We start from the raw sequence: 54,550 nt of genomic DNA, 5'->3' as shown, positions 1-54,550 counted from the left end.
TGGCATCCATGCGCACCGGCGCCTCGTGCAGGTGGTCGGCGGTGGTCTTGGCAAAGACATGGGTCTGCGTCCGCGATCCCGCCTTGTCGCCCAGGGCAAAGGGCGACAGCGGATCGCGCGGCGTCTCTTTACCGGAGGTCAGCGGTTTCGGCGGCGGCTTGGCTTCTTCCGACTTGCGGGCGGGGCGCTTGTGCAGCGGATCCGCGGTTTTGGCGACCTGTTGCCAGAGCTCCTGCTCTTCGGGCCGTAGTTTGCGCCGCCGGGTCATTGCACCGGTTCGGGCAAGAGCGCGTAGGCGCGCTGGATCGGCATCAGGACAATCATGCGCCCGCCGTCCTTGGTTCGCCCCGCGATCCGGCCCGCCTCGTCGCCCGTGCCGTAGAATATGTCAGCCCGTTGCGCCCCCTTGATGGCCGACCCCGTGTCCTGGGCGATCATCAGCCGGTTCATCGGGTCGGCGCCCTCTTTTTCGATCCAGACCGGCGCGCCAAGCGGCGTGTAGCGGGGATCGACCGCGATGGACCGCAGGGGTGTGATCGAGCGATTCATCGCGCCCAGCGGTCCTTTTTCGGGCGGCACCTCGTTCACCTCGCGGAAAAAGACATAGGCCGCGTTGTGATAGAGCAGGTCCCGCCCCGCAACCGGATTGCGCCGGACCCAGTTCGCGATCACCTGCATAGAGACCTGGTGCGCGGTATAGACACCGCGCCGCACCAGCTCTCGACCGATCGAGCGATAGGGATGGCCATTGGCCCCGCCATAGCCGACGCGGACCACCCGCCCGTCCGGGAACCGGATACGGCCAGACCCTTGGATTTGCAGAAAAAACAGCTCTACCGGATCATCGACCCAGGCGATTTCAAGGCCCCTGCCCTCCATCACCCCGGAGGTCAGCAACTGGCGCCGGGTCAGCCAGGGGCGGCTGGCCCGCGCTTCGGGTGGCATCTTGTAGACAGGGTAACGGTAGGTGCTGTTGCGGTAGGGCGCGCCGTTGAGTTCCGGTTCGAAGTACCCGGTGAACAACATCTCTGCACCGTCCCGGATCAGGACAGGGCGGAACAGCAGTTCAAAGAACCCACGCGCGTCCTTGGTTTCCCGGGCCAGGCCACACAGCGCGGCCCAGTCCGGATCGTCGAGATCGCGACAGGTTTCCAGAAAGGCGGCAAGCGCGGCCGCGTGGTCATCCCCGGCCCATCCCTGCAGATCCGCGAAATCCAGGATGTCATAACGCGGCCCCGTCTCTGCGGAGGCGGGGCCGGTCATGATGGATATCGCAAATGTGATCGCAAGGAGAAGGCGCGTCATTCGTCCGTGGCGACAAGCTGCCAGTTGGGATCATCGCTGCCCATGTTGCGGGCATAGGTCCAGACGTCTTTCTGACGCTTGACGGCGGTGGGCGAGCCTTCGATCACCTCGCCCTCGGCGTCTTTCACAACCGAGGTCAGTTCGCCGACGTAGCGCACCGAAATCTCGGCCAGCTGCGAGCCTTCGTCGAAGGTGGCATCGGCCAGCGTCAGCTCACGGACGCCGATGAACTCGGACTCGATGGTCAGGCCCTGCTGTTCACGCTGTTCCACGACCTCGGCGAAGGTCTGATAGACGTCGTCCGCGAGAAATGGCCGCAGGTCTTCGATTTTGCCGCGTTCAAAGCCCATGAGGATCATTTCATAGGCCCCGCGCGCGCCCGAGAGGAACTCGGACACCGAGAAATGCGGTTCGATCCGTTTCATCGCGGCCAGGGCCTTGGCGGCCTCGCTGTCTTCGGCGACGTGGTCGATGATGTCATGGTCGGGGCCGCCTTCGATCACCTCGAAATCGCGTGCGGACTTGCGGCGGTCGTCGCTGGGCGCCGGTGCCGGCGGCTTTTCGAACCCCTCCCGGGTGCCCAGCACGCTCCGCAGGCGCAGAACGAGAAAAATAGCGATTCCGGCCAAAACCAGAAGCTGGAGGATGGGAGAGTTCATCGGCACCTCTTTGCAGGCAGCGTTTAAAGATCTTGCTTGCATCCTTATGTAGGTGAGGCGTGTGGGTGAGTCCACCTGCGCCGCTCTGATATGGAGGTGCTTCGCATGTGGCTGTTCCTGGCCTTTCTCATGGTCCCGCTGGTTGAAATCGCGCTGTTCATCCAGGTGGGCGGGCTGATCGGCCTTTGGCCGACACTGGCGGTGGTCGTTCTGACGGCGGTGATCGGGACCTGGTTGGTCAAGGCGCAGGGCCGCCTGGCGATGGACAATCTCCGCCGCAGCTTTTCCGACCTCGACGACCCCAGCGAGCCGCTGGCGCATGGGGCGATGATCCTTGTGTCGGGCGCCCTTCTGCTGACCCCCGGCTTTTTCACGGACGCTGTGGGCTTTGCCCTGCTGGCCCCCCCGGTGCGCACGGCGGTCTTTGCCTGGCTGCGGCGGCGGGTCCATGTGACGCGGTTCCAGATGGGGCCGGACCCGCGCGGGCCGGTCTATCCCGATCCGCGGTCCGGAACCGGGCAAGGTGACGTGATCGACGGCGAATTCACCGAAGTTCCCAAGGAGAAGGCGCCCAATCACCCCGGTTCGGGCTGGACGAGGCATTGAGGCTTTGCGCGGGCGCTGCTATGCCTCGCGCTGAGATTTTCATGGGAGACCCGACATGGCAGAAACCAACGGCAACGGGCAGGCGCCTCAGCCACCCAAGATGAGCATTCTGGCCCAATTCATTCGCGACCTGTCCTTCGAGAACATCCTTTCCCAGAAAGGTGTCAGCGGCGAGGTTCAGCCCGACGTGCAGGTGCAGGTGAACCTGGATGCCAAGAAGCGCACCGCCGACAACCAGTACGAAGTGGTGATGAAGCTGAAGATCGAGTCGAAGGCGAAATCGACCGGCGACATGCTGTTCCTGATGGAGCTGGACTATGCCGGTGTCTTCTCGATCGAGAACGTCCCCGAGGACCAGCTGCACCCGTTCCTGTTGATCGAATGCCCGCGGATGCTGTTCCCCTTCGTGCGCCGGATCGTCTCGGACGTGTCGCGTGACGGTGGGTTCCCGCCGCTGAACCTGGAGACGATCGACTTTCTCGCGCTGTATCGCAACGAGATCGCACGCCGCCAGGCAGCACAGGACGATCAGGCCCCGGCCTGAGGCTTTCCGGCGCTCAGGTCTTGAGCCAGAGCGCCTCGTCCCCGAGAGTTTCGACAAAGGCGGCGTGAGCCGCCTTTTCCTTTTCCGACAGCCGGCTGGGCAAGGGCGTGCTGCGCGGGCGCGGACGCCAGAGCGGTTCGGTGCCCGTACTGCCCCCGCCCGAGCCGTGCGAGGACAGGCCGAAATCCGGCTGCTTTCCCCCGATCAGCTCAAGATAGACCTCGGCCAGGATCTCGGAGTCGAGCAGCGCGCCGTGCAGCGTCCGCGAAGAGTTGTCGATGCTGAACCGGCGGCAGAGCGCATCCAGCGAGGCGGGCGAGCCGGGAAAGCGCCGCCGCGCCATGTCCAGCGTGTCTATGGCACAATCCTTGGCCAGGGGCGGGCGGTTGGCCCAGCGCAATTCGGCATTGAGGAATTTCACGTCGAAGCTGGCGTTGTGAATGACCAGCTTGGCATCCTCACCGATGAAGGCACGGAACTCGTCCACGATCTTTGCGAAGACCGGCTTGTCCCGCAGCGTGATTTCCCCCGGATTGGCCGGGCGCGGAGGCTGCAGCAGGTCCGGGCCGATGCCATGCACGCCAAAGGCCTCGTCCGGCATACCGCGTTCGGGGTTGATATACTGGTGATAGGTGCGGCCGGTGGGAACGTGGTTATAGAGCTCCAGCGCCCCGATCTCGACGATGCGGTCGCCCTGTTCCGGCTCGAACCCGGTGGTTTCCGTATCGAGAACAATCTCACGCATGTTGCAACCTTTGTTCGATGTCCTTCAGCACATCCTGCACCTGCGCACGGGCATGCTCAAGCGTGTCGGTTTCGATGACATAGGTGGCGCGGGCGCATTTTTCCGCGTTGGGCATCTGGCGGGCAAGGATGCGGGCAAGGTCATCGCCGGTCATGGTGCCCCGGGCCAGCACGCGGGCCTCTTGCGTTTCACGGGAAACATTCACGCAGGCGGTCGCGTCCATCTGCGCATCGCCCCCGGTTTCGAACAAGAGCGGGATGTCGAACACGCCGATGGCCTGCGGGTGTGCGGCGATGAAACCCTCCCGGTCCTCCTGGACCAGCGGATGCACGATCTCTTCGATCCGTTTCAGCGCAGTGGCATCATTGGCGATGATCACGCGCAAGGCATCGCGAGAAACCTGATCATTTTCAATAGCTTGGGGAAAATCCTGGCCGATGGCCGCAACCGCGGCGCCGCCCGGACCGTAAAGCCGGTGCACGGCGGCATCCGCATCCCAGACGGCGCACCCTGCCTCGGCGAACATCTGCGCCGTGGTCGATTTTCCCATACCGATGGAGCCTGTCAGGCCAAGCTTGAACCTCATGCCAGAACGATCTGCCGCGTGACCTCATCGACCTCGGGGCGGGCGCCGAACCAGCGTTCGAAGCCGGGCACTGCCTGGTGCAGGAGCATCCCCAAACCATCGACGACGGTACATCCCTGCGCGCGGGCCTCGGCCAGCAGGCGGGTTTCCAGCGGCGAATAGACAAGGTCCGTCACCAGCATGTCGCGCGTCAGCGCGTCCAGCGGTACGCGGAACCGGGGTTTGCCGCTCATCCCCAGCGAGGTGGTGTTGACCACTGTGGCGCAGCCCTCGACGATATTGCCCGCCTGCACCCAGTCGAAGACCTGCACCCTGTCCCCGAAATCCGCGCGCAGGGTTTCGGCCCGGGGACGCGTGCGATTGGTCAGGCGGATTTCCGGCACGCCGACGTCCAGCAAAGAGGCGATCACGGCCCGGGCCGCGCCCCCTGCCCCGAAGACCGTGGCCGGACCCGAGGCAGGATCCCAGTCCGGTGCATTCTGCTGCAGGTTCTGCATAAAGCCGTAGCCATCGGTATTGTCGGCATGGATGCGACCGTCCTCGCGGAAGATCAGCGTGTTTGCCGCGCCGATCAGCCGCGCGCGGTCGGACACGCTGTCGGCGATCTGCATCACCTTTTCCTTGTAGGGCACGGTGACATTGAGGCCGACAAAGCCGAGCTGTGGCAGAAGGTGCAGTGTTTCGGCCAGCTTGTCCTCTGGCACGTCGATGGGCACGTAATGACCGGGCAGACCATGCGTCTGCAGCCAGTGCGTGAACAGACGCGGAGACCGGGAATGGGCCACCGGGGACCCGATGACGGCGGCAAGCGGGATGCGTGCGAGGCTCATGCGGCGATGGTTCCTCTGTTCGTCAGGTAGGCCAGCAGCTCGAGCAGCGGCAGGCCCAGGATGGTGAAATGATTGCCCTCGACCCGGGCAAAGAGTCGGACTCCTTCGGACTCGAGCTTGTATCCGCCGACAGAGGTCCCCACATCCGGCCAGTTCCGGTCGAGGTAGTCGTCAAGGTAGCTGTCCGAGAAAGGGCGCATCGTCAACCGGGCGGTGCCGACGTGGCGCCAGACCGGCTGAGCCTCATGATAAAGAACAGCGGCCGAGAGCAGACGGTGGGTTTCGCCGCGCAGCCGGCAGAGCTGATCGCGCGCCTCATCGCGGCTTTGCGGCTTGGACAGGACCGCGCCCTTGAAATCGAGCACCTGGTCGCAGCCCAGCACCAGTTTCTCCGGGTAACGTTGCCCCAGCTTGCGGGCCTTGGCCTCTGCCAGCGTGTCGGCGATGTCGCGCGGGCTGGCCTCTTCGAGGGTGAGCGCCGCCTTGAGGCTGTCCTCATCCACGCGCGGCGATTCGGTTTCGATCACGAGTCCCGCGGCGCGGAGCATGTCGGCCCGGATCGCGGAGCTGGAGGCGAGAAGAAGGTCGACAGGCATGGGGATGAAACCGGGGAAAATACGGTGCGCAGGCTTGTCGATGTTTCTGAGGAAAAAGCGCGGCACATGCAAGACTGGGGAGGAAACCGAGCGTCCTCCCCGGCACCGCAGCACTCATCAGGCTGTGTGAAAGAACAAGATCGACCCGGTGCGAAGACGGGCTGAGACCCGGTTGTCAGGAGAGTTATCCAATTCGCGGGTCTGCCGGTGTATCGTCTATAAGGGATTGAAAAACAGCCGATTTTCGAGAGATGTTCGAAACCGCCACAGGACTATCCCGCGAGTTTTCCCAAACCTCTTCCCTGTTCGGAAAACTGGGGACAATCGGATAATCCACAGATCCTGGCGCCCCTAACACTTCATCAACCTTTTCTTTTATCTAGTTATTAAGAGAAGGGTGTTCCGCGATCTTCATTGACGGGAACCCCGGCAATGCGATACGCACCGTCAGCCTTCGTCCGAAGGCGAACTTTCCCGTTAGACAAAGGATGTGTGGGCCTCCGGGCACCACGTTATGTGCCATGAGCGAAGAAAAGCTTAACCTCTCCGACCTGAAGGCGAAGAGCCCCAAGGATCTTCTGTCGATGGCAGAGGAACTGGAAATCGAAAACGCCTCGACCATGCGGAAGGGCGAGATGATGTTCCAGATCCTGCGCGAGCGCGCGGATGAGGGATGGATCATCTATGGTGACGGGGTTCTGGAGGTTCTGCAGGACGGGTTCGGCTTTCTGCGCTCGCCGGAGGCGAACTATCTGCCCGGTCCTGACGACATCTATGTCTCGCCGGACATGATCCGAAAATACTCTCTCCGGACCGGGGATTCGATCCAGGGTGAAATGAAGGCACCGGACGGGGAAGAGCGGTACTTTGCGCTTATCGCCGTGTCGGAGATCAACTTTCAGGATCCCGAGAGAGCGCGGCACAAGATCGCCTTTGACAACCTGACGCCGCTCTATCCGGACGAGCGCCTGAAGATGGAAATCGAGGATCCGACGATCAAGGATCGCTCGGCCCGGATCATCGATCTGGTCTCGCCGATCGGCAAGGGGCAGCGTGCGCTGATCGTCGCGCCGCCGCGCACGGGCAAGACCGTGCTCTTGCAGAACATCGCGCATTCGATCGAAACCAATCACCCGGAATGCTATCTGATCGTTCTCCTGATCGACGAACGCCCGGAAGAAGTGACCGACATGCAGCGTTCGGTGAAAGGCGAGGTCATTTCCTCCACCTTTGACGAACCGGCGACGCGGCACGTTGCGGTTTCGGAAATGGTCATTGAAAAGGCCAAGAGATTGGTGGAGCACAAGCGAGATGTTGTGATCCTTCTGGACTCGATCACAAGACTTGGTAGAGCTTTCAACACCGTGGTGCCGTCTTCGGGCAAAGTCCTGACCGGTGGTGTGGACGCCAACGCCCTGCAGCGGCCCAAACGGTTCTTTGGTGCGGCGCGGAACATCGAGGAAGGCGGATCGCTGACGATCATCGCCACAGCGCTGATCGACACCGGCTCTCGTATGGACGAGGTGATCTTTGAAGAATTCAAAGGCACCGGCAACAGCGAGATCGTGCTGGACCGCAAGGTGGCGGACAAGCGGGTCTTCCCGGCGCTGGACATCCTCAAGTCCGGGACGCGGAAAGAGGAATTGTTGGTGGACAAGGTCGACCTGCAGAAGACCTTTGTCCTGCGTCGCATCCTGAACCCGATGGGCACGACCGATGCCGTCGAGTTCCTGATTTCCAAGCTGAAACAGACCAAGACCAACACCGAGTTCTTCGATTCGATGAACAGCTGATCCAATTATGGACACGATCTTTGCCCTGGCGAGTGCGGTCGGGAAAGCGGGCGTTTCGGTTGTGCGCGTGTCCGGGCCCCTTGCCTGGGATGCGGTGGAACGGCTGGGTGGCCCCCTGCCCCATCCGCGCATGGCCTCTGTGCGACGGTTGGTCTCTGGCAACGGCGACTTCCTGGATGAGGCACTGGTCCTGATCTTTGAAGAAGGGGCGAGCTTTACCGGGGAGTGCGTGGCCGAGTTCCAGGTGCATGGGAGTGTGGCCGTGGTGCAGGCGCTGTTGCGCGAACTGGGTGAGATGCCCGGTCTGCGTGGCGCCGAACCAGGGGAATTCACCCGGCGTGCCCTGGAAAACGAACGTCTGGACCTGAGTCAGGTCGAGGCGCTGGCGGATCTGATCGATTCGGAGACCGAGCAGCAGCGGCGGCAGGCCTTGCGGATGCTGACCGGGGCGCTGGGAACCCGGGTGGGGGACTGGCGCGAGAAGATCCTGCGGGCTGTGTCCTTGCTGGAAGTCACAATCGACTTTGTCGATGAAGAGGTGCCGGTCGATGTCTCGGACGAGGTTCGAGATCTCTTGCGGTCTGTCTGTGAAGATATCCGGCGCGAGCTGCACGGATTGGAATCGGCAGAGCGTGTTCGGCTGGGGTTCGAGGTTGCGATTGTCGGGCCGCCGAATGCGGGCAAGTCGACACTGTTGAATTACCTTGCCGGCCGCGATGCGGCGATCACGTCTGATGTTGCAGGCACCACTCGGGACGTGATCGAAGTGCGTATGGACATTGGCGGCCTGGCCGTGACCCTTCTGGATACGGCAGGCCTGCGCGAGTCGGACGACAGTGTCGAGCAAATCGGTGTGGCGCGGGCGCGGGAACGGGCAAGTGCGGCGGATCTGCGGGTGCATCTTGTGCCTGAGGGTGACGCCCCCATGCTGGAGGTCTCCGAGGGAGACATTGTTGTCACGGCCAAGGGTGACAGGGCTGGTGAGGGGGTGTCTGGTCTGACCGGGCTTGGCGTTCCCGAGCTTTTGTCAGGGATCGAAGCGCGCCTGGTCGAAGAGGTGCAGGGGGCAGGGTTGGCCTCGCGCGAACGGCACAGGGTTGCACTGGCCGAGGGTCTGGCCCATCTGGAACAGGCGCAGGTGCTTTTGGAAGATGGCCTCGACGTGTACGATGTGACGAGCGAGGAAGTCCGTATCGCATTGCGGGCTTTGGAGCAGCTGGTGGGTCACGTTGATGTCGAACAGGTCCTGGACCATATCTTTTCCAGCTTCTGCATTGGCAAGTGAGGAGTGTTTCACGTGAAACATGAGACCTTTGATGTCGTCGTCGTAGGTGGCGGCCATGCAGGAACCGAAGCCGCCACGGCTTCGGCCCGGATGGGTGCGCGCACGGCCCTTGTCACCTTGCGCTTGCAGGATCTTGGGGTCATGTCCTGCAACCCGGCAATTGGTGGCTTGGGTAAAGGGCATCTTGTCCGTGAAATCGACGCGATGGACGGGGTCATGGGGCGTATCGCCGATGCGGCCGGGATTCAGTTTCGGCTGTTGAACCGCCGCAAGGGCCCGGCTGTGCAAGGCCCCCGTGCCCAGGCCGACCGCCGGTTATACGCCGAGGCGATGCAGGCGGAGATTGCGGGGACAGAAAACCTGCAGGTTATCGAGGGTGAAGTCGTCGATTTCCTGATGTCCGGGGAGCGGGTCGACGGCGTTGTGCTGGGTGACGGCTCTGAGATCCGAGCGAATTCAACGGTGCTGACCAGCGGAACCTTCCTGCGTGGGGTCATTCATATCGGCGATGTCCAGAAACCCGGGGGGCGGATGGGCGATCGCCCTTCTGTCCGGCTTGCGGATCGGATCAAGGATATGGACCTGCCGATTGGCCGGTTGAAGACGGGGACACCGCCGCGCCTGGACGGGCGCACCATCGATTGGAGCGGATTGGACATGCAGCCGGGTGACGAAGATCCGGTGATGTTTTCTTTCCTCTCCCCTGCCCCGCAAGCGCGACAGATTTCCTGCGGGATCACCCATACCACCGAGCGCACCCATGACATCATCCGGGACAACCTGTCTCGCTCGGCGATGTATGGCGGACATATCGAAGGTGTTGGGCCACGATATTGCCCCTCGATCGAGGACAAGGTGGTGCGGTTCGCGGACAAGACCTCGCACCAGGTTTTCCTTGAGCCCGAGGGTCTGGATGTTCCGACGATCTATCCAAACGGAATTTCGACCTCCCTGCCCCAGGAGATTCAGGAGGAATACGTGCGGAGCATTCCCGGTCTCGAAAAAGTCGAGATCATGCAGCCCGGGTATGCCATCGAGTATGATTATGTTGATCCGCGCGCCTTGGCCGGGACATTGCGCCTGCGCGATGTCGAGGGCCTGTACCTTGCCGGACAGATCAACGGGACAACGGGATATGAAGAAGCCGCTGCCCAGGGGCTTGTGGCTGGTCTGAACGCAGCGGCCCAGGCACAGGATCGAGACCCAATCAAGTTCTCGCGAACGGAAAGCTATATTGGCGTGATGCTGGATGACCTGACGACGCGGGGGGTCAGCGAGCCTTATCGAATGTTTACCAGCCGCGCGGAATTCCGTCTGTCCTTGCGGGCAGACAATGCGGATCAGCGTCTGACGCCCAAGGCCATCGAGCTTGGCACGGTGTCCGACGGTCGTCGCTGTACCTATGACGACAAGATGGCGCGTTTGGTGGCGGGGCGGGAAAAGCTGGATTCCGTCTCTTTCAGCCCCAACCAGTTGCGGTCCATCGGCATCAACGTCAACCAGGACGGGGCACGCAGAAGCGGATTCCAGATGCTGTCGTTCAAGGATTTTGGGCTGGAAACGCTGGCTCAACTGGATGAGGACTTGGGAAACCTCGACGTGGAGACCGGCGCCCAGTTGGAGCGGGAAGCGCTTTACGCGAATTACCTGGACCGGCAGGCGCGAGACGTGGAGATCCTCAAGAAGGATGAAGCTGTTGAGATTCCGGCGGATTTCGATTTTTCCGCCTTGCAGGGTCTGTCTAATGAATTGAAGGCAAAGCTGTCGCGAACGCGTCCGGAAACGATTGCTCAGGCGGGACGGATCGACGGGATGACTCCCGCGGCATTGACCTTGATTCTTGCCAAACTGCGGCAGCATTTTCGTAAAGATGCGGTATGATCACGTCGGAAACGCTGGGTCTCGATGTTTCACGTGAAACACTGGAGCGCCTGAATCACTACCTCGCAATGCTGACCAAGTGGAATCCGCGCATCAATCTGGTTGCGCGGGCGACACTGGCCGAGGCTGCGGACAGGCATTTCGCGGATTCCGCCCAGCTGGTATCCGTTGTCCCCCACCCTTCTGGACATTGGGTCGACATTGGCAGCGGCGGTGGGTTTCCTGGCCTCGTCATCGCAATCCTTCTGGCGGAATCTGCGCCGGATGTTCCTGTCAGCCTGATCGAATCGGATACGCGCAAGGCCACCTTCCTGCGCAGTGTCATCCGTGAGACCGGCCTGACAGCGAGGGTTCACGCAGATAGGATTGAGGCCTGCACTCCGCAAGAGGCCACTGTCCTCTCCGCCCGCGCCCTTGCCCCCTTGCCCAAACTGATGGAATTTGCGGCACGCCATCTGGCCCCGGGGGGCACGGCGTTGTTCATGAAGGGCGAAAGCTGGGGAAAAGAGCTCGAAGACGCTCGCAGCCAATGGCAATTCTCCTGCACTCCGCATACAAGTAGAACCAACCCAAACGCAGTTGTCCTGGAAATCGGAGACCTCGTCCATGTCTGATCCGACTCGCCCCCCGGGTCCGAGAATCATCGCCATCGCCAACCAGAAAGGCGGCGTGGGCAAGACCACGACGACGATCAACCTCGGGGCCGCGCTATGTGAGCAAGGGCACAAGGTCCTGGTTGTGGATCTCGATCCGCAGGGAAACGCCTCGACCGGCCTGGGCATCGAACCCGAAGATCGCGAGTTGACGACCTACGATCTGCTTCTGGGGGATGTGCCCCCGGGCGACGTGATCCTGAAAACCTCGACCGAGAATCTTTCGCTGATTCCGGCCACGGTGGACCTCAGCTCAGCCGATATCGAGTTGTATTCCAACGAGAAACGCAGCTTTCTGTTGCACGACGCCCTGCGCCAGCCCGCGCTGGACGACTACGGGTTCGACGTGATCCTGGTGGACTGCCCACCCTCGCTGAACCTGCTGACCGTCAACGCGATGGTCGCCGCGCATTCGGTTCTCGTGCCCCTGCAAAGCGAATTCTTCGCCCTTGAAGGTCTGTCGCAGCTCATGCTGACGATCCGCGAAGTCCGGCAAAGTGCCAACCCTTCGCTGCGCATCGAAGGCATTGTCCTGACGATGTACGACGCACGCAACAACCTCTCTCAGCACGTCGAGGCGGACGCCCGGGCTAACCTTGGCGATCTCGTGTTCTCAACGGTTATTCCCCGCAACGTACGCGTATCCGAGGCCCCCTCCTACGCGCTGCCTGTGCTGGCTTATGACACGTCCTCGAAAGGCGCGCAGGCCTATCGCGCCCTGGCCGAGGAACTGCTGAAGAAAAACGACAAACGCGCCGCCTGAACCGCGGCAACAGAGGACGGGCATGGCAGAGAAACCCAAGAAAGACACCCGCCGCGGTCTGGGCCGCGGCCTTTCGGCGCTCATGGCGGACGTGGGTCCGGCGCAGGAAACGACCGAGGTCGAAAATTCCCGACGTGCAGACCGCATGGTGCCGATCGAATCGCTGATCCCCAATCCGGATCAGCCCCGGCGCAGCTTTACCCAGGCTCAACTGGACGAGCTTGCCGCCTCGATTCGCACCAAGGGCGTGTTGCAGCCCCTGATCGTGCGCCCCTCTCCGCACGAAGAGGGCAAATATGAGATCGTCGCCGGTGAACGCCGCTGGCGTGCATCGCAAATGGCACAGCGCCATGAAATCCCGGTCCTGGTGCGGGATTTCGACGATACCGAGGTGCTCGAAGTTGCCATTATCGAGAACATCCAGCGGGCAGACCTGAATGCCATCGAAGAGGCGGCCGGCTATCGCCAATTGATGTTCAAGTTCGGGCATACGCAGGAAAAGCTGGCCGAAGCCCTGGGCAAGAGCCGCAGCCATATCGCCAACCTGATGCGACTTCTGAACTTGCCGGAAGGTGTGCAGGACATGGTTTCCGAGGGCCAACTCAGCGCCGGACATGCCCGCGCGCTGATCACCGCAACCGATCCGGATGGTCTGGCCAAGACGGTGCTGGCCAAGGGTCTGTCGGTGCGGGAAACCGAAAAACTGGCCAAGCAGATGAACCCAGAGGGCAAGCCACGCAAGAAGGCGCCCGAGGGCGGATTCCAGATGGACAAGGATGCCGACACGCGCGCCCTCGAGGGGGATCTCAGCGCCGCGCTTGGCATGAAGGTTCGGATCGACCACAAGCCCGGCGATGATGCGGGACGTCTGACGATTTCCTACGATACGCTGGAACAGCTAGACGCGCTTTGCGGGTTGCTCAGCACCTCGCACTAGGTTCTAGGGCAAGAGGGCGGCAATCACCGAGTTGAGCACCAGCCGCCCCTGCCCCGTCGCGCGCAACATTGGCCCGTTTTGCTCGACAAGGCCCAGCTCCTGCAGATCGCGGATAGCGGAAACGGGGGCTATCCCTTTGTCCAACGCTCGCAATCTCTCAACATCTAGTCCTTCAGTCAGGCGCAACCCCATCATGAGGTATTCACCGGCCTGATCCTCCAAGGACAGAAGTTCCTGGCTTTCCAACCCGGTGCCCGCCTCGGCCCGCTCCAGCCATTTGCCCGGCGCAGTCCAGGCCACAGTGGCGTGCCGCGCGGCACCACAGCCGATCCGTCCGTGCGCGCCGGGCCCGACACCAATCCAATCGCCGTAATGCCAATACACCAGGTTGTGCCGCGATTGTGCCCCGGGTCTCGCATGGTTCGACACTTCATAGGCCTCGAATCCGGCGGCCTGGCACAGCTCCTGCGTCAGCTCGAACATGTCAGCGGCCAGGTCCTCTCCCGGCAGGCCGCGCAGCCCTCCAGCCCGCGCACGGTCCCAGAAGGCGGTCCCCTCTTCCAGCGTCAACTGGTAGAGCGACAGGTGATCCACGGCCATGTCCAGCGCCTCGGACAGTTCCGCGCGCCAATCGTCCAGCGTCTGGCTCTGCCGGGCATAGATCAGGTCGAAACTGACCCGGTCAAAGACCGAGCGGGCGATGTTGAAGGCGGCCCGCGCTTCCTCAACGTCATGCAGGCGTCCCAGCCGCCGCAGATCGTCTGCCCGCAGGGATTGCACGCCCAAGGACACCCGGTTGACGCCCGCCCGCGCATAGCCTTCGAAACGACCCGCCTCGACAGAGCGTGGATTGGCTTCCAACGTGATCTCGATGTCATTGGCAAAGGTCCAGCAATCGCGCGCGGCTTCGATCACCGTGGCAACGGTCTCCGGCGCCATCAGCGAGGGTGTGCCACCCCCGAAAAAGACCGAACTCAGCACCCTGTCGGGCGTCTGCGCCCCGGCGCGGCGGATCTCCTCTGCCAAGGCCCTGGCCCAACGGGTCTGGTCGATGCCCTTCACGACATGGCTGTTAAAGTCGCAATACGGGCATTTCGCCTCGCAGAACGGCCAGTGGACATACAGCCCGAACCCGCCGATCTGCCAGTTTTCCGGGGGATTATGCGTCAAAGCATCCCGCCACGAATTTCCGGAAGGCATCCGCCCGGTGAGAAATCTTGTTCTTCTCCCAGCGGTCCATTTCGCCAAAGGTCACGTCGTATCCCTGCGGCTGAAAGATCGGATCGTAGCCATGCCCCTGTGAGCCACGCATCGGCCAGACCAGGCTGCCCTCCATCACACCGGGAAAGACCATGTCCTGGCCATCCGGCCAGGCCAGGACCAGCGTGCAGCAGAACCGCGCGGTCCAGGGTTCCGGGATGCCGGTTTCCACCAGCCGGTCATGGGATTTTCCCATTGCCATGATGAAATCGCGCCCATGCGGGGTTTCCGCCCAATCCGCCGTGTAGACACCCGGCGCCTTGTCCAGCGCGTCGATTTCGATGCCGGAATCGTCCGCCAGCGCGGGCAGTCCGGTGGCCTTGGCAGCCGCGTGCGCCTTGATCCGGGCGTTCTCGACAAAGGTTGTCCCGGTCTCGTCCGGCTCTGGCAAGCCCATCTCGGCGGCGCCCACGCAGGTCACGCCATAGGGTTCCAGCAAATGCGCGATCTCGTCCAGCTTGCCCTGGTTGTGCGTCGCCACCAGCAGTTTGTCACCTTCGAACCGTCGGGTCATGCCACGGCGGTCCGCTGTGCCGCGACCAGGTCCGAGACGCCTTTTTCCGCCAGATCCATCAGGCGGCCCATTTCGTCGCGCGAAAAGGTCGACCCCTCGGCGCTCATCTGCACCTCGATCAGCCGTCCGTCGCCGCGCAGGATAAAGTTCCCGTCAGTGCCGGCCTCGCTGTCCTCGGGGTAATCCAGATCCAGCACCGGCTGCCCGGCGTAGATCCCGCAACTCACTGCGGCCACTTCGGAAATCAGCGGATCGGTGATCACGTCCCCGGCCTTCATCAGCTTGTTGACGGCCAGACGCAGCGCCACCCAGCCGCCGGTGATCGAGGCGCAGCGCGTGCCGCCGTCTGCCTGGATCACATCGCAGTCCACGGTGATCTGGCGTTCGCCCAGCGCGTTGCGGTCCACACCCGCGCGCAGCGCGCGCCCGATGAGTCGCTGGATTTCCACCGTGCGGCCCCCCTGCTTGCCGGCCTGCGCCTCGCGCCGCATGCGCGACGAGGTCGATCGCGGCAGCATCCCGTATTCCGCTGTCACCCAGCCCTGGCCGGAGCCCTTGATAAAGGGCGGCACCCGCTCTTCGAGCGAGGCGGTGCACAGCACATGGGTGTCTCCCATGCGGATCAGGCAAGAGCCTTCGGCATGTTTGGTCACACCCGTTTCGATTGAAACGGCGCGCATTTCGCTTAAATCTCGTCCCGACGGTCGCATTGTCTTCCCTTCCTGCTGGTCATGCAGGGGATAGACAGCGGTAGCCCACGGATGCAACCCCGATTGACGTTCCGGCCAGAGGCTCTTTAATGGCGCCGCAGAGGGCAAGAAGATGAATGAGGCACGCGAACTCCTGTCACAGATGAACGATCGCTCGCGCGAGGTGTTTCGGCGGGTGGTCGAAGGATATCTGGCAAGCGGCGAACCGGTCGGCTCGCGCACGCTGACCCGTAGCCTGTCGGAAAAGGTCTCGGCGGCGACGATCCGCAACGTGATGCAGGATCTCGAATTTCTCGGCCTGTTGGACAGCCCGCATGTCTCGGCCGGGCGCATCCCCACGCAACAGGGGCTGCGGATGTTCGTCGACGGTTTGCTGGAGGTGCGCGATCTGGACGATCAGGACCGCGAGAAACTGGACGCGACGCTGGGCCGGAACGCGGGCGATGTCTCGGGGCTTCTGGATGCGGTCGGCTCTGCCCTGTCGGGGGTGACGCACGGGGCCTCGCTGGTGCTGACCCCGAAACACGAGGCGCCGCTGAAACATATCGAGTTCGTCAGCCTGGCGCAGGATCGCGCGCTTGTGGTGATCGTCTTTGCCGATGGCCATGTCGAAAACCGGGTCTTTACCCCGCCGCCGGGCCTGACCCCCAGCGCCATGCGCGAAGCGGCGAATTTCACCAATGCCTTGGCCGAGGGACGGACCCTGACGGAACTGCGCAAGGCCATGCAGGCCGAGATTTCCAAGCGCCGTCAGGAAATCGACAGCCTGGCCGCCGCGCTGATCGACGCAGGGATCGCGGTCTGGGACGGCAGCGGCGACAGCAGCGAACGCCTGATCGTGCGCGGCCGGGCGAATCTGCTCGAAGAGGATTCCGCCCAGGAAGAACTGGACCGAATCCGCAGCCTGTTTGATGACCTTGAACGCAAGCGTGACATCGCCGAGTTCCTAGAACTGACCGACGAAGGCGAAGGGGTGCGCATTTTTATCGGCTCCGAGAACAAACTTTTCTCACTTTCGGGTTCCTCTCTGGTGGTCTCTCCATATATGAACGCGGACCGAAAGATCATTGGCGCGGTGGGCGTGATCGGCCCGACCCGGTTGAACTATGGCCGGATCGTTCCGATCGTGGATTACACGGCGCAGCTGGTCGGGCGGATGATCGCCGACCGGAGTTAGAGGTGGACAGCATGGCAGACCCGAAAAAGGACGATTTTCTCGATGACATCGACGCGGCCGAAGCAGAAGAGCAGGCCGATCTGAACGAGGAGATCGACGATATCGCGATGGAAATCGATGCGCTGCGCGCCGAGCGGGACGACTACAAGGACAGGTTCATGCGGGCGCTGGCGGATGCGGAAAACGCCCGCAAACGCGCCGACAAGGACCGTCGCGAGGCGCAGGCCTATGGCGGCACCCGCATCGCGCGCGACCTGTTGCCGGTCTATGACAACCTCAACCGGGCGCTGACCGCGGCGCAGGAATCCGAAGGTGCCCCGACCGCGCTTGTCGAAGGCGTGGAACTGACCCTGAAAGAGCTGCTCAAGGTATTTGAGCGCCACGGTGTCACCCGGATCACGCCCGAGGTCGGTGAGCGGTTCGACCCGCAACAGCACGAGGCCATGTTCGAGGCTCCGGTGCCGGGCACCAAGGCGGGCGAGATCATCCAGGTCTCTGCCGAAGGGTTCATGCTGTATGACCGGCTGCTGCGCCCCGCGCAGGTCGGTGTCAGCTCGATGCCCGCGTCCTGAACGGTTGGGCGGCGGGGTAACCCCCGCCCTACGCGCCGATACCGCGTGGTGCCGGTGGCGAGTGCTGGGGGGCCAGCCCCCCAGACCCCCCGGAGGTATTTTTAGAGAAAAGAAGAAAGGCGCGCGGAAAAGGTGTCAATCCTTGCCCAGCAGCGCCTTGAGCTCGTAGAGCGCATCCATCGCCTGGCGCGGGCTCATATCGTCCAGCGGCATGTCGCGCAACTGTTCCTCGACCTTTGATGTTTCCCGTGAAACCGGCGGTTCCGGCGCCCGCGCGGCGGCCGAGAACAGCGGCAGGTCGTCGATCAGCGCCTTGGGCGAGGCGCGATCTCGTTCACCCTTTTCCAGCGCTTCGAGAACGTCGCGGGCGCGGGTGATGACCGCGGCAGGCAAGCCGGCGAGTTGGGCGACCTGCACGCCATAGGACCGGTCGGCGGCGCCCTCGTGCACCTCGTGCAGGAAGATCACCTCGCCGTCCCATTCCTTGACCGCCACGGTGGCGTTCCGGACCCCGTCCAGCTTGCCCGCCAATGCGGTAAGTTCATGATAATGCGTGGCAAACAGGCCACGGACGCGGTTGACTGCCTGCAGGTGTTCCAGCGTCGCCCAGGCGATCGACAAGCCGTCGTAGGTGGCGGTGCCGCGGCCGATCTCATCGAGGATCACCAGCGCGCAGTCATCGGCCTGATTCAGGATCGTGGCCGTTTCGACCATTTCCACCATGAAGGTCGATCGCCCGCGCGCCAGGTCGTCGCTGGCGCCGACGCGGCTGAAGATCTGGCTGACAAGGCCCACATGCGCCGATTGCGCCGGGACGTAAGAGCCGATCTGCGCCAGGAGGGCGATCAGCGCGTTCTGTCGCAGGTAGGTCGATTTACCGGCCATGTTCGGCCCGGTCAGCAGGGTGACGGCGGCCCCCTGCCCCTCTGCGCTCAGGTTGCAGTCATTGGCAATGAAAGGCTGGCCCGCCGCGGCCAGCGCGGCCTCGACCACAGGATGCCGCCCGGCCTTGACCGCAAAGGCGCGGCTTTCGTCGACCTTGGGCAGGCACCAGTCCCGTTGTCGTGCCAGTTCCGCCAGGGCCAAAGACAGGTCGATCTCGGCCAGGCCCTGGGCCAGGTCCGACAGCGCCGGCGCCTGTGCCATGATCTCGCCCCGCAACTCCTCGTAGATGCGGCGCTCGATCTCCAGTGCCTCGTTGCCAGCGTTCAGGATGCGGCGTTCGAGTTCGGACAGTTCGACTGTGGTGAAACGCACCTGGTTTGCGGTGGTCTGGCGGTGGATGAACCGCTCGGAGAGCGCAAACATCTTGTCCGCGTGCACCGCCGTCGTCTCGATGAAATAGCCCAGCACGTTGTTGTGCTTGATCTTCAGCGAGGTGACACTGGTTTCCTGGGCATATTCCCCCTGCATCCGGGCGATGACGCCCCTGCCCTCGTCGCGCAGCGTGCGGGCCTCGTCCAATGGCGCGTCGAACCCCGGGGCAACGAATCCGCCGTCGCTGACGCGCAGGCCCGGTTCCGCCACCAGCGCCTCGTCCAGCCTGTCCAGCAGCGGCTCTTGCCCGGTCAGCGCGGCGCAGGACCGGGCCACCAGGTCCGGCAGCTCGACACCTGACAGCCGGTCGGCAATCTGCCCGGCCTGGGCCAGCGCGGTGCGCACCGCTGCCAAATCTCGCGGCCCGCCCCGGTCCAGCCCCAGCCGCGACAGGGCGCGGTCGACGTCCGGGACCTCTTTCAAGGCCGTGCGCAGCATGTCGGCCACCGGTCCCTCGACACCCCAGCGCACCGCCTCCAGCCGCTCGCGGATCACGCCCAGGTCTCGCGAGGGCGAGGCGACCCGCCGTTCCAACAGGCGTGCACCGGCCGAGGTCACCGTCATGTCGATCACCGACAAGAGCGAACCCTTGCGCCCGCCCTGCAGGCTTTCGGTCAGTTCCAGGTTGCGCCGGGTCGCGGCATCGATCTGCAGAATGCGGCTGACCTGTTCCTGCCGGGGCGGTCGCAACAGCGGCAGGCGGCCTTTCTGGGTGATGTCCAGGTAGTCGACCAGCGCGCCCATCGCTGACAGCTCGGCCCGGTCGAAATCGCCGAAGCCGGTCAGCGTCTGCACCTTGAACAGCTTGCAGAGCCGCCCCTCGGCGGCGCCGGATTCGAAACTGGCGGCGCCCAGCACCGTGGGGTCGATCCCCAGATCGCCCAACACCTCGTGCAGGGTGTCCCCCGTCGTGTCGGAGCACAGCAGTTCCGAGGGTGCCAGCCGCGCCAGTTCCGCGCCGATCCGCGCGCGGCCCAGTGGCATCACGTGAAACGCACCGGTCGAGATATCCGCCCAGGCCAGTGCCCAGTCGCCGCGGACATGGCCCAGCGCCGCGAGGTAGTTGTGGCGCCGCGCCTCCAGAAGCGATTCCTCGATCAGCGTGCCGGGCGTGACCAGCCGCACCACGTCGCGCTTGACGACGGATTTGGAACCGCGCTTCTTTGCCTCTTCCGGGGTTTCCATCTGTTCGCCCACGGCGACGCGGAATCCCTTGCGGATCAGGGTCAGCAGATAGCTTTCGGCGGAATGCACCGGCACGCCGCACATCGGGATGTCGTCGCCGGCGTGTTTGCCACGTTTCGTCAGCGCGATGTCCAGCGCTGCGCTGGCCGCCACCGCGTCGTCGAAGAACAGCTCGTAGAAATCCCCCATGCGGTAGAACAGCAGCGCATCGGGGTGGTTTGCCTTGATCTCGAGGTACTGCGCCATCATCGGCGTGACGGCGGTATCCCGTGGTGTACTCTTTCCCGCGTTGTTAGCGCTCACGTAGCTTCCCCCCGGCGATTTCGCGTGACATTAAGACGGGTAAAGAGCGGGGAAAACCGCAAATTCTGCCGGATGGAGGGGACATGTCCAAAGCCAGATTCACCCGTGAAGAGGCTCTTGCCTTTCACCTCGAACCCACACCCGGCAAGTGGGAGGTGCAGGCCACCGTCCCGATGACCACGCAGCGTGACCTGTCGCTGGCCTATTCGCCCGGTGTTGCGGTGCCTTGCGAGGATATCGCCGCCAACCCCGAACTGGCCTACGACTATACCAACAAGGGCAACCTCGTGGCCGTGATCTCGAACGGGACGGCGGTTCTGGGTCTTGGTAACCTTGGCGCGCTGGGGTCCAAGCCGGTGATGGAAGGCAAGTCGGTGCTGTTCAAGCGCTTTGCCGATGTGAACAGTATCGACATCGAGCTGGACACCGAGGACCCGGACGAATTCTGCCGCGCGGTGCGGCTGATGGGGCCGACCTTCGGCGGCATCAACCTTGAGGATATCAAGGCGCCGGAGTGTTTCATCATCGAGCAGCGGCTCAAGGAAGAGATGGACATTCCCGTCTTTCACGACGACCAGCACGGGACGGCGGTGATCTGCGCCGCCGGTCTGATCAACGCGCTGCATCTCTCGGGGAAAAAGATCGAGGATTGCCGGATCGTCCTGAACGGTGCCGGGGCGGCGGGGATCGCCTGCCTGGAACTGATCAAGTCGATGGGGGCGCTGCATGAAAACTGCATCATGTGCGACACCAAGGGCGTGATCTACCAGGGCCGGACCGAGGGCATGAACCAGTGGAAATCGGCCCATGCGGTGGTGACCGAGGCGCGCTCGCTGGAGGATGCCATGAAAGGCGCGGACGTCTTCCTTGGCGTGTCGGCCAAGGGGGCTGTCACGCAGGACATGGTCGCCAGCATGGCGGACAATCCGGTGATTTTTGCGATGGCCAACCCGGACCCGGAAATCACGCCCGAGGACGCCCATGAGGTGCGGGTGGATGCCATCGTCGCGACCGGGCGCAGCGACTATCCCAACCAGGTCAACAACGTGCTGGGCTTTCCCTATCTCTTTCGCGGGGCGCTGGACATCCACGCCCGCGCCATCAACGACGAGATGAAGATCGCCTGTGCGCAGGCGCTGGCGGAACTGGCGCGCGAGGATGTGCCCGACGAGGTGGCGCTGGCCTATGGCAAGACGCTGACCTTTGGCCGCGACTACATCATTCCCACGCCTTTCGATCCGCGGCTGATCCACCGGATTCCGCCCGCCGTGGCGCGGGCTGGCATGGACACGGGCGCCGCGCGGCGGCCCATCGTCGACATGGAAGCCTACGAGCACATGTTGCAGACGCGCATGGATCCGACCGCCTCGATCCTGCGGTCGATCAACGCGCGGGCGCGGTCGGCGCAGGCGCGGATGATCTTTGCCGAGGGTGACGACCCGCGCGTGCTGCGCGCTGCGGTCATGTACCAGCGGTCGGGCCTGGGCAAGGCTCTGGTTGTCGGGCGCGACGCGGACGTGAAACAGAAACTCGAAGAGGCGGGCCTGCACGATGCGGTGCGCGAGCTTGAGGTGGTGAACGCCGCCAACACCCGGCACCTGCAGGGCTACAAGGATTTCCTGTATGAGCGTCTGCAGCGGCGGGGTATGGACCGGCAGGACATCCACCGGCTTGCGGCGCGCGACAGGCATGTCTTTGCGGCACTGATGCTGGCGCATGGGCACGGCGACGGGCTGGTCACCGGGGCGACGCGAAAATCGGCGCATGTGATGCAGTTGGTTAACCACGTCTTTGACGCCGATGCGGCGCATGGGGCCGCTGGCGTGACGGCGCTGCTGCACAAGGGCCGCATCGTGCTGATTTCCGATACGCTGGTCCATGAATGGCCGGATGAGGAGGACCTGGCCACCATCGCCGAACGCGCGTCGGGCGTGGCGCGGCACCTGGGGCTGGAACCGCGCGTGGCCTTTGTCAGCTTTTCGACCTTCGGCTACCCGGTGTCGGAACGGGCGGAAAAGATGCACCTGGCGCCGCGCGTGCTGGACCGGCGCGGGGTCAGTTTTGAATACGAAGGCGAAATGACCGTGGACGTGGCGCTGAACGTCAAGGCGCAGGAGCATTACCCGTTCCAGCGCCTGACCGGCCCGGCCAACATCCTTGTGGTGCCGGCGCGGCACTCGGCCTCGATCTCGGTCAAGCTGATGCAGGAGATGGCGGGGGCCACGGTGATCGGCCCGATCCTGGCCGGGGTCGACAAGTCGATCCAGATTTGTTCGACCTCGATGACCGCGAATGACATCCTGAACATGGCGGTCCTGGCCGCGGCCAAGATCAGCTAGTGAGGGCAGGGGCGGCGGTTGCCCGGCTTGAGACCGGCATGGGAGGTGCCTGATGACGATCTTCAATCTCGGCTCGATCAACGCGGACCTGTTCTATCACGTCCCGCATCTGCCCGCCCCGGGGGAAACCCTGGCCGCGCGGTCCTTTACCCGGGGGTTGGGCGGCAAAGGCGCCAACATGTCGGTGGCCGCCGCCCGTGCCGCGGCCCGCTGCGTACATATCGGCGCGGTGGGGCCGGATGGCGCCTGGGCGGTGGATCGCCTGATGGAATACGGCGTGTATACACAGCATATATCGACTGTATCCGAAGGCACGGGAAACGCGCTGATCGCCGTCGACGACGCCGGAGAGAACACGATCATCCTGTACCCCGGCGCCAACCATGCGATTTCGACCGATCATCTGGCCGAGGCGCTGGACGGGGCAGGCGCCTCGGACATCTTCCTTACCCAGAATGAGACAAACGCCCAGCGCGAGGCGGCGGAACTGGCCTCGGCCAAGGGGATGCGGGTGGCCTATGCCGCCGCGCCCTTTGACGCCAAGGCGGTGCAGGCGGTTCTGCCGCTTTTGGATCTTTTGTTCCTGAACGCGGTCGAGGCGCGGCAGTTGCAAGAGGCGACAGGCCTGGCGCCCGAGGCGCTGCCAGTGCGCGACGTCATCGTGACATTGGGCGGGGACGGCGCGCGCTGGCACAACACCGACACCGGAGAGACACGGGCCTTTCCGGCGGTGCCGGTGACGCCGGTGGACACAACCGGGGCAGGGGACACCTTTACCGGCTATGTTCTGGCGGGACTGGACCGGGGCCTGCCGATGGAACAGGCCATCGGGCAGGCGATGATCGCCGGGGCGATCATGGTCACGCGCGAAGGCACGGCGGACGTGATCCCCGACCTGCGCGACGTGCAGGATTTCGGCGGTTAAAGCGCAAAGTCATCCTCTGTCAGACCGGTGACACCCGCCACGCGGACCTCGGCCTCTGCCGCAAGGTCCGCATCGGTGTTGAACTGCACGATGCTTGATCCGGTGGCCGTCTCGATCACGCGGATCTGGTTGGCGCCGGTAAAGGGCCCGGTGCCGACAAAGGTAAAGACACCCGGGATCATCGAGACCACGTTGATGATGTCGATCCCCTGTTCGAAATCCAGGATCTGATCGCGCTGGGCCCCGATCCCGGCTTGCGCCGTGGTCCGGAACAGGAAGACATCCGCGTCCTGCCCCCCGGTCAGAAAGTCGAGGCCAAGCCCGCCCGCCAGCTCGTCCTCGCCATCGCGGCCGCGCAGGACATCGGTGCCCGCACCGCCTTCCAGCACGTCGTTGCCCGATCCCCCGTCCAGCGTGTCATTGCCGTCCCCGCCGTCCAAATCGTCCGCACCGTCGCGGGCGTTCAGCAGATCGTTGCCATTCTGGCCGCGCAGGGTGTCATTGCCGGCTTGGCCGCGCAGGATGTCATTGTCATCCCCGCCCTCCAGCACGTCGTCGCCACTGCCCCCGTCAAGGATGTCGTCGCCGATCCCACCATAGAGGCTGTCGCCGCCGGACTGACCGACCAGAACATCGGCTCCTTCATCCCCGGTGATCAGGTCGTCGCCATCGTTACCGTTGAGGGTGTCGTTGTCGCACTGGCCGCGCAGGTCGTCCTCGCCATCGCCGCCAAAGGCGATATCGGCACCCGATCCCGCGCTGAGCGTGTCATTGCCGCCACGCCCGATCAACAGGTCATCGTCATTTCCACCGGACAGGGCATCGGCAAAATCGCCGCCCTTGAGCGTGTCGTTCCCGTTACCCCCGCTGACAAGACCGATCCCGTTGCCACTGACGACCTGTCCGGTCCCCGCGCCGTCGTAGGTGTCAAACCCGTCGCCAAGGCTGATGCCTCCGGTGATCGTCCCGGTGTTGATCATGCGATCGTTTTCATTGCTGAACTCGATCTGGGTCGACATGCCGTTCCTGCCGGTGACCGTACCGTGGTTGACAAAGATCCCGGGCAGGAAGGCGCTGCTGGTGGTGGAAAAGATGATACGGCTGATCTCCAGGGTGCCGAGGTTCGTGAGCCGGCCCCCGGAGTCAGAGGACAAGTCCAGAAGGGCGCCGCGCATGTTGCCATAGTTCACGAAGACTGCGCTGGACAGGTCCCCGCCACTGGGCAGCAAACTGCCAATCCGCGTCGCACTCATCACCCCGTGGTTCACAACCGTGAGGCTGACCGTCGATTGCGCGCCGGACGGATCTATCACGTCATCGGCGGCGATAACGCTGCCATAGTTGTAGATGTTCAGCCGCGCGCCGGGCTCGTTCGTCGGTGTATCGAGGACAAAGGCGCTGCCGATGCCGGCCTGAATGGTGCCGTCGTTGACGATTTCCGCGTAGGCGGTGTTGATCTCGACCGTCCCAAATAGGTCGCCGTTGTTGAACAGCCGCGTCAGGATCGACGGGCCGTCGGCCATCTGCACGGCGATTGCGCTGGGCGTCACCTGCACGTTTTCGAGAATGGTCAGCGTGTCGCCATTGGTGGCGGTCACGGTCGCGCTGGTATCGGTGCTCTGGAAAATCTGGGCCATAAAAACCTGTCCTGTCCGGTCAATGTTTGTGTCTACAATCAAACTGTTTAGCGCATGACCTGAAATCTTCAACGAACCCAAGGGCGCGCGGCCCCCAATGGGCCCGGCAGGCGAGGTCAGAGCACGAAATCATCCGCCGTCAGCCCGGTGACAACGCCAAGCTCTGCCCCGGCCAGTGTTCTGGTGGTCGTATTGTAGCTCGTAGTGGTGAAAGTCGTCGTTTTCCCTCTCTTCAATTCGCTTTGCAAAACATGAAAGCACCGGACCGTTTCCGATCCGGTGCTTGCAGTCTGTTGCAGGTCACCTGCTACGTCAGGTGAGCGGGAGGACTGGAGAAAGGATGCCGGACCCTGGCACAGCCCGGACGTTAGTTCACGAAAGGCGCCGCATTGCCCCAAAGCTGTTTGACACGCTGGTCACGTCCGCATCCCTGGCGGTAGCGCTTGTAGGCATCGCGCTGTTTGACGATGCCAAAGCGGGTCACAACGCGCTGGCTGCCCTTGTAATAGTCCTGATGGTACTCCTCGGCGCGGTAGAATTGTTTCGCGGGCAGGATCGGGGTGACGATCTTTTGCCCCAGCGCCTTTTCCGCATCCGCCTTGGCGGCCTCGGCGGCGGATTTCTGGGCGGCGTCGGTGTAGAAGATCGCGGTGCGATAGCTTTCGCCCCGGTCGCAGAACTGGCCGCCCGCGTCGGTCGGATCGACCGAACGGAAGAACAGGTCATAAAGCTGGCGAACAGAGACGGTGCCGGGATTGAAATTGATGCTGACCGCCTCGTAATGGCCCGTGCCGCCCCGGCTGACCTGCTTGTAGGTCGGGTTGGCCGTGCGGCCGCCGGTGTAGCCGGACACGGCCTCGCCCACGCCGCGGACCTTTTCGAAATCCGCCTCGACGCACCAGAAACAGCCGCCGGCTACGATGATCTCGGCGGCACGGGCGCCCTGGGCCTGAACGCTCAGGCCAAGCGTGAGCAGAAGACAGAGCAGGGCAGGACGGATGGAAACGAGACGGGGCATGGCGGGTTCTCCTTTTGCCAGAGCCTGCCCCGCTGGCCCCCTGCCTGGCAATCCGCCAAGGGCCGGTTTCACCCGAAGGTGAGCGTGACGTGATTTTTCCAAAGAAAATTTATCCGGACCGAAACTTATTTCGGAGAGGCTTCGTGAATACCCATACCAGCGCCAAAGATGATGTTTCCGGCGCTCGGCAGAACTGGGAGACTATACATGACTTTCAAGACTATGACCGCCGCTCTTGTCCTCGCAGCAGGCTCCGCCTTCGCCGGGGGCCACGGCATGGCACCGATGGTCGAAGCCGCCGACCAGAGCGTTGCCGAGGGCGCCGTTACCGCCAGCAAGGTCGTTGCGCCCGCCAATGGCTGGCTGGTCGTGCACCGCACCGGCGCAGACATGAAGCCGGGTCCGGTGGTTGGCCACGCGCCGCTGCGCAAGGGCGAAAACATGGATGTTGCCGCCATCCTGACCGAAGAAGTCGCCGCCGGTGACATGCTGATGCTCATGGTTCACGGCGAGGACGGTGGCATGACCACGGGCATCTTTGAATACACGCTGGGCGCCAAGGAAGACGGCCCGATCCGTCTGGACGGCAACCTGGTGATGACAACCATCACCGCCCAGTAAGGGTTGCGCCGGGTCACCCCGTCTCAACCCCGGCCCGGCGCCCCGCCGGTGGTTTTCCGGTCGGGACGTGCCTGCGTATTTGGCACGGTGAAAGGCCGTCCAGGTCCCGGTTTCCCGGATCTGGGCGGCCTTCATGCGTTTCAGGATGCCTTGCCTGCGATTGCCTCGCGCGTGATCGGGCAGCGGGTGGCGTCATACATCCGGTCCAGCACCTCGGCAAAGATCCCCGGCGCGTCGGGGACTGCCTCGAACAGGGTCATGCAGGACCGCACCTTGAGGGCGTCGACCGCGCCAAGAATGGTCGCCGGATCGGTGTCTTCATGGCTCAGGAGAAGTTGCGAGACCTGGACCAGCCGGGGGCCAAGCAACGGGTGGGCAAGATAGGCTGCGGCCCCGTCCAGCCCGGACAGCCCGAAATGCCGCGCGCGATGCGAGCGGCCCAGAATGGCCAGCTGCGGAAAGACCCACCAGATCCAGTGAGAGGTTTTCCGCCCCGCGCGCATCTCGCGCAGCACGTCGTCCCAGACCGGGGCCTGGGACGCAACGAATTCGGAAAGCTCAGCCAAGACGCCGTTTGCGCGCCGCCAGCAGGCGCAGGCGCAGGGCGTTGAGGGTGATGAAACCCTCGGCGTCCTTCTGGTCGTAGGCGCCGGCGTCATCCTCGAAGGTGACATGCGCCTCGGAGTAGAGCGACTGTTCCGACCAGCGACCGATGCAGCGGACCGAGCCCTTGTAGAGCTTCAGCTTGACGGTGCCAGAGACCAGTTCTTGGGACGTGTCGATGGCCGCCTGCAACATCTCGCGTTCCGGCGAATACCAGAAGCCGTTGTAGATCAGCTCGGCGTAGCGCGGCATCAGGCTGTCCTTGAGGTGACCTGCGCCGCTGTCCAGCGTAATCTGTTCGATGCCGCGATGCGCCTCTAGCAGGATGGTGCCGCCGGGGGTTTCGTAGATGCCGCGAGACTTCATGCCGACAAACCGGTTTTCGACGAAGTCCAGCCGCCCGATGCCGTGCTTGCGGCCATAGTCGTTCAGCGCGGTCAGGATGGTGGCGGGGGACATCGCCTCGCCGTTGATCGCCACGGCGTCGCCCTTTTCAAAGGTGATCTCGATCACCTCGGGCGTGTCGGGCGCGTCCTCGGGGTTCACGGTGCGCAGGTGCACGTATTCGGGCGCTTCTTCTGCCGGATCTTCCAGCACGCGGCCCTCCGACGAGGTGTGCAGCAGGTTCGCATCGACAGAGAAGGGCGCTTCGCCGCGCTTGTCCTTGGCGATCGGGATCTGGTTCTTTTCGGCAAAGTCCAGCAGCGCGGTACGCGAATTCAGGTCCCACTCGCGCCAAGGGGCGATCACCTTGATGTCGGGGTTCAGCGCGGCGGCGCTCAGTTCAAAGCGCACCTGGTCATTGCCCTTGCCAGTCGCGCCGTGGGCCACCGCGTCGGCGCCGGTTTCCTCGGCGATCTCGACCAGCCGCTTGGAGATCAGCGGGCGGGCGATGGAGGTGCCCAGCAGGTACAACCCCTCGTAGACGGCATTGGCGCGGAACATCGGGAAAACGAAATCCCGCACAAATTCCTCGCGCACGTCCTCGATGTAGATGTTCTCGGGTTTGATCCCCAGCATCAGCGCCTTTTCGCGGGCCGGCTCCAGCTCTTCGCCCTGACCGAGGTCGGCGGTGAAGGTCACCACCTCGCAGCCGTATTCCGTCTGCAACCATTTCAGGATGATCGAGGTGTCGAGGCCGCCGGAATAGGCGAGCACAACTTTTTTGGGCGCTGTCATGGATCATGTCCTCTGGGGCGGTTTGGCGGGCGGATTAGCCTGTTTTCCGGGGGCCTGCAAGGAAGGGGCGTTGACCTTGCCCGCCGGCGTGCTAGGCCCTGAGGCAGATTGATACGAAAGGTGCGCCATGCGCGGCTGGCAGATTTTCAGACATTCGTTCCGCATGGTGCTCAACAACCTCGAAGCGGCCTTTCGCCTGTCGGCGGTCCTGTACGCCGTACAGGCGCTGAACCAGGTGCTTGTGCTGCTGGCGACCCCGGCCCAGGGGGCGACCGCGATGGTGATCAGCCCGGGGATGGCGCTGATGGTCCTGATGACCTCGATCCTGGCGATTGTCGCCAGCCTGTGGATCGCCGTGGCGTGGCACCGTTTTGTCCTGACCGGAGAGGAACCCGAAGGCGCGGTGCCGCCCTGGCACGGCGGGCTGGTGCTGGCCTATCTGGGCCGGTCGGTGATGATCGCCCTGCTGGTGGTGGTGGCACTGATCGCCGCGCTGATCCCGGTGACGGCGGTCATGGCAATGGCGCCCGCGCTGGGCCTGCCGCTGATGCTGATGGTTGTGGCGCTGGGGGTTTACCTGTTCTTCCGCTTCGGGGTGATGCTGCCCGCCGGGGCCATCGACCGCAAGATGACCCTGCGCGAGGCCTGGGCCGCCACAAGCAAGGACAAGGAAGCGGTATTTGTGCTGACGCTGATCGCGACCGGCATGGTGGTGGCGGTGCAATTGCCCGCGATGCTGAACCCCGATCCGCATTCGCTGATCAACCTGGTCTACAGCGTCGTGGTCGGCTGGTTCGCGACGATGATCGGGATCTCGATTCTGACCACGCTCTACGGTGTCTGTGTCGAGGGCCGCGACATCGACTGACTTGCGCAGCACCCTGGCATGGGCCAACTGTGACGGATGACTGATTTCGCCGAAAAAGCCCGCGCCGCCGAGGCCGCCATGCGCGAGGTGTTTCCTCCGACGCCGCTGTTGCGCAACGCCCATCTTTCCGAACGCTTCGGCGCCGAGGTGCTGCTGAAACGCGAGGACCTCAGCCCGGTGCGCAGCTACAAGCTGCGCGGGGCCTTCAACGCCATGCGCAAGGCCGAGGGAGAGATCCTTTTCGTCTGTGCCTCTGCCGGCAATCACGCGCAGGGCGTGGCCTACATGTGCCGGCATTTCGGGGTGCAGGGCGTGATCTTCATGCCCGTGACGACCCCGCAGCAGAAGATCCAGAAAACCCGGATGTTCGGCGGCGATGCGATCGAGATCCGCCTGATCGGGGATTATTTCGACGATTGCCTGAAAGCGGCGCAGGCGTTTTGCGCGCAGGAGGGCGGGCATTTCCTGTCGCCCTTCGACGATGACGACGTGATCGAGGGGCAGGCCAGCGTTGCGGTCGAGATTGAACAGCAGCTTGGCCGCGCCCCCGATCACCTTGTGATCCCGGTGGGCGGGGGCGGTCTGTCCTCGGGCGTGCTCAGCTATTTCGGCAATTCGGTGCAATATACCTTTGTCGAACCGCAGGGCGGTGCCTGTCTGCGGGCGGCGCTGCAGGCCGGGCGGCCCGTGGCCCTGCCGGAGGTCAACACCTTTGCCGATGGCGCTGCCGTTGCCCGGATCGGCGAGCGGACCTTCGAGCGGCTCAAGGGTGTGGGCCTGGCCAATTCGCTGACCATCAACGAGGATCGGCTGTGCCTGACCATCCTTGAAATGCTGAATGTCGAAGGGATCGTTCTGGAACCGGCGGGGGCCTTGTCGGTCGATGCGCTGCAGGACCTGGGGCAGGGGATCGCCGGGCGGACCGTGGTCTGCATCACCTCGGGCGGGAATTTCGATTTCGAACGCCTGCCAGAGGTCAAGGAACGCGGTCAGCGCTATTCCGGAGTGAAGAAATATTTCATCCTGCGCCTGCCGCAGCGTCCCGGCGCGCTCAAGGATTTCCTGGGCCTGCTTGGCCCGGAGGATGACATCGCGCGCTTTGAATACCTCAAGAAATCGGCGCGCAACTTCGGCTCTGTCCTGATCGGGATCGAAACCTCGGTGCCCGGGAATTTCCGGAAACTGTTCGACCAGCTGGACGCGCATGGGTTCACCTACCAGGACATCACCGAGGACGAGATCCTCGCCCAGTTCGTGATCTGATGTTTGCCGGGCGGCGCGTTCTGGTGACCGGTGCGGCGCAGGGGATCGGCCTTGCGCTGGCGCGTGCGCTTTCGGCAAAGGGCGCGCGGTTGTTCCTGACGGACCGGGCGGGGCCGGGTCTGGATCCGGTCGCGCGGGACCTGGGGGCAGGGGCCTTTGCCGCGGACCTGCGCGACCCCGGGCAGATCGCCAGGCTGGTGTCCCGCGCGCAAGAGGCGCTGGGCGGGATCGACATGCTGATCTCGAACGCGGGGTTTGCACGGGGCGCGATGGAGGGACCCTGCAGCGCCCCGGATGACCAGTGGCAGGACAGCTGGGATCTGCATGTCATGGCGCATCTGCGGGCCGCGCGGCTGGTCTTGCCGGAGATGCGCAAACGGGGTGAGGGCTGGCTGGTCAATGTCGCCTCTGCGGCGGGGCTGCTGTCACAGATCGGCGACGCGCCCTATTCGGCCAGCAAGCACGCCGCCGTCAGCCTGGCGCAATCGCTGGCGATCGAACATGGCGACGAGGGTATTCGCGTCTCTGTCGTTTGCCCGTTGTACGTGGCCACGCCCCTTTTGGGATACGAAGCAGACGGCGCGGAGTGGCCCGAGGGTGTCCTGACCCCCGAGGCGGTGGCCGATTGCGTGCTGCAAGGGCTGACAGAGGAGCGTTTCCTGATCCTGCCCCATCCCGAGGCCGCGGAATTTGCCCGGCGCCGTGTGGCGGACATGGACCGTTGGATCGCAGGCATGCGCCGGTTGCGGCGCGAGGCCTTTGCCGATGGTGCGCCGCGTGACCTGTCAGAGCTGCACCGTCGGATCTGAATGCACGGTCAGGCGGCCAGCCGACCGGGAAGATCCTGTTCGAACTTGCGGCGCGAGACCTCGAACGCGTTGCGAACCTCTTTGGGGCTGACCGCGTCCGGCGCGCCCGCGGCAGCGGATTTCTCTCCCTTCAGGCAGAGTGCGGCCAGGTCCGCGAATCCCAGGTTCAGAGAGGCGCCCTTGAGGAAATGCATCTGTTCCTCCGTCACCACTGGATTGCCTTCGCATTTTTCCAGCGCGACGATGGCGATTTCGACCTCGTCCAGGAACAGATCGACGACCTCGGCGAAATCCTCGGCGCCGATTTCATCGACCAGTTCGTCGACACGTGACCAATCAATCATCTCGAAACCTCCTGCGTCAGGCACCGCGTGAGAAAAAGACCAAGGCGGCCACGGCCGCCCCGTGCGGCTTGTCTAACCACCGCAGGTAAAGGCAGCCTTTCCATTCGTGCCCGGGCGACAGGGGAATGCAGGGCATTTTACCGTTCAGGCGCCGTTAAGGAGCTGACCTTAGAAACCGCGGCATTGGAAACGCCAACAGGGGCATGAATTGCAGACCCAAAGCACCAGTATCCCGTCCGGGCTGACAGGCGCTATTCAGCGCGTGCTGGTGGTCGATGATAGCCGTGCACAGTTGAAGATGGTCGAAACGATGGTCCGCCGCTGGGGGTACGAGGTGATGACCGCCGATTCCGGGCACCAGGCGCTGGAAATCATACGCCGCACGCCACCTGACCTGATCCTGTCGGACTGGATGATGCCGGGCATGACCGGTCTGGAATTCTGTCGCCATTTCAGGAAGTTGTCGCAGAACGGCTATGGCTATTTCATTTTGCTCACCTCCAAGAGCGAGAAGGACGATATTGCCAAGGGGCTGGACGCGGGCGCCGATGATTTCCTGACCAAGCCGGTCAATGCACATGAACTGCGCGCCCGCATCACCGCCGGCGAACGCATCGTGTCGATGGAACGGCAACTGTCGGAAAAGAACCGGCAGGTTTCGGACGCATTGGAGGAGCTGCGCGAGATTCACACGGCGATCGACAATGACCTGCGCCAGGCGCGGACGATCCAGCAATCGCTTGTCCCCGAACGCATCTGCGAGGTGCTGACCTCACGCGTCAGCCTGCTGCTCAGGCCCTGCGGCCATGTCGGTGGCGATCTTGTGGGTGTGTTCAAGCCCGGCTTCGGGCGGTTGGGGCTGTATAGTATCGACGTTTCGGGCCACGGTATCACCTCGGCGATGGTGACGGCGCGGGTTGCGGGATATCTGTCGTCGACCTTCCCGGAACAGAATGTCGCCCTGGAACGGCGGTTCGACCAGTTTTACGCCATGCGCGAACCGGCAGAGACGGCGCAGCTGCTGAATCAGAGGCTGGCGGCCGATCCCGGGGTCGAGGAATACCTGACGATGGCCTATGTCGCCGCCGACCTTGCCTCGGGGCGGATGCGCATGGTGCAGGCCGGACATTCGCCGCCTCTGTTGCTGCGGGCAGACGGCAGCCATGACTTCATCGGCGATGGCGGGCTGCCCATCGGGCTGGTCGACGAGGTCAGCTATGATCAGCATGATTTTCAGCTGCAGTCCGGGGACCGCCTGCTGCTTTATTCCGACGGATTCACCGAGGCGGTGATGAAGAACGGCGAGATGCTGGGCGATGATGGCCTGGTCGAGATCTTTCGCGAAAGTGCGCGCTTCGGCAGCGGGCCGGACCTGCTGGAGGATATGTTCTGGCGCCTGACCCAACAGATGGAAAGCGCGGCCAAACTGGGTGATGACGTCTCTGCGGCGCTGCTGGAATTCGACGTGCTCAAGGATGCCCGGGCCTGACGCCGCTACAGGCAGAACCGCCGGACAAAGCTGCTGTCGCCCCGGTTGCCAAGTTCGCCAACGGCCTGCTCCGGGCTGCGCCAGATCGCGGTATGGCCGGCCTCTGTCGGGGGGCCATGCGGGCGCACGGGCTGCGCCGTGTAGATCACACACAGCTTTTCCGCCCAGAGATCGTATTCCGGCATGAAGGTGAACCGCCGAAACGCGCCCAGCCTGCGGGGCCGGGCGATTCGCCAGCCGGTTTCCTCGAAAACCTCGCGGTGCAGGGCGAATAACGGCTGTTCGCCCGGGTCGATGCCGCCACCGGGCAGTTGCACCTCTGGTCCCGGGTCGGCCTGGAGCGTCAGCAAAAGCCGCCCGGCGCGGGGCAGAATGGCATAGACGCCGGGCCGCAGCGTGTAGCGCCGCCCGGGTTCCGGCGGCGTGCCGATCCTGGGTGTCATCCCTGGCCCCCTTTGCGTCCGGGTTCATTCCTCTTATATGGTCGCGATATGCCAGCCAAAGGCACACAAGGAAACCCCATGAGCATCGGCAACATACTCGCCTGGGACGACACCGTCCTGCCCTTTCAGCTTGACCGTTCGGACATGCGCGGCCGGGTCGCCCGGCTTGACGGCGTGCTGTCCGGCGTTCTGAAACAGCACGATTACCCCGCCCCGGTCGAGGCGCTGGTGGCCGAGATGGCGCTGCTGACGGCGCTGATCGGCCAGACCATCAAGCTGCGCTGGAAACTTTCGCTGCAGGTGCAGACGAATGGCCCGGTGCGGATGATCGCCACCGACTATTTCGGCCCCGAGAAAGAGGGCCAGCCCGCGCGCATCCGCGCCTACGCCAGTTTCGACCGCGACCGGATCACAGATGCGCCGCCGTTCCAGCAGCTTGGATCGGGTTATTTCGCGATCCTGATCGACCAGGGCAAGGGCATGCAGCCTTACCAGGGCATCACCCCGATCGCGGGCAGCAGCCTGTCGGATTGCGCGGCGGCCTATTTCGCCCAGTCCGAACAGCTGCCCACCACCTTTGCCCTGTCCTATGGCCGGTCGACCGAACCGGGCGTCGCCGAACACTGGCGCGCGGGCGGCATCATGCTGCAGCACATGCCCAAGGCCTCGCCCTTTGCCAGTGATGAGGGCGGGTCCGGCGAAAAGGGCCTGTTGCAGGCCGAGGACCTACTGAGTGGCGACAACCAGGAAAACTGGACCCGCGTGAACAGCCACCTGCATACGCTGGAGGAAATGGAGCTGATCGGCCCGACCCTGTCGCCGACAGATTTGCTGTTTCGCCTGTTCCACGAGGAACAGCCGCGGGTTTACGACGCTCAGCCGGTGCGGTTCGGGTGTACCTGCTCCGAGGACCGCGTGCGGCAGAGCCTGTCGATCTACTCGGCCAAGGACATCGAGAAGATGACCACGGACGAGGGGCTGGTGACAGCGGATTGCCAGTTCTGCGGCGCGCATTACACGCTGGACCCGGCCAGTGTCGGGTTCGAGGCGAATGATCCCGATGACACGGCCCAATGACACGATCTGACCAGGAAGCGCGGTTGCGCCGGGCGCCGGATGCGCCCGGGGCGCCCTCATCGGATTTCGACCTGAATCCCAAGGTTGTGCTGCCCGAGGGACGCAAGTTGCGCCCGGCGGGTGTGTTGGCGGCCTTTCGCCCCGGTGCGGATGGGCTGGACCTGATCCTGACGAAACGCTCCAGCCGGTTGAAACATCACCCCGGCCAGATCGCCTTTCCGGGCGGCAAGGTCGATCCCGGCGACGCGGACGAGGTGGCCGCCGCCCTGCGCGAGGCACACGAAGAGGTGGCCCTTAACCCCGGCCAGGTCGAGGTTCTTGGCACGCTGCCGCCGCATGAGACGGTGACAGGTTTTGTGGTGACGCCTGTGATCGGGCTGGTACATGGCGATTTCAACCCGGTGCCGGAACCCGGCGAGGTCGACGAGGTCTTTGCCGTGCCGTTTAGCCATGTCACTGACCCGGAACGATTTTCTGTGCAATGGCGGCGCTGGCGCGGGCAGCGGCGGATGTACTACACGGTGCCTTTCGGGCCCTATTACATCTGGGGTGCCACGGCGCGGATGCTGCGCGCACTGGCCGAGCGGGTTCAGCCATGACCCGCGTCACCGGAGAGTGGCTCGAATCGCCCGCGACACAGACGGTCATGGCGCTGCTCGAAGATGGGGGCCACCTTGCCTACGCGGTGGGCGGCTGCGTGCGCAACGCGTTGCTGGATGTGCCGGTGAGCGACGTGGACATTTCCACGGACGCGCGTCCGGAACGGGTGATGGACCTCGCAAAAGCCGCCGGATTGAAGGTTGTGCCCACGGGGATCGACCACGGCACGGTGACGGTGGTCGCCGACGGCGAGGGATTCGAGGTCACGACCTTTCGTGCCGATGTGGAAACCGATGGCCGACGGGCCGTGGTGCGCTTTGCCGATGATGTCCACGAGGACGCGGTGCGGCGCGATTTCACCATGAACGCGCTGTATGCCGACCGGCGCGGCACGCTGGTCGATCCGCTGGACGGGCTGCCGGACCTTGAGGCGCGGCACTTCCGTTTTATCCTCGACGCGGACACCCGCATCCGCGAGGACTATTTGCGCATCCTGCGGTTCTTCCGGTTTTCCGCTTGGTACGGCGATCCCGAGGCAGGGATGGACCCCGAGGCGCTGGCCGCCATTGCCGCCAATATCGACGGGCTGGATGTGCTGTCGCGTGAGCGGGTCGGCGCGGAACTGGTCAAGCTGTTGAAGGCGCCCGACCCGCTGGTGTCCGTTTCGGTGATGGAGCGGCTGGGCGTGCTGGCCCATGTCCTGCCCGGGGCGGGCATCACGGCGCTGGGCCCCTACCTGGTGCACGAGGCGGATCAGGGCATGGCGCCAGATCCGATGGCCCGCATGGCGGTCATGGGCTATTTCGACGGGGCTGCCTTGCGCCTGTCAAAGTCCCAGCAGCGCGAACTGGACCTTTACCACACGCACATGTCCGGGACGGAGGGGCCAGCGGAATTGGCCTACCGCCACGGAAGCCAGTCGGCCCGGACCGTGATGGTCCTGCGCGCCGCCAGCCTGGGGATGCCGGTTCCGCCGGATCTGCCGGAACATCTGTCGCGTGGGGCGCAGGCGAAATTCCCCTTGAAGGCCAAGCACTTGATGCCAGAGTATCAAGGCGCCGCGCTGGGCGAGGCGTTGCGGCGCGCCGAAGATCACTGGATTGCGCAGGATTTCGCGCCCGATGGTCCGGCCCTGCGGAACTGGCTAGACGAGGGGTGACAGGCCGGAAATTCTGGCCTAATACATGATCGACTCATGTAATTCCCGGGAGACATGATGGTGCGTGACAGGATCCTGATCAGCTTCGCCTGAGCCGGTCTGCACGCGCGGGTCGGCCACAGGCAGCCCCGCTTTACCCTTAATCATTGTCAAAATGCTCCAAGGAGCGCCCGGTATGTTCCGTTTCTTTGAAAACCTCGTCGATCCCTACGGTCCCTATCCGAAAAAGGATACCCCACCGCAGCGCCTGCTGCCCTTCCTGATGGACTACGCCCAGCCGTTCCGGCGGCTGTTTGTCCTTGCCACCTTGATGTCGGTGATCGTGGCCGCGGTCGAGGTCGGGCTGATCTGGGCGATGGGTTGGGTCGTCGATATCCTGTCCGGCGATCCCTCACAGGTCTGGCAGCTGCATGGTACCGCGCTGATCTGGTTGGCTATCTTCATCCTGCTCCTGCGGCCCGCGATCCAGGTGCTGGACGTTCTGCTGCTCAACAACGCGGTGATGCCCAACTTTGGCACGCTGATCCGCTGGCGGTCGCACGCGCATGTGCTGCGCCAGTCAGTCGGTTGGTTCGAGAACGATTTCGCCGGGCGCATCGCCAACCGCATCATGCAGACGCCCCCGGCGGCGGGCGAGGCGGTGTTCCAGGTCTTCGATGCGATCACCTTTTCGCTGGCCTACCTCGTGGGGGCGATGGTGCTGCTGGGCGATGCGGACCCGCGGCTGATGATCCCGCTGGTGGTCTGGTTCGGTCTGTATGCGGTGCTGATGCGCTGGATCATCCTGCGGGTCGGCCCGGCGTCCAAGGCGGCCTCGGACGCGCGCAGCAAGGTCACGGGCCGGGTGGTGGACAGCTATACCAATATCCATTCTGTCAAGATGTTCGCGCATCACTCGCGGGAACTGGACTACGCCAAGGAGGCGATCGAGGACACGCGCCAGACCTTCCAGGTTGAGATGCGGCTGTACACGATCATGGACCTGGCGCTGATGATCCTGAACGGATTGCTCATCGTCGGCGTCGTCGGCTGGGCGATTGCGCTGTGGATGCAGGGCGCCGCCTCGACCGGGGCGGTGGCGGCGGCAACCGCGCTGACCCTGCGGCTGAACGCGATGACCGGCTGGATCATGTGGGCACTGACCACCTTCTTTCGCCAGCTTGGCGTCGTGGCCGAGGGGATGGAGACGATTGCCCAACCGATCACGCTGGTCGATTCACCAAAGGCGAAGCCCCTGAAGCTGACCCAGGGCGAGATTCGCCTCGACCACCTCAGCCACCATTACGGGCGCGGGACCGGCGGTCTCGACGATATCTCGCTGACCATCGCGCCGGGCGAAAAGATCGGCCTTGTGGGCCGGTCAGGCGCGGGCAAGTCGACGTTGGTCAAGCTGCTGTTGCGGTTCTACGACGTGGAAAAGGGCCGCATCCTGATCGACGGGCAGGAGATTTCCACCGTCACGCAGGACAGCCTGCGGCTGAACATCGGCATGGTGCAGCAGGATTCGGCGCTTCTGCACCGGTCGGTGCGCGACAACATCCTGTACGGACGCCCCGATGCCAGCGAGGCGGACATGCTGGAGGCCGCGAAACAGGCGCAGGCGCATGACTTCATCCTGGACCTCGAAGATCCGCAGGGCCGCACGGGTTACGACGCCCATGTGGGGGAACGCGGCGTGAAACTCTCGGGCGGACAGCGGCAGCGGGTCACGCTGGCGCGGGTGATCCTGAAAAACGCACCGATCCTGCTGCTGGACGAGGCGACCAGCGCGCTGGACAGTGAGGTCGAGGCGGCAATCCAGGACACGCTTTATGGCATGATGCAGGGCAAGACAGTGATCGCCATCGCCCACCGCCTGTCGACCATCGCCCAGATGGACCGTATCCTTGTCATGGACGAAGGGCGGATTGCCGAAGAGGGCAGTCATGACGCGCTTTTGGCCAAGGGCGGGCTATATGCCAGTTTCTGGGCACGCCAATCGGGCGGTTTCCTTGATCCGGACACGCAGGCAGCGGAGTAATGCAGGCACTTTTCCAGAAACTGATCGCGCGCGCGGGCAACCTGATCGACCCGGAGCGGCAGGCCGAAGGCATGCCGCCCGACCGTCTGCGTCCCTTCATCTCCTGGGCCTTGCAGGGTGGCGGCGTGATCATCTGGCTGGGTGTCGCGATTTCCGTCTTGGCCGGCGTGACAGAGGTGCTGTCGATGTACCTGCTGGGCCGCGTGGTCGACGCGGTGGCCGGGCCGGTGCAGAACGGTTTCCTGACCGATCACCTGGGGCTGATCGCGCTGGCGGTCGGGCTCTTGCTGGTGGCGCGTCCGCTGCTGTTCGGTGGGCTGGCGCTGACGCAATCGGTGATGATCGGGCCCAATATCTTCAAGTTGGTGCTGGCGCGGCTCTACCGCTGGACCATCGGCCAGTCGGTCACCTTCTTCGACGACGATTACGCGGGCCGCATCGCGCAAAAGATGGTGCAGGCCGCACGCTCGCTGACGGAAATCGTGATCGAGACGGTCAATGCCGTGACATTTGGCCTGGCGACGGTCATCGGCACCGCCGTCCTCCTGGCCTCGATCCATCCGGGGATGCTGCTGCTTCTGGCGGGATGGTTTGCGCTCTACCTTGCCTTCCTGCGGGTGATGCTGCCGGTCATCCGCCGCCGGTCCGCCGCGCGGGCCGAGGCGCAGGCGATGGTGACCGGGCAGGTGGTGGACACGATTTCCAACATCAAGACGGTCAAGCTGTTCGCCGGGGACATGCAAGAGGATCGCCGCGCGCTGGGAGAGATGGAAAACCTGCGTGGCAAGACGCTGAATTTCGGCGAGGCGACCACCGCCTTTCGCCTTGGCCTGATCTTTATCGCCGGGCTGCTGCCCGTCATCATGGTGGGCACCGCCATCGCGATGCGCAGCGCGGGTGTCTCGCCCGGTGACATTGCCGCCGTGGGCGCGGTGACGATCCGGCTGGCGCAGATGACCGGCTGGATCAGCTTTACCCTGATGGTGATCTATGGCCACGTGGGCGAGGTCGAGGACGGGATGACCACGCTCAGCGTGTCGCACGCGTTGACGGACAGGCCCGGCGCCAGCGACCTGCAGGTGACAAAGGGCGAGATCACCTTTGACAATGTGCATTTCGCCTATGGCGGGCGGACGGGCGGCGTGTCGGGCATCGACCTGACCATCCATCCGGGTGAAAAGCTGGCCATTGTCGGGGCCTCGGGCGCGGGCAAATCCACGCTCTTGTCGCTGCTTTTGCGGCTGTACGACAGCGAAAGCGGGCAGGTGCGGATCGACGGCACCGATGTGTCCGGCGTTACCCAGGCCAGCTTGCGCAGCCAGATCGGCATGGTCACGCAGGAAACCGCCATGTTCAATCGCTCGGCCTTGGACAATATCCGCTATGGCCGCCCCGACGCGACAGAGGCCGAGGTGATCGAGGCCGCGAAGCGCGCCGAGGCGCATGACTTTATCCTGGAGCTGGAGGATTTCCGCGGTCGCACCGGTTATGGCGCCTATCTGGGCGAACGCGGCGTGAAACTGTCCGGCGGGCAGCGACAGCGCATCGCGCTGGCTCGTGCCATCCTCAAGGACGCGCCGATCCTGGTGCTGGACGAGGCCACCAGCGCGCTCGATAGCGAGGTCGAGGCCGCGATCCAGCACGCGCTGGGCCGGGTGATGGAGGGCAAGACCGTGCTGGCCATCGCGCACCGTCTGTCGACGATTTCCAGCATGGACCGGATCGTTGTCCTGCACGACGGGCGCATCGCCGAACAGGGCACCCATGACGAGCTTTTGGAAAAGAAGGGCCTCTATGCCCGCTACTGGGACCGGCAGTCCGGCGGTTTCCTGGGCGAAGACGCGGTGGAGGCGGCGGAATGATCCGACGCATGCTGCCAAAGATCGACCCGTTCCAGCCGGCGGACGGGGCGCCGCCGCAGGGCCTGTGGGCCTTTGCGCGCTGGGCGCTGAAGGGCGCGGAAAAGCCGATCCTGCTGGCGGTTGTCGTCACCGCGATGACCGGGATTTCCGAACTGGTGGCGGCGCGTTTCACCGGCTGGGTGATCGACGGCGCCGAAGCCACAGGGCCGGGCGCCTTCTGGGAGCCGTTCTGGTGGCTGATCCTCTTTGGTCTGGCTTTCTTCCTGCTGATCCGGCCGCTGATCTTCGTCTTTGACGCCGGTGTCTCGGGCGTGATGCTGGGGCCGAACCTGTTTCCGATGGTGCTGCAACGGCTGAACAGCCATGTCCTTGGCCATTCGATGCGGTTCTTCGAGAATGATTTTGCCGGGCGGCTCAGCCAGAAGGCGCTGCAGGTCTCGCGCGCGCTGACTGATCTCGTGCTCGAAACCACGGATGTGGTTGTCTACGCGCTGGCGATGTTCATCGGGGCGTTCTTTCTGCTGGGGTCGATCGATCCCTGGCTGCTGGGTGTCTTTGCGCTTTGGGCGGTTCTGTATGCAATGGCGCTGCGCTATTTCATCCCGCGCGTGCGGCGCCTTTCGGCGGCGCGGGCGGGGTCGCGGACCGCCGTCACCGGGCAGATTGTCGATACCTATTCCAACATCGCCACGGTCAAGCTGTTTGCCCGCGACGATGACGAGGACGCGGCCACGCACGCGGCGCTGGACCATTACCGCGCCCGCGCTCTGGATTTCGGTGAGCTGTCGGCGGTCTTTCGCATGGTGCTGATGACGCTGGGGGGCATCCTGCCTGTGGTGTCGATCCTGGGTGCGCTTTACCTCTACAGCATCGGCACGGCGACGGCGGGTGACATCGCGGTGACGGCGATGGTCACGACCCGCCTGTCGATGCTGACCAACCGGCTGGGCCGCGTGGCCATGTCGATCTTTACCAACATCGGAGAGATGCAGGACGGGATCGGCACGCTGACGCCCGGGCATGAGATCACCGACCGCCCCGCCGCCGCATCGCGGGCCGAGCCGGGCGAGATCCGGTTCGACCACGTGGGCTTTGCCTATGGCGGCGAGGGGCATGCGCTGTCCGGGTTCGACCTGACCATCGCGCCGGGGGAAAAGGTGGCGCTGGTGGGCGCCTCGGGCGCGGGGAAATCCACCGCCGTCTCCTTGCTGTTGCGGCTTTATGACGTGGAACAGGGGCGCATCCTGATGGGCGGCATGGATATCCGCGACCTGACCCAGCAGGCGCTGCGGCGTCAGATTTCTGTCGTCCGGCAGGAAACGGCCATGTTCAACCGTTCGGCGCTGGAAAACATCCGCTATGGCCGGGCGGAGGCGACGGACGAAGAGGTGTTCGAGGCCGCGCGCCGCGCCTCGGCGCATGAGTTCATCCAGGACTTGTCGGACCACAAGGGCAACCTGGGTTATGCCGCGCGGTTGGGCGAACGGGGGGTCAAACTCTCGGGCGGACAACGCCAGCGGATTGCGCTGGCGCGCGCCATCCTCAAGGACGCGCCGGTTCTGGTGCTGGACGAGGCGACCAGCGCGCTGGACAGCGAGATCGAGGCGGAAATCCAGGACGCGCTGGGCGAGGTCATGCGCGGCAAGACCGTTCTGGCCATCGCGCACCGGCTGTCGACCATCGCCCAGATGGACCGGATCCTGGTGCTGGACCAGGGCCGGATCGTCGAGGAAGGCAGCCATGAGGCACTTCTGGCGCAGGGCGGGCTTTATGCCCGCTACTGGGAACGCCAGTCGGGCGGGTTCATCGGGGCCGAGGCCGCCGAGTGACGCCGGGTTCTGGTCTGTTTGGCCAGCGCCGGATAGTGAGTATTTTCAGAGAGAAGAAGCAGCAGGGGGTCGCGCATGTCCAAGGGCGCGCAGGAAGTGACCATCGAACGTCTGGGCCACCACGGCGACGGAATCGCACCGGGGCCCATCTATGTGCCCGGTGTTCTGCCGGGCGAGGTGGTCACGGGCGAGGTTTCCAATTCGGTCATGGCGGCGCCGAGGATCGTGACGCCTTCGGTCGAGAGGGTCTCGCCGCCGTGCCGGCATGCGAAATCCTGCGGCGGCTGTCAGTTGCAGCACGCCGCCGATGGTTTTGTCACCGGCTGGAAGGAAGACGTGGTGCGCCGCGCGCTGGAGGCGCAGGGGCTGGCCTGCCCGATGCGCGACACGGTGACCTCTCCCGCGCGGTCGCGACGGCGGGCGGCCTTTTCCGTGCGCCGCACAAAGAAGGGCGCGCTGGCGGGGTTCCACCAAAAGGCCTCTGACGTGATCGTCGCGGTGCCGGACTGCCAGTTGGTGACGCCTGCGTTGTCGGCCGCGCTGCCGATGGTGGAGCGGCTGGCGGTAGCAGGCGCCTCGCGCAAGGGAGAGATGTCCGTTCTGGTGACAGAAAGCCTGTCGGGGCTGGACGTCATGGTGAGGGGCGGCAAGCCGGTGGACGATGCGCTGCGGGTCGAACTGGCCAATATCGCGCAGGGCGAAGGGCTGGCCCGGCTGGCCTGGGGCGATGAGGTGCTGACCCTGCGCCCGCCGCACCAGCAGTTTGGTACGGCCCTTGTGACACCGCCGCCGGGTGCCTTCCTGCAGGCGACGCAGACCGGGCAGGACGCGCTGCTGGCGGGTGTGCTGGAGGCGCTGGAGGGGGCAAAACACCTGGCCGACCTGTTTGCGGGCTGCGGCACCTTTGCCTTGCCGCTGGCCGAACGCGCGAAGGTCCACGCGGTCGAAGGCGACCGGGCCATGACCGCCGCGCTGGACAAGGGGTGGCGCCAGGGGCAGGGGCTGCGCCATGTCACGACCGAGGCGCGCGACCTGTTCCGAAATCCCCTGTTGCCGGATGAGCTGAAACGCTTTGACGGCGCGGTGATCGACCCGCCGCGCGCGGGCGCAGAGGCCCAGGTGGCCGAGCTGGCGCGGGCCCGCGTGCCGCGCATCGCCCATGTGTCCTGCAACCCGGTGACCTTCGCACGCGACTGTGCGCAGCTGGTGGCGGCGGGCTATCGCCTCGACTGGCTGCGGGTGGTTGACCAGTTCCGCTGGTCCACCCATGTGGAACTGGTCGCCGCATTGCAGCTGGAGAATTGAACCCATGAGTTTTCGCGCCCGCGTCGGGGCCATCGTCGATGCGCCCCGCGTGCAGAATGCCATCATCGCCGTCATCATCCTGAACGCCGTTGTCCTCGGGATGGAGACATCTGAGGTGTTGATGGCCCGGTATGGCACGCTGATCATTGCCCTCGACAAGCTCTGTCTTGCGGTCTTTGTCGTCGAGATCGCGGCCAAGCTGCTGGCCCGCGGGGCCCGGTTCTTTCGCAATGGATGGAATGTCTTCGACTTCTTGATCGTGGGTATCGCGCTGGTGCCGGGCGGGCAGGGGCTGTCGGTGCTGCGGGCTTTGCGCATCCTGCGGGTGCTGCGGGTGATTTCCGTGGCCCCCCGTCTGCGCCGCGTGGTCGAGGGGTTCGTCACCGCCCTGCCGGGCATGGGCAGCGTCTTCCTGTTGATGGCGATCATCTTTTACATCGGCAGCGTCATGGCGACGAAGCTGTTCGGCGACAGTTTCCCGGAGTGGTTTGGCGACCTTGGCCTGTCGGCCTATTCGCTGTTCCAGATCATGACGCTGGAAAGCTGGTCGATGGGGATCGTGCGCCCGGTGATGGAGGTCTATCCCTACGCCTGGGTGTTTTTCGTGCCCTTCATCATGGTCACGACCTTTGCCGTGGTGAACCTGCTGGTGGGTCTGATCGTGAACTCGATGCAGGATGCCCACCACGAGGAGGATACGATTGCCACCGATGCCTACCGGGATGAGGTGCTGGCCCGGCTGGTGGCGATCGAGCAGCGGCTTGCCGCGCGGGCGGGCGATGGCGAAAACGTGAGCTACGCAAAACAGGGCGACTGAGATACACTGCGGCAAAACGAAACGAGGCAGTGAAATGACGATTCTCAGGCTGGTCCTACTGATGGCCCTGGGTCTGACGGTGGCGGGATGCGGCAAGTTTCCCACCTACAACGGACCGGAGGTGACCCATGTCCTTGTGGACAAGGGTGAACGCCGAATGCACCTGATTCACCATGATGAGGTGCTGGAATCCTACGACATCGGTCTGGGATTCGCGCCGAACGGCGACAAGAAGATCGAGGGTGACGGCAAGACGCCCGAAGGCAGCTACATCATCGACCGGCGCAATCCGAACAGCGAGTTCTACCTGTCGATCGGTGTGTCCTATCCCAACCATGACGACCGCGCCGAGGCCAAGGACCTGGGCAAGAGTCCGGGAGGCGACATCTTTATCCACGGCCGCCCGTGGAAGTACCGCAAGGGCGGACGGGACTGGACGGCGGGCTGTATCGCCGTGACCAACCGCGAAATTCGCCAGATCTATTCAATGGTGAATAACGGCACCCCGATCACGATCACGCCCTGATCCTGCGCGCAGAGGTCCCGGGTCAGGCCCGGGACGGGGTCAGCGATATCCTGCGCTGGCCCTGAGAGCGACGTCGGTCAGCTTGCGGCGGGGGGTGTTCCGCTGGGGGTCGGGCCGGCATTGCCGGGGGCGCCAAGCACCATCGTCCACCAGATCTTGCCGTTGGATTCCTGGTGCCAGGCAAACCCCAGGTCGCGCGCGGCAGGATCCAGGATCACGGTGCGTGTGCTTTCCTGTTGCATCCAGGCGGCCAGGGTTTCCAGCTCCGTCTCATAGGTTTCCGACAGCGTTTCGCCCACGAGGTGGCCCTGGTAGCCGACGCGGCGCACGCGGTCGATCGGCGAAGAGCCGTCCGATCCGAAGTGCCAGGGCCGGTTCTGCACCGACATGTCGCGAGCGTGGGTTTCGGCGGCGGCGTTCAGCTTGGAGTCCAGTTGCAGTTCCGGGGCGCCGGCGCTTTTGCGTAGTGCATTGACCGAATCGAGCATCCGGTACTGGATTCGGCCACGTCCGACAGAAGAGATGCGATAGACCTCCGGCAACGGCTTGCCGTCCGGCCCCAGGCGGGGTTCGGTGCTGCTCCCGGTGGGGGTGGTGGTGCAGGCCGCCGCGGCAGCGGAGGCGGACAGGGCGATAAAGGCGCGACGGTTCATCTGGACTGCTCTTGGACTCTTCGTTTGACCCTGCCTTAGCGAAGGACGCGTTGCCGATCAAACCCACATCGGCGTGAGTCGGCATATTGACAGGTGTTTGAATTGCGACTGAGGCATTCGAGCCATATTATGTGCAACAGGATACACACCCCCGAGGACAATGCAGCATGACGAAACCGGTAGGAAGACCCTTTGACCGCCGCGCGTTCCTCGCCGGCGGCGCGGCGCTGATCGGCACACCCGCACTGGCACAGAACGTGAACGACGGAACCACCGAGATCGAGCGCAACGTGACGAATGTCGTGCGCCGTAACATCTCGAGCTTTCGGACCCTGGAGTGGAAGGACTACTTCAGCAACCTCAAAAAGGGCGCGATCCTTGTCGACATCTCGTCGCGGGCGCTGCACTTCTGGCGCGAGGACGGCAGCTATTACCTGTACCCGTCGTCGGTCCCGGTGACAGAGGACCTGACCCGGCGTGGCCGTACCCGCGTTGTGCTGAAGGACCCCAACCCAGACTGGCGTCCGACACCGGCGATGAAGCGGCGCAACCCGGAATGGCCGGACTATGTCGGCCCCGGTCCGGACAATCCCCTGGGCACCCGTGCCCTGCACCTGAGCTGGACCTATTACCGGATCCACGGCACCCACGACACCCGCAAGATCGGGCGCCGTTCGTCGAACGGATGTATCGGCCTGTACAACGAACACATCGAACAACTGTACGAGATGGCCTACGTCGGAACGCAGGTGTTGCTAATTTGACGACATAGGGGCGGACCGCAAAATCAGGCGCCCAAGAACCAATTGCAAAGCCTCTGAATTACTGCTTAGACAGGGATACGAGGTAAGTCTTGGGTGCCTGTCGTGTGTTCAATAGTGGCCACGGTAGGCGAATATCTGGAGAAGAAACATGAAAAAACTCGCTCTCGCAGCCGTTTTCGCTGGTGCAGCAACCACCGCATTCGCCGGTTCGTACAAGTCGTACGCCAAGGACGAAGTGGTTATGGAACCCGTCGTGGTCGTGGAAGAAACCCAAGAGGCATCGTCCTCCGCTGGTCTCCTGATCCCGCTGCTGCTCATCGCGATCATCGCAGCTGTTGCCGCCGACTAATCGTCGACGGTCGCAAGATCATGTAAAAAGGCGGTGCGACGGCACCGCCTTTTTCATTTCCGGGGTCCGGTGCACACGGTGATTAGCTAACGAAACCGTGAGCTTGGCCAGGTCAGGAGACCCAGCCGCCCAGGTTTTCCTCGATCAGTTGCGACAGGGCGTCGATATGCGCCGGGTCGTCGTTGAGGCAGGGAATATAGGTGAACTCTTCGCCGCCCGCCTCTTCAAAGCTCTCCTTGATCTCTTCGTTGATCTCTTCGAGCGTCTCGATGCAGTCGGCCGAAAAGGCCGGGGCGCAGACGGCGATGTGTTTCTTGCCGTCTTCTTTCGCCAGCCGGGCGACCTCGTCCACAGTGTAGGGTTTCAACCACTCCTCGGGGCCGAATCGACTCTGGAAAGTGGTGGTGATCTCGGTCTCGTCCCAGCCCAGACGCTCGCGCAGGAGGCGAGTCGTCTTCTGGCACTGGCAATGGTAGGGATCGCCCTCCAGCAGGTAGCGTTTCGGCACCCCGTGGTAGGAACAGACCAGGATGTCGGGGCGCGATTCGGCCTGCGCGTAGGCACGTTCGATCGACTGGGCCAGCGCTTCGATATACATCGGGTGGCCGAAATAGGGGTCGACGACCCGCGCGGTCGGCTGCCATTTCTCCTGCATCAGCGCGCGAAAGAACTGGTCGTTCGCGGTGGCGGAAGTGGCGCCGGCGTAGTGCGGATAGAGCGGGAAAAACAGGATCTTGTGGCACCCCGCCTCGACCATCTCGCGGACCTTGGACTGCGTCGACGGATTGCCGTAGCGCATGCAGAAATCGACCTTGACCTGATCGCCGTAGCGGTCGGCCATCTTCTGCGCGATGGCGGCGGTCTGGTCCTTTGTGATGGTCATCAGCGGGCTTTCCCCCGCCTCCTCGTTCCAGATCGACTTGTAGGCCTCGCCCGAACTGAAGGGGCGTTTGGTCAGGATGATGAGTTGCAGCAGCGGCTGCCATTTCCACTTGGGATAGTCGATCACACGCTGGTCCGAGAGGAACTCGTTCAGGTAGCGGCGCATCGACCAATAGTCGTAATTGTCCGGCGTTCCCAGGTTGGCCAGCAGCACGCCCACGCGCTCGCGCGGGAGGCTGGGATGGTCGTCGGGGGCATGGGCCGGACGTTTGGCGGAAGTGGTGGCGTCAAGCATGATGTCTGTCCCGTGATCACGCGTTTGGCTGGATGTATCGTCGTTCTGCACTGCGTCAATCTTTCAAAGGCGTTTCCGAGGTATTCAGCGCATCAGCCAGGCGCTGGGCGGCGGATCCGGGACGCAGCGGCTGTGGCTGCGAGGCATCGGGCGCCCATCCGGTCAGCGTGATGATCTCGAATGTCGCGGGCACGCGGCTGTCTGGCAGGGTGAACTCCTGGGCATAGATCTCGGCCGCGCGCAACAGGACGGCGCGGCGGGTGGGATGGCGCAGGCGGCCCTCCAGCGCGTTGTTCTCGCCCATTGCGCGCAACTCGCGCATCAGGTGAAACGGTGTGGCATAGCTGGCGGTCAGCGGCGCGGAATCGGCCACCGGCAGCGCAAGCCCCGCGCGCTGCAACAGCGCGCCCAGGTCGCGGATCTCGCCCATCGGGGCCACGCGGGGCGACAGCCCGCCGGTGACCTCGGTTTCCGCCTGGGCCAGCGCGGCGCGCAACTCGTGCAGGGTCTGTCCGCCCAGCGTCAGCACCAGACACAGCCCGTCGGGCCGCAGCGCGCGGCGGCACTGGATCATCTGGCCCACCGGGTCGTCGGCCCAGTGCAGGCAGAGCGCGTGGATCACCAGATCATGCGCGCCCTCTGTCAGGTCCAGCACCTCGGCGTCCGCGACGAGTGTCGCGTCGGGGAAAGAGGACTGCCAGACCTGCGGGAAAGGCGTCACCACGGCCACTTCTGTAAACCCCTTGTTAACCATCGCGAGACGATCCTGCGCGTCGTCGCGCGCGGCCTCGTGCAGGAACAGCGCCTCCTCGCGTGCGCGGGCGCGATGCAGGGTCAGGGCGTGCCGGTCGGTGAGACGGGGAGGATTGGGCATATGTTGGCTCATAGGCTGTGGTCGACGGGGATGCAAACCCTGGTGCAGATGGTCTATCCGCCGCGCTGCCTGGCCTGCGGCGGGCTGGTGGAAACGGATTTCGGCCTTTGCGGGACCTGCTGGCGGGATACGCCGTTCATATCCGGCCTGTCCTGCGATCTCTGCGGCGTGCCCCTGCCGGGTCAGTCCGACCGGGCGGAACATTGCGACGATTGTCTGAGCATCGCACGCCCCTGGCGCCACGGGCGCGCGGCGCTGGTCTATCGTGACCGGGGCCGGCGCATGGTTCTGGCGTTGAAACACGGCGACCGGCACGACATCGCGCGCCCGGCGGCGAAATGGATGGCACGGGTCACACGCGGGCTGATCCGGGACAACATGCTGGCGGTGCCGGTGCCCCTGCATGTCAGGCGCCACCTGAAACGGCGCTACAACCAGTCCGCCCTGCTGGCAGAGGCGTTGGCGCGGGATCTGGAGCTTGACTGGTGTCCTGACGCGCTGGAACGGGTCAGGCCCACGCCCAGTCTCGAAGGCAAAAGCCGCGAGGAACGGTTTACCGCGCTCGACGGCATGATCCGCGTGCCCGACTGGCGCCGCCCGATGATCGAAGGACGCCCGGTGCTGATCGTCGATGATGTCATGACCAGCGGTGCGACATTGGCCGCCGCGTCAGAGGCCTGTCTTGCGGCTGGTGCAACAGAGGTTTGTGTCAGCGTACTGGCGCGCGCGGCCAAAGACGCATAAGTCCCAGAGCATACGCACGAACGATCTGGAGGACCGAGATGCAACCGGTCGAAATGTACTATTCGCCGCTCTGCGGCTATTGCCACGCGGCCAAGCGGCTGCTTGACAGCAAGGGTGTCGACTATTCCGGCATCAACGTGCTGGAAGAGCCGACCCGCCGGTCCGAGATGATGGACCGTGCCCACGGTCGCCACACCGTGCCGCAGATTTTCATCGGGGAAACCCACGTCGGTGGTTACGATGAACTTGCGGCGCTGGAACGGCAGGGCAAGCTGGACCCTCTGCTGGCAACCTGATGCGAGCCGCGCTGTTGCAAATGACCTCGTCGGACGATCCGGCAGAGAACCTGGCCACGATGCGGGGGATGTTGTCCCTCGCGCAGGGTGAAGGCGCGCAGATCGCGTTGACGCCCGAGGTCTGCAACTGTGTCTCGATGGACCGCGCGCACCAGGCAGAGGTGCTGCGCCCCGAGGATGAGGACGAGGTGCTGGCCGGTTTGCGCGCCTCGGCGGCGGATCTGGGGATCTGGGTTCTGGCGGGATCGCTGGCGCAAAAGGCGGAACCCCCGGAAACGCGTTTCGTCAACCGGTCCTTCCTGATTGCGCCGGATGGCGACATCGCCGCGCGCTACGACAAGATGCACATGTTCGATGTGCAGGTCTCCGAGACAGAGACCTACCGCGAATCCTCGGGCTATGCGCCCGGCGGGCGGGCGGTTCTGGCGCGGACGCCCTTGGCGAATATCGGTCTCAGCATCTGCTATGACGTCCGGTTCGCCTATCTCTACCGCGCACTGGCGCAGGCGGGGGCGCAGGTGCTGACCGTCCCGGCGGCTTTTTCGCCGGGCACCGGCCCGATGCACTGGCAACCGCTGTTGCAGGCCCGCGCGATCGAGACAGGCTGTTACGTCCTGGCGCCGGCCCAGTCGGGCCAGCACGCGGCAAAGGCGGGCCGGGCACGCAAGACATATGGCCATACGATGGTGATATCTCCCTGGGGCGAGGTGCTGCTGGACGCGGGCACCGAACCGGGAGTGTTCTGCGTCGACCTCGACATGGGCGCGGTCGATGAGGCGCGGCGCAAGGTGCCGGCCCTGACCCATGACCGCAGGTTCGAGGGACCGGCATGAGCGACGCCAGCGGTCTTGCCATATCGCTTTTCTCCGAACTGCTGACCGCGGATCAGTTGTTGCGCGCGCGGTTGACCAAGGTGCTGCCGAACCGCATGGAAATCTCGCATTTCTCGGTGCTGAATCACCTTGCCCGGGGGGGTGAAAAGACCCCGGCGCAACTGGCGCGGGCCTTCCACGTTACCCGTGGCGCGATGACCAATACGCTGTCAAAGCTGGAAATCGCGGGCTACGTCCACATCCGCCCCGACTGGGACGATGCCCGGCGCAAGCTGGTCTCGATCTCTCCGGCGGGCCGCTCGGCGCGCGAGGCGGCGCTGGTCGCCATCACGCCTCTGATCGAGGAGATGCTGGGCGATCTGGGCGAGGACCGCGTGCGCGCCGCGCTGCCCGTTCTGCGCGAGTTGCGGCTGCGGCTGGAAGAATAGGGGGCGCTGCACCCGTCTCTGCGGGACTCCCCCGGAGTATTTCGGCGCCCAAAGAAGACCCAGCCCGCGCCCATGTTTCTTTGGGCCAAAAAATACCTCCGGGGGGAGTCGACCGAAGGGAGACGGGGGGCAGCGCCCCCCTTTTTCGCTTCAGGCCGGGTTCAGCGAGGCCGTGACATAGTTCACGCTGAGGTCGCGGTCGGACACGCGCCAGACCCAGCTGACAGGGTTGAAGACGAACCCCTTGCGGTCGACCGGCTCCAGCCCGGCCTGGCGCATCAGGTCATAAAGCTCGTCCGGGGTGATGAACTTGGCCCATTCATGGGTGCCCTTGGGCAACCAGCGCATGACGTATTCCGCGCCCAGGATCGCCACCGCGAAACTCTTGGGGTTGCGGTTGATGGTCGAACAGATGTGCAGCCCGCCCGGTTTCAGCAATTGCCGGCAGGCGGTGAGATAGGCCAGCGGATCGGCCACATGTTCGACCACCTCCATGTTCAGCACCACGTCAAAGCGTTCGCCTGCCGCTGCCATCGCCTCGGCCGTGGTATAGCGATAGTCGATCTGCAGGCCGGACTGGGCCGCATGGGTCTGCGCCACGGGGATGTTGCGCTCGGCGGCGTCGACGCCGACCACCTCGGCGCCCAGCCGCGCCATCGGTTCCGACAGCAGGCCGCCGCCACAGCCGATGTCCATGATCCGCAGGCCCGCGAAGGGCTGCGCCCCTGTCAGATCACGATCGAATTCTGCCGCGATCTGGTTGGTGATATAGTCCAGCCGAACGGGATTCATCATGTGCAGGGGTTTGAACTTGCCATGCGGATCCCACCATTCGGCGGCCATCGCTTCGAACTTGGCGATCTCGGATGCGTCGACGGTGGTCGTCATGAATTTCCTCATGGTCTTTTGCCCTTGAGGCGCAATATAGGTAGGGCATGGACAAAATCCCGGGCCAAAAGCGCGCAGTGCAGTATCTCTATCCGGCGATCGACCCGTTCGATCAACGTATGCTGGATGTCGGGGACGGGCACAGGATCTACGTCGAGCAATGCGGCAACCCCGAGGGCCAGCCGGTCATCGTGCTGCATGGTGGGCCGGGCGGCGGCTGCAGCCCGGCGATGCGGCGTTATTTCGATCCCCGGCACTATCGCGTCATCCTGTTCGACCAGCGCGGCTGTGGACGGTCGCGGCCCCATGCCAGCGTGGTGGCCAATACCACCTGGGATCTGGTCTCTGACATCGAACGCATCCGCGCCGAGCTGGACATCGACCGCGCCGTCGTCTTTGGCGGCAGCTGGGGTGCGACACTGGCGCTGATCTATGCCATAAGCCACCCCGAGGCGGTGTGCCAGTTGGTGCTGCGCGGCGTTTTCATGATGACCCGGACAGAGCTGGACTGGTTCTATGGTGGCGGTGCCGGACAATTCTGGCCCGAGCCCTGGGCGCGTTTTTCCGACATGATCCCCGAGGACGAGCGGGACGATCTGATCGGCGCCTATCACAAGCGGCTGTTCAGCGGCGACCTGCGGACAGAGACGCGTTATGCGCAGGCCTGGTCGTCCTGGGAAAACGCGCTGGCCTCTGTCTATTCCAACGGGATGGGCGGCGAGGCACCCGGGGAATACGCCCGCGCCTTTGCCCGGCTCGAGAATCACTATTTCATCAACGCGGGTTTCCTGGACGAAGATGGCTGGATCCTGAACAACACCAGCCGGATTGCCGACGTGCCGGGGGTCATCGTGCAGGGCCGCTATGACATGATCTGTCCGCCGCGCCGTGCCTGGGACCTGGCGCAGGCCTGGCCCGGGGCCGATCTGCGGATGATCCGGAACGCGGGCCATGCGCTGTCAGAACCCGGGATCAGCGCCGAATTGGTGCGCGTGATGGACGATCTGGCCAGTCTGAGGGACTGAAACAGTCCAGACACAGGGTTTACACACCGTTCTCAGGCGCTAACGTAGCTGTAACGAAAACAAGAAATCGACAGGGATCTTGAATCCGGTAATCAAAATCATCCTCCAGCGTCTCGCGCTGGGCCTTTTGACGCTGTTCATTGTTTCCATCGTCATCTTTACGGCGGTGAACATGCTCCCCGGGGATTTCGCCGAGGCGATCCTGGGGCAGGGGGCCACACCCGAGGCCGTGGCGGCCATCCGCCGGGATCTCGGGCTCGATCAGGACCCGGTGACGCGCTACCTTCAATGGCTGGCCGGTGCGTTACAGGGCGATCTGGGCAATTCCTTTGCCCAGGCGAATTTCGCCAGCTTTGTCGGTGACGATTCGGGTGTGCGGACCTCCGTGGCCCAGCAGATCGCGCCGCGGTTCGCCAACACGATGTTCCTTGCCGGTGTCACTGCCGCCATCGCCGTGCCCTTTGCGGTGACGCTGGGCGTGCTGGCGGCGCTTTATCGGAATTCCGTCTTCGACAAGGTGGCGAACGTCTCGACGCTGACCTCTATTTCCAGCCCCGAGTTCTTTCTGGCCTATGTGCTGATCCTCTTCCTGGCGGTGCTGAACCCGCTTCTGCCGTCCTTGTCCAATATCTACGCGGACATGGGCTTTGGCGAACGGTTGCAGAAGACGCTGCTGCCGGCGTTGACCCTGACCCTTGTGGTGACGGCGCACATGATGCGGATGACCCGTGCGGCGATCATCAACCTGCTGGCCAGCCCCTATATCGAGATGGCGCGCCTGAAGGGGATCAAGCCGATGCGGGTGATCGTGCATCATGCGCTGCCCAACGCGCTGGCGCCGATCATCAACGTCATCGCGCTGAACCTGGCGTATCTCATCACCGGGGTCGTGGTGGTCGAGGTTGTCTTTGTCTATCCCGGCATCGGCCAGTTGTTCGTGGACAGCGTCAAGATCCGGGATATTCCGGTGGTTCAGGCATGCTGCCTGATCTTTGCCGCCGCTTATATCCTGCTGAACCTGACCGCCGACATCCTGTCGATCCTGTCCAACCCGCGGCTGAGGCATCCGAAATGAGCAGCGTTCCCTGGATTCTCGGTGCCATCGTTGTCTTGCTGGCGGGCGGTTGGATCATGCGCCTGGCCGGTCAGAAGCTGACGGGAAACAAGCCTTTCTTCCGTGACATGCCGTTGGCCGTTGCCTTCGGCTATGTGCTGGGCGCGGCATTGGTCCTGTTCGGCATCTGGTTCTACTTTCAGCCTGCCGTGACACAGGACGGCGTGCCGGTGGCCTCTGTCCAGTTCTTCCGCTGGGCGGTGCAGGGCGTTCTGATCGGCGCGGCGGCGGCCTATCTGTTTCGCCTGGTCGGGCGCGTCGTGGGCACGGCGGGCAGCCGCAAGGTTTTCCGACAGATGCCGCTGACCGCGGCCTTTGGCGTGCTGGTCATCCTGATCTATGCGTTCCTGGCGATCTTTGCCCCGGCCTTGGCCCCGCACGGTCAGGAACAGGTCTTTGGCCAGGCCAATATCGTTCCCGGCGGCAATCCGGCGCTGGGCGGCAACCCGGA

Annotated in this window: 56 protein-coding genes (2 of these 56 running past the window's edge); 35 read left to right on the top strand and 21 right to left on the bottom strand. The window is 64.0% G+C overall.

Annotation, left to right across the window (positions count from 1 at the left end; genetic code table 11):
- The 3 genes in view from KZZ07_RS02610 to KZZ07_RS02600 are tightly spaced (at most 38 nt apart) and all read right to left on the bottom strand, a layout consistent with a single transcriptional unit that may run on beyond the window.
- On the bottom strand, nt 1-268 hold the start of the coding sequence (locus tag KZZ07_RS02610) for a Smr/MutS family protein (protein ID WP_219512067.1). It extends 332 nt beyond the left edge of the window; only the first 268 of its 600 coding nucleotides appear in the window; it begins with the start codon at nt 266-268; its stop codon lies beyond the left edge, outside the window.
- Nucleotides 265-1,263, bottom strand: a complete 999-nt coding sequence (mltA, locus tag KZZ07_RS02605; RefSeq protein WP_219512066.1) for a murein transglycosylase A — start codon at nt 1,261-1,263, stop codon at nt 265-267. The genes KZZ07_RS02610 and mltA overlap by 4 nt, the downstream gene beginning before the upstream one ends.
- 38 nt (nt 1,264-1,301) lie before the next feature.
- A complete protein-coding gene (locus KZZ07_RS02600) occupies nt 1,302-1,964 on the bottom strand; it encodes a Tim44/TimA family putative adaptor protein (protein ID WP_219512065.1) in 663 nt (220 codons plus the stop codon).
- A gap of 105 nt (nt 1,965-2,069) precedes the next feature.
- Here KZZ07_RS02600 and KZZ07_RS02595 point away from each other — a divergent pair, with 105 nt between their 5' ends.
- Complete coding sequence (locus KZZ07_RS02595) at nt 2,070-2,570, top strand: FxsA family protein (RefSeq protein WP_219512064.1); 501 nt, start codon at nt 2,070-2,072, stop codon at nt 2,568-2,570.
- Nucleotides 2,571-2,625: 55 nt separating this feature from the next.
- Nucleotides 2,626-3,114, top strand: a complete 489-nt coding sequence (gene secB, locus KZZ07_RS02590) for a protein-export chaperone SecB (protein ID WP_219512063.1) — start codon at nt 2,626-2,628, stop codon at nt 3,112-3,114.
- A 13-nt stretch (nt 3,115-3,127) separates the two neighbouring features.
- On the opposite strand, the gene dnaQ is transcribed toward secB, so the two are convergent.
- The 4 genes from dnaQ to KZZ07_RS02570 are packed head-to-tail and all read right to left on the bottom strand — an operon-like array spanning nt 3,128 to nt 5,871.
- The gene (dnaQ, locus tag KZZ07_RS02585; RefSeq protein WP_219512062.1) at nt 3,128-3,859 is read right to left on the bottom strand and encodes a DNA polymerase III subunit epsilon; all 732 of its coding nucleotides are present in this window, start codon (nt 3,857-3,859) and stop codon (nt 3,128-3,130) included.
- Nucleotides 3,852-4,445, bottom strand: a complete 594-nt coding sequence (gene coaE, locus KZZ07_RS02580; RefSeq protein ID WP_219512061.1) for a dephospho-CoA kinase — start codon at nt 4,443-4,445, stop codon at nt 3,852-3,854. The genes dnaQ and coaE overlap by 8 nt, the downstream gene beginning before the upstream one ends.
- Nucleotides 4,442-5,275: a shikimate dehydrogenase gene (locus KZZ07_RS02575; protein ID WP_219512060.1), complete on the bottom strand. Its 834-nt coding sequence runs from the start codon at nt 5,273-5,275 to the stop codon at nt 4,442-4,444. Before KZZ07_RS02575 ends, coaE begins: the two co-directional genes overlap by 4 nt.
- The gene (locus tag KZZ07_RS02570; RefSeq protein WP_219512058.1) at nt 5,272-5,871 is read right to left on the bottom strand and encodes a Maf family protein; all 600 of its coding nucleotides are present in this window, start codon (nt 5,869-5,871) and stop codon (nt 5,272-5,274) included. Before KZZ07_RS02570 ends, KZZ07_RS02575 begins: the two co-directional genes overlap by 4 nt.
- A 521-nt stretch (nt 5,872-6,392) precedes the next feature.
- Here KZZ07_RS02570 and rho point away from each other — a divergent pair.
- The 6 genes from rho to KZZ07_RS02540 are packed head-to-tail and all read left to right on the top strand — an operon-like array spanning nt 6,393 to nt 13,183.
- Nucleotides 6,393-7,664 (top strand): transcription termination factor Rho, encoded by a 1,272-nt coding sequence (rho, locus tag KZZ07_RS02565; RefSeq protein ID WP_219512057.1) that lies wholly within the window; start codon nt 6,393-6,395, stop codon nt 7,662-7,664.
- 7 nt (nt 7,665-7,671) lie between these two features.
- Nucleotides 7,672-8,949, top strand: coding sequence for a tRNA uridine-5-carboxymethylaminomethyl(34) synthesis GTPase MnmE (gene mnmE / locus KZZ07_RS02560; RefSeq protein WP_219512056.1), 1,278 nt, complete (start codon nt 7,672-7,674; stop codon nt 8,947-8,949).
- 3 nt (nt 8,950-8,952) lie between these two features.
- The gene (gene mnmG / locus KZZ07_RS02555; RefSeq protein ID WP_219512055.1) at nt 8,953-10,830 is read left to right on the top strand and encodes a tRNA uridine-5-carboxymethylaminomethyl(34) synthesis enzyme MnmG; all 1,878 of its coding nucleotides are present in this window, start codon (nt 8,953-8,955) and stop codon (nt 10,828-10,830) included.
- Nucleotides 10,827-11,444, top strand: a complete 618-nt coding sequence (gene rsmG / locus KZZ07_RS02550) for a 16S rRNA (guanine(527)-N(7))-methyltransferase RsmG (protein WP_219512054.1) — start codon at nt 10,827-10,829, stop codon at nt 11,442-11,444. Before mnmG ends, rsmG begins: the two co-directional genes overlap by 4 nt.
- A complete protein-coding gene (locus tag KZZ07_RS02545) occupies nt 11,437-12,246 on the top strand; it encodes a ParA family protein (protein WP_219512053.1) in 810 nt (269 codons plus the stop codon). The genes rsmG and KZZ07_RS02545 overlap by 8 nt, the downstream gene beginning before the upstream one ends.
- A gap of 22 nt (nt 12,247-12,268) precedes the next feature.
- Nucleotides 12,269-13,183: a ParB/RepB/Spo0J family partition protein gene (locus KZZ07_RS02540; protein WP_219512052.1), complete on the top strand. Its 915-nt coding sequence runs from the start codon at nt 12,269-12,271 to the stop codon at nt 13,181-13,183.
- A gap of 3 nt (nt 13,184-13,186) precedes the next feature.
- On the opposite strand, the gene hemW is transcribed toward KZZ07_RS02540, so the two are convergent.
- The 3 genes from hemW to rph are packed head-to-tail and all read right to left on the bottom strand — an operon-like array spanning nt 13,187 to nt 15,667.
- Nucleotides 13,187-14,383, bottom strand: a complete 1,197-nt coding sequence (gene hemW, locus KZZ07_RS02535) for a radical SAM family heme chaperone HemW (protein WP_219512051.1) — start codon at nt 14,381-14,383, stop codon at nt 13,187-13,189.
- On the bottom strand, nt 14,343-14,957 hold the full coding sequence (gene rdgB / locus KZZ07_RS02530; RefSeq protein WP_219512050.1) for an RdgB/HAM1 family non-canonical purine NTP pyrophosphatase: 615 nt from the start codon (nt 14,955-14,957) through the stop codon (nt 14,343-14,345). Before rdgB ends, hemW begins: the two co-directional genes overlap by 41 nt.
- The gene (rph, locus tag KZZ07_RS02525; RefSeq protein WP_219512048.1) at nt 14,954-15,667 is read right to left on the bottom strand and encodes a ribonuclease PH; all 714 of its coding nucleotides are present in this window, start codon (nt 15,665-15,667) and stop codon (nt 14,954-14,956) included. Before rph ends, rdgB begins: the two co-directional genes overlap by 4 nt.
- Nucleotides 15,668-15,779: 112 nt before the next feature.
- On the opposite strand from rph, the gene hrcA reads away from it, so the two are divergent.
- Together hrcA and KZZ07_RS02515 are read left to right on the top strand one after the other, a co-directional pair.
- Nucleotides 15,780-16,844 carry a heat-inducible transcriptional repressor HrcA gene (hrcA, locus tag KZZ07_RS02520; RefSeq protein ID WP_219512047.1) on the top strand — a complete coding sequence of 355 codons (1,065 nt, stop codon included), beginning with the start codon at nt 15,780-15,782 and terminating at the stop codon, nt 16,842-16,844.
- Between the two features lie 11 nt (nt 16,845-16,855).
- Nucleotides 16,856-17,416: a nucleotide exchange factor GrpE gene (locus KZZ07_RS02515; RefSeq protein WP_219512046.1), complete on the top strand. Its 561-nt coding sequence runs from the start codon at nt 16,856-16,858 to the stop codon at nt 17,414-17,416.
- A 135-nt stretch (nt 17,417-17,551) separates the two neighbouring features.
- Here KZZ07_RS02515 and mutS read toward each other — a convergent pair whose 3' ends face one another.
- Entirely contained in the window at nt 17,552-20,167 is a 2,616-nt protein-coding gene (gene mutS, locus KZZ07_RS02510) for a DNA mismatch repair protein MutS (RefSeq protein WP_219512256.1), read from the bottom strand.
- Between the two features lie 137 nt (nt 20,168-20,304).
- On the opposite strand from mutS, the gene KZZ07_RS02505 reads away from it, so the two are divergent.
- Both KZZ07_RS02505 and KZZ07_RS02500 read left to right on the top strand, forming a co-directional pair.
- Nucleotides 20,305-22,560: an NADP-dependent malic enzyme gene (locus tag KZZ07_RS02505; RefSeq protein ID WP_219512045.1), complete on the top strand. Its 2,256-nt coding sequence runs from the start codon at nt 20,305-20,307 to the stop codon at nt 22,558-22,560.
- A gap of 52 nt (nt 22,561-22,612) precedes the next feature.
- On the top strand, nt 22,613-23,485 hold the full coding sequence (locus KZZ07_RS02500) for a ribokinase (protein ID WP_219512044.1): 873 nt from the start codon (nt 22,613-22,615) through the stop codon (nt 23,483-23,485).
- On the opposite strand, the gene KZZ07_RS02495 is transcribed toward KZZ07_RS02500, so the two are convergent.
- Together KZZ07_RS02495 and msrA are read right to left on the bottom strand one after the other, a co-directional pair.
- The gene (locus KZZ07_RS02495; RefSeq protein ID WP_219512043.1) at nt 23,482-25,122 is read right to left on the bottom strand and encodes a calcium-binding protein; all 1,641 of its coding nucleotides are present in this window, start codon (nt 25,120-25,122) and stop codon (nt 23,482-23,484) included. The two genes, KZZ07_RS02500 and KZZ07_RS02495, sit on opposite strands and share 4 nt — an antisense overlap.
- 367 nt (nt 25,123-25,489) lie before the next feature.
- Nucleotides 25,490-26,140: a peptide-methionine (S)-S-oxide reductase MsrA gene (msrA, locus tag KZZ07_RS02490; protein WP_219512041.1), complete on the bottom strand. Its 651-nt coding sequence runs from the start codon at nt 26,138-26,140 to the stop codon at nt 25,490-25,492.
- A 207-nt stretch (nt 26,141-26,347) separates the two neighbouring features.
- On the opposite strand from msrA, the gene KZZ07_RS02485 reads away from it, so the two are divergent.
- The gene (locus tag KZZ07_RS02485; RefSeq protein WP_219512040.1) at nt 26,348-26,761 is read left to right on the top strand and encodes a DUF7282 domain-containing protein; all 414 of its coding nucleotides are present in this window, start codon (nt 26,348-26,350) and stop codon (nt 26,759-26,761) included.
- A 140-nt stretch (nt 26,762-26,901) separates the two neighbouring features.
- On the opposite strand, the gene KZZ07_RS02480 is transcribed toward KZZ07_RS02485, so the two are convergent.
- Together KZZ07_RS02480 and KZZ07_RS02475 are read right to left on the bottom strand one after the other, a co-directional pair.
- Nucleotides 26,902-27,327, bottom strand: coding sequence for a DUF1810 domain-containing protein (locus tag KZZ07_RS02480; protein ID WP_255564112.1), 426 nt, complete (start codon nt 27,325-27,327; stop codon nt 26,902-26,904).
- Nucleotides 27,320-28,543 carry an argininosuccinate synthase gene (locus tag KZZ07_RS02475; RefSeq protein WP_219512038.1) on the bottom strand — a complete coding sequence of 408 codons (1,224 nt, stop codon included), beginning with the start codon at nt 28,541-28,543 and terminating at the stop codon, nt 27,320-27,322. The genes KZZ07_RS02480 and KZZ07_RS02475 overlap by 8 nt, the downstream gene beginning before the upstream one ends.
- Nucleotides 28,544-28,670: 127 nt before the next feature.
- Here KZZ07_RS02475 and KZZ07_RS02470 point away from each other — a divergent pair, with 127 nt between their 5' ends.
- The 3 genes from KZZ07_RS02470 to KZZ07_RS02460 are packed head-to-tail and all read left to right on the top strand — an operon-like array spanning nt 28,671 to nt 31,483.
- Nucleotides 28,671-29,411 carry a hypothetical protein gene (locus KZZ07_RS02470; protein ID WP_219512037.1) on the top strand — a complete coding sequence of 247 codons (741 nt, stop codon included), beginning with the start codon at nt 28,671-28,673 and terminating at the stop codon, nt 29,409-29,411.
- A 36-nt stretch (nt 29,412-29,447) separates the two neighbouring features.
- Nucleotides 29,448-30,674 (top strand): threonine ammonia-lyase IlvA, encoded by a 1,227-nt coding sequence (gene ilvA, locus KZZ07_RS02465; RefSeq protein ID WP_219512036.1) that lies wholly within the window; start codon nt 29,448-29,450, stop codon nt 30,672-30,674.
- The gene (locus tag KZZ07_RS02460; protein ID WP_219512035.1) at nt 30,674-31,483 is read left to right on the top strand and encodes an SDR family NAD(P)-dependent oxidoreductase; all 810 of its coding nucleotides are present in this window, start codon (nt 30,674-30,676) and stop codon (nt 31,481-31,483) included. Before ilvA ends, KZZ07_RS02460 begins: the two co-directional genes overlap by 1 nt.
- A gap of 8 nt (nt 31,484-31,491) precedes the next feature.
- Here KZZ07_RS02460 and KZZ07_RS02455 read toward each other — a convergent pair whose 3' ends face one another.
- Nucleotides 31,492-31,827: a histidine kinase gene (locus KZZ07_RS02455; protein WP_219512034.1), complete on the bottom strand. Its 336-nt coding sequence runs from the start codon at nt 31,825-31,827 to the stop codon at nt 31,492-31,494.
- Nucleotides 31,828-32,035: 208 nt separating this feature from the next.
- On the opposite strand from KZZ07_RS02455, the gene KZZ07_RS02450 reads away from it, so the two are divergent.
- Nucleotides 32,036-33,316 carry a PP2C family protein-serine/threonine phosphatase gene (locus tag KZZ07_RS02450; RefSeq protein ID WP_370631057.1) on the top strand — a complete coding sequence of 427 codons (1,281 nt, stop codon included), beginning with the start codon at nt 32,036-32,038 and terminating at the stop codon, nt 33,314-33,316.
- Nucleotides 33,317-33,321: 5 nt separating this feature from the next.
- On the opposite strand, the gene KZZ07_RS02445 is transcribed toward KZZ07_RS02450, so the two are convergent.
- Nucleotides 33,322-33,759, bottom strand: a complete 438-nt coding sequence (locus KZZ07_RS02445) for an NUDIX domain-containing protein (RefSeq protein WP_219512033.1) — start codon at nt 33,757-33,759, stop codon at nt 33,322-33,324.
- A 78-nt stretch (nt 33,760-33,837) separates the two neighbouring features.
- Here KZZ07_RS02445 and hslO point away from each other — a divergent pair, with 78 nt between their 5' ends.
- The 9 genes from hslO (at nt 33,838) to KZZ07_RS02400 (ending at nt 44,954) form a co-directional block, all read left to right on the top strand.
- Nucleotides 33,838-34,836 carry an Hsp33 family molecular chaperone HslO gene (gene hslO, locus KZZ07_RS02440; protein ID WP_219512031.1) on the top strand — a complete coding sequence of 333 codons (999 nt, stop codon included), beginning with the start codon at nt 33,838-33,840 and terminating at the stop codon, nt 34,834-34,836.
- Nucleotides 34,833-35,435 (top strand): CoA pyrophosphatase, encoded by a 603-nt coding sequence (locus KZZ07_RS02435; protein ID WP_219512030.1) that lies wholly within the window; start codon nt 34,833-34,835, stop codon nt 35,433-35,435. The genes hslO and KZZ07_RS02435 overlap by 4 nt, the downstream gene beginning before the upstream one ends.
- Nucleotides 35,432-36,595: a CCA tRNA nucleotidyltransferase gene (locus KZZ07_RS02430; protein ID WP_219512029.1), complete on the top strand. Its 1,164-nt coding sequence runs from the start codon at nt 35,432-35,434 to the stop codon at nt 36,593-36,595. Before KZZ07_RS02435 ends, KZZ07_RS02430 begins: the two co-directional genes overlap by 4 nt.
- Nucleotides 36,596-36,770: 175 nt before the next feature.
- On the top strand, nt 36,771-38,615 hold the full coding sequence (locus tag KZZ07_RS02425) for an ABC transporter ATP-binding protein (RefSeq protein ID WP_219512028.1): 1,845 nt from the start codon (nt 36,771-36,773) through the stop codon (nt 38,613-38,615).
- The gene (locus tag KZZ07_RS02420; protein ID WP_219512027.1) at nt 38,615-40,477 is read left to right on the top strand and encodes an ABC transporter ATP-binding protein; all 1,863 of its coding nucleotides are present in this window, start codon (nt 38,615-38,617) and stop codon (nt 40,475-40,477) included. Before KZZ07_RS02425 ends, KZZ07_RS02420 begins: the two co-directional genes overlap by 1 nt.
- Nucleotides 40,474-42,306 (top strand): ABC transporter ATP-binding protein, encoded by a 1,833-nt coding sequence (locus tag KZZ07_RS02415; RefSeq protein ID WP_219512026.1) that lies wholly within the window; start codon nt 40,474-40,476, stop codon nt 42,304-42,306. Before KZZ07_RS02420 ends, KZZ07_RS02415 begins: the two co-directional genes overlap by 4 nt.
- A gap of 75 nt (nt 42,307-42,381) precedes the next feature.
- Entirely contained in the window at nt 42,382-43,611 is a 1,230-nt protein-coding gene (locus KZZ07_RS02410; RefSeq protein ID WP_219512025.1) for a class I SAM-dependent RNA methyltransferase, read from the top strand.
- 4 nt (nt 43,612-43,615) lie between these two features.
- Entirely contained in the window at nt 43,616-44,428 is an 813-nt protein-coding gene (locus KZZ07_RS02405) for an ion transporter (RefSeq protein WP_219512023.1), read from the top strand.
- A 34-nt stretch (nt 44,429-44,462) separates the two neighbouring features.
- On the top strand, nt 44,463-44,954 hold the full coding sequence (locus KZZ07_RS02400) for a L,D-transpeptidase family protein (protein WP_219512021.1): 492 nt from the start codon (nt 44,463-44,465) through the stop codon (nt 44,952-44,954).
- A gap of 77 nt (nt 44,955-45,031) precedes the next feature.
- Here KZZ07_RS02400 and dalA read toward each other — a convergent pair whose 3' ends face one another.
- A complete protein-coding gene (gene dalA, locus KZZ07_RS02395; RefSeq protein ID WP_219512019.1) occupies nt 45,032-45,607 on the bottom strand; it encodes a divisome-associated lipoprotein DalA in 576 nt (191 codons plus the stop codon).
- A 167-nt stretch (nt 45,608-45,774) separates the two neighbouring features.
- Here dalA and KZZ07_RS02390 point away from each other — a divergent pair, with 167 nt between their 5' ends.
- Together KZZ07_RS02390 and KZZ07_RS02385 are read left to right on the top strand one after the other, a co-directional pair.
- Nucleotides 45,775-46,371, top strand: a complete 597-nt coding sequence (locus KZZ07_RS02390; protein ID WP_219512018.1) for a L,D-transpeptidase — start codon at nt 45,775-45,777, stop codon at nt 46,369-46,371.
- Nucleotides 46,372-46,519: 148 nt separating this feature from the next.
- Nucleotides 46,520-46,720, top strand: a complete 201-nt coding sequence (locus tag KZZ07_RS02385) for a hypothetical protein (RefSeq protein WP_043142766.1) — start codon at nt 46,520-46,522, stop codon at nt 46,718-46,720.
- Nucleotides 46,721-46,832: 112 nt separating this feature from the next.
- Here the strand turns inward: KZZ07_RS02385 and hemH are convergent, their stop codons facing one another.
- Entirely contained in the window at nt 46,833-47,897 is a 1,065-nt protein-coding gene (gene hemH, locus KZZ07_RS02380) for a ferrochelatase (protein ID WP_219512017.1), read from the bottom strand.
- Nucleotides 47,898-47,952: 55 nt separating this feature from the next.
- Nucleotides 47,953-48,771 (bottom strand): methyltransferase domain-containing protein, encoded by an 819-nt coding sequence (locus KZZ07_RS02375; protein ID WP_219512016.1) that lies wholly within the window; start codon nt 48,769-48,771, stop codon nt 47,953-47,955.
- Here KZZ07_RS02375 and KZZ07_RS02370 point away from each other — a divergent pair, their 5' ends adjacent.
- The 4 genes from KZZ07_RS02370 to KZZ07_RS02355 are packed head-to-tail and all read left to right on the top strand — an operon-like array spanning nt 48,772 to nt 51,072.
- Nucleotides 48,772-49,515: a ComF family protein gene (locus KZZ07_RS02370; RefSeq protein WP_255564110.1), complete on the top strand. Its 744-nt coding sequence runs from the start codon at nt 48,772-48,774 to the stop codon at nt 49,513-49,515.
- Nucleotides 49,516-49,553: 38 nt separating this feature from the next.
- The gene (gene grxC / locus KZZ07_RS02365; RefSeq protein ID WP_219512015.1) at nt 49,554-49,811 is read left to right on the top strand and encodes a glutaredoxin 3; all 258 of its coding nucleotides are present in this window, start codon (nt 49,554-49,556) and stop codon (nt 49,809-49,811) included.
- Nucleotides 49,811-50,644 (top strand): carbon-nitrogen hydrolase family protein, encoded by an 834-nt coding sequence (locus tag KZZ07_RS02360; RefSeq protein WP_219512014.1) that lies wholly within the window; start codon nt 49,811-49,813, stop codon nt 50,642-50,644. The genes grxC and KZZ07_RS02360 overlap by 1 nt, the downstream gene beginning before the upstream one ends.
- The gene (locus tag KZZ07_RS02355) at nt 50,641-51,072 is read left to right on the top strand and encodes a MarR family winged helix-turn-helix transcriptional regulator (protein ID WP_219512012.1); all 432 of its coding nucleotides are present in this window, start codon (nt 50,641-50,643) and stop codon (nt 51,070-51,072) included. Before KZZ07_RS02360 ends, KZZ07_RS02355 begins: the two co-directional genes overlap by 4 nt.
- A gap of 150 nt (nt 51,073-51,222) precedes the next feature.
- Here the strand turns inward: KZZ07_RS02355 and ubiG are convergent, their stop codons facing one another.
- Nucleotides 51,223-51,960, bottom strand: a complete 738-nt coding sequence (gene ubiG, locus KZZ07_RS02350; RefSeq protein WP_219512011.1) for a bifunctional 2-polyprenyl-6-hydroxyphenol methylase/3-demethylubiquinol 3-O-methyltransferase UbiG — start codon at nt 51,958-51,960, stop codon at nt 51,223-51,225.
- Between the two features lie 47 nt (nt 51,961-52,007).
- Between ubiG and pip the strand changes: the two genes are divergently transcribed.
- From pip to KZZ07_RS02335, 3 genes are all read left to right on the top strand, one after another.
- A complete protein-coding gene (gene pip, locus KZZ07_RS02345) occupies nt 52,008-52,985 on the top strand; it encodes a prolyl aminopeptidase (RefSeq protein ID WP_219512010.1) in 978 nt (325 codons plus the stop codon).
- A 79-nt stretch (nt 52,986-53,064) separates the two neighbouring features.
- A complete protein-coding gene (locus tag KZZ07_RS02340; RefSeq protein ID WP_219512009.1) occupies nt 53,065-54,060 on the top strand; it encodes an ABC transporter permease in 996 nt (331 codons plus the stop codon).
- Nucleotides 54,057-54,550 carry the start of an ABC transporter permease gene (locus KZZ07_RS02335; protein ID WP_219512008.1) on the top strand. The gene runs 703 nt beyond the window's last position, so 494 of the gene's 1,197 nt are visible here — the first part of the coding sequence; the start codon lies at nt 54,057-54,059; its stop codon lies beyond the right edge, outside the window. The genes KZZ07_RS02340 and KZZ07_RS02335 overlap by 4 nt, the downstream gene beginning before the upstream one ends.

This window comes from Mameliella sp. CS4, from assembly GCF_019392335.1.
GTDB lineage: Bacteria > Pseudomonadota > Alphaproteobacteria > Rhodobacterales > Rhodobacteraceae > Antarctobacter.
The sequence above is the reverse complement of the archived record's forward strand: the minus strand, read 5'-3'. Positions and strand labels throughout refer to the sequence as shown.

Bases quoted from the DNA above. Each gene is read 5' to 3' on its own strand.
- KZZ07_RS02570 (WP_219512058.1), bottom strand. From the start codon at position 5,871: ATGCCTGTCGACCTTCTTCTCGCCTCCAGCTCCGCGATCCGGGCCGAC.
- rph (WP_219512048.1), bottom strand. From the start codon at position 15,667: ATGCGACCGTCGGGACGAGATTTAAGCGAAATGCGCGCCGTTTCAATC.
- KZZ07_RS02405 (WP_219512023.1), top strand. From the start codon at position 43,616: ATGAGTTTTCGCGCCCGCGTCGGGGCCATCGTCGATGCGCCCCGCGTG.
- KZZ07_RS02420 (WP_219512027.1), top strand. From the start codon at position 38,615: ATGCAGGCACTTTTCCAGAAACTGATCGCGCGCGCGGGCAACCTGATC.
- KZZ07_RS02390 (WP_219512018.1), top strand. From the start codon at position 45,775: ATGACGAAACCGGTAGGAAGACCCTTTGACCGCCGCGCGTTCCTCGCC.
- rho (WP_219512057.1), top strand. From the start codon at position 6,393: ATGAGCGAAGAAAAGCTTAACCTCTCCGACCTGAAGGCGAAGAGCCCC.
- dalA (WP_219512019.1), bottom strand. From the start codon at position 45,607: ATGAACCGTCGCGCCTTTATCGCCCTGTCCGCCTCCGCTGCCGCGGCG.
- rsmG (WP_219512054.1), top strand. From the start codon at position 10,827: ATGATCACGTCGGAAACGCTGGGTCTCGATGTTTCACGTGAAACACTG.
- KZZ07_RS02470 (WP_219512037.1), top strand. From the start codon at position 28,671: ATGCGCGGCTGGCAGATTTTCAGACATTCGTTCCGCATGGTGCTCAAC.
- KZZ07_RS02475 (WP_219512038.1), bottom strand. From the start codon at position 28,543: ATGACAGCGCCCAAAAAAGTTGTGCTCGCCTATTCCGGCGGCCTCGAC.
- secB (WP_219512063.1), top strand. From the start codon at position 2,626: ATGGCAGAAACCAACGGCAACGGGCAGGCGCCTCAGCCACCCAAGATG.
- grxC (WP_219512015.1), top strand. From the start codon at position 49,554: ATGCAACCGGTCGAAATGTACTATTCGCCGCTCTGCGGCTATTGCCAC.
- ubiG (WP_219512011.1), bottom strand. From the start codon at position 51,960: ATGACGACCACCGTCGACGCATCCGAGATCGCCAAGTTCGAAGCGATG.
- KZZ07_RS02455 (WP_219512034.1), bottom strand. From the start codon at position 31,827: ATGATTGATTGGTCACGTGTCGACGAACTGGTCGATGAAATCGGCGCC.
- KZZ07_RS02385 (WP_043142766.1), top strand. From the start codon at position 46,520: ATGAAAAAACTCGCTCTCGCAGCCGTTTTCGCTGGTGCAGCAACCACC.
- ilvA (WP_219512036.1), top strand. From the start codon at position 29,448: ATGACTGATTTCGCCGAAAAAGCCCGCGCCGCCGAGGCCGCCATGCGC.
- KZZ07_RS02355 (WP_219512012.1), top strand. From the start codon at position 50,641: ATGAGCGACGCCAGCGGTCTTGCCATATCGCTTTTCTCCGAACTGCTG.
- hrcA (WP_219512047.1), top strand. From the start codon at position 15,780: ATGAATGAGGCACGCGAACTCCTGTCACAGATGAACGATCGCTCGCGC.
- KZZ07_RS02410 (WP_219512025.1), top strand. From the start codon at position 42,382: ATGTCCAAGGGCGCGCAGGAAGTGACCATCGAACGTCTGGGCCACCAC.
- mltA (WP_219512066.1), bottom strand. From the start codon at position 1,263: ATGACCGGCCCCGCCTCCGCAGAGACGGGGCCGCGTTATGACATCCTG.
- KZZ07_RS02425 (WP_219512028.1), top strand. From the start codon at position 36,771: ATGTTCCGTTTCTTTGAAAACCTCGTCGATCCCTACGGTCCCTATCCG.
- dnaQ (WP_219512062.1), bottom strand. From the start codon at position 3,859: ATGCGTGAGATTGTTCTCGATACGGAAACCACCGGGTTCGAGCCGGAA.
- KZZ07_RS02600 (WP_219512065.1), bottom strand. From the start codon at position 1,964: ATGAACTCTCCCATCCTCCAGCTTCTGGTTTTGGCCGGAATCGCTATT.
- KZZ07_RS02500 (WP_219512044.1), top strand. From the start codon at position 22,613: ATGACGATCTTCAATCTCGGCTCGATCAACGCGGACCTGTTCTATCAC.
- hslO (WP_219512031.1), top strand. From the start codon at position 33,838: ATGAGCATCGGCAACATACTCGCCTGGGACGACACCGTCCTGCCCTTT.
- KZZ07_RS02360 (WP_219512014.1), top strand. From the start codon at position 49,811: ATGCGAGCCGCGCTGTTGCAAATGACCTCGTCGGACGATCCGGCAGAG.
- hemW (WP_219512051.1), bottom strand. From the start codon at position 14,383: ATGCCTTCCGGAAATTCGTGGCGGGATGCTTTGACGCATAATCCCCCG.
- KZZ07_RS02540 (WP_219512052.1), top strand. From the start codon at position 12,269: ATGGCAGAGAAACCCAAGAAAGACACCCGCCGCGGTCTGGGCCGCGGC.
- KZZ07_RS02430 (WP_219512029.1), top strand. From the start codon at position 35,432: ATGACCCGCGTCACCGGAGAGTGGCTCGAATCGCCCGCGACACAGACG.
- KZZ07_RS02445 (WP_219512033.1), bottom strand. From the start codon at position 33,759: ATGACACCCAGGATCGGCACGCCGCCGGAACCCGGGCGGCGCTACACG.
- KZZ07_RS02495 (WP_219512043.1), bottom strand. From the start codon at position 25,122: ATGGCCCAGATTTTCCAGAGCACCGATACCAGCGCGACCGTGACCGCC.
- mutS (WP_219512256.1), bottom strand. From the start codon at position 20,167: ATGATGGCGCAGTACCTCGAGATCAAGGCAAACCACCCCGATGCGCTG.
- KZZ07_RS02400 (WP_219512021.1), top strand. From the start codon at position 44,463: ATGACGATTCTCAGGCTGGTCCTACTGATGGCCCTGGGTCTGACGGTG.
- coaE (WP_219512061.1), bottom strand. From the start codon at position 4,445: ATGAGGTTCAAGCTTGGCCTGACAGGCTCCATCGGTATGGGAAAATCG.
- KZZ07_RS02370 (WP_255564110.1), top strand. From the start codon at position 48,772: ATGTTGGCTCATAGGCTGTGGTCGACGGGGATGCAAACCCTGGTGCAG.
- KZZ07_RS02505 (WP_219512045.1), top strand. From the start codon at position 20,305: ATGTCCAAAGCCAGATTCACCCGTGAAGAGGCTCTTGCCTTTCACCTC.
- KZZ07_RS02415 (WP_219512026.1), top strand. From the start codon at position 40,474: ATGATCCGACGCATGCTGCCAAAGATCGACCCGTTCCAGCCGGCGGAC.
- KZZ07_RS02515 (WP_219512046.1), top strand. From the start codon at position 16,856: ATGGCAGACCCGAAAAAGGACGATTTTCTCGATGACATCGACGCGGCC.
- KZZ07_RS02375 (WP_219512016.1), bottom strand. From the start codon at position 48,771: ATGCCCAATCCTCCCCGTCTCACCGACCGGCACGCCCTGACCCTGCAT.
- hemH (WP_219512017.1), bottom strand. From the start codon at position 47,897: ATGCTTGACGCCACCACTTCCGCCAAACGTCCGGCCCATGCCCCCGAC.
- KZZ07_RS02435 (WP_219512030.1), top strand. From the start codon at position 34,833: ATGACACGATCTGACCAGGAAGCGCGGTTGCGCCGGGCGCCGGATGCG.
- KZZ07_RS02595 (WP_219512064.1), top strand. From the start codon at position 2,070: ATGTGGCTGTTCCTGGCCTTTCTCATGGTCCCGCTGGTTGAAATCGCG.
- KZZ07_RS02460 (WP_219512035.1), top strand. From the start codon at position 30,674: ATGTTTGCCGGGCGGCGCGTTCTGGTGACCGGTGCGGCGCAGGGGATC.
- KZZ07_RS02575 (WP_219512060.1), bottom strand. From the start codon at position 5,275: ATGAGCCTCGCACGCATCCCGCTTGCCGCCGTCATCGGGTCCCCGGTG.
- rdgB (WP_219512050.1), bottom strand. From the start codon at position 14,957: ATGACCCGACGGTTCGAAGGTGACAAACTGCTGGTGGCGACGCACAAC.
- mnmE (WP_219512056.1), top strand. From the start codon at position 7,672: ATGGACACGATCTTTGCCCTGGCGAGTGCGGTCGGGAAAGCGGGCGTT.
- msrA (WP_219512041.1), bottom strand. From the start codon at position 26,140: ATGCCCCGTCTCGTTTCCATCCGTCCTGCCCTGCTCTGTCTTCTGCTC.
- pip (WP_219512010.1), top strand. From the start codon at position 52,008: ATGGACAAAATCCCGGGCCAAAAGCGCGCAGTGCAGTATCTCTATCCG.
- KZZ07_RS02545 (WP_219512053.1), top strand. From the start codon at position 11,437: ATGTCTGATCCGACTCGCCCCCCGGGTCCGAGAATCATCGCCATCGCC.
- KZZ07_RS02485 (WP_219512040.1), top strand. From the start codon at position 26,348: ATGACTTTCAAGACTATGACCGCCGCTCTTGTCCTCGCAGCAGGCTCC.